Genomic DNA, 56,855 nt, shown 5'->3' with positions numbered 1-56,855 from the left:
GCCGGCGGCCATGAATAGTGAGGCCTTGAAGGTCGCGTGATTGACAATATGGAAGACCGCGGCGACGGCGGCCAGCGGGCTGCCGAGGCTCAGGAGAACGGTGATCAGCCCGAGATGGCTGATCGTCGAATAGGCGAGCAGCCCCTTCAAATCCTGCTGGAAGATCGCAAAATAGGCGCCGAGCAGCAGGGTCGTCAGTCCTGCAAGACCGACGATCCAGAACCAGGCCTCCGTGCCGGCCATCACCGGCCAAAGCCGCGCCAGCAGGAAAACGCCGGCCTTCACCATCGTCGCCGAATGCAGATAGGCGGAAACCGGCGTCGGTGCGGCCATGGCATGCGGCAGCCAGAAATGAAAGGGAAATTGCGCGCTCTTCGTCAGGGCGCCGAGCAGGACGAGAACCAGGATCGCGTTGTAGAGCGGATCGTTGCGGATCGCCTCGCCCGAGGCGAGCACGGTGTCGAGATCGTAGCTGCCGACGGCGCGTCCGATCAGGAGCAGGCCGACGAGCATCGCAAGGCCGCCCATGCCTGTCATCGTCAGTGCGATACGCGCGCCATCGCGGGCATGCGCGTTGTGATGCCAGTAGCCGATCAGCAGGAACGAAACGATACTCGTCATTTCCCAGAAGACCGCGAGCAGGATCAGGTTGCCGGAAAGCACGACGCCGAGCATCGATCCCATGAAGGCGAGAAACAGCGCGAAGAAGCGCGGCACCGGGTCTTCCTCGGCCATGTAATAGCGGGCGTAGAGGACGACCAAGAAGCCTATTGCGGTAATGAGCGCCGAAAAAAGCCAGGCAAACCCGTCCATGCGCAATTTGAAGTTCAACCCGAGTTCGGGGATCCAGTCGATCTCGAAGCGAAGCACGCCGCCGGTGGCGACGAAGGGATAGAGGCCGGCGGTCACCAGGAAGCAGATGAGGGCGATCGCGCCAGCGAACCAGGCCGTGGCGCCGCGTTGATCTGACGGAAAGAAGATTGCGAGGAGGCTTCCCCCGAATGGGGCGAGAATGAAGACTGACAGCAATTTTTCCGCGTATTCGATCGTTCAGCCCTCTCGGTCTCGGGGTCTCGGAGATTGGAACGGCTGGTTCCGATGGGACGGCCGCCGAAGCAACGGTCACCAGGCATGCCCGGATGATCCGCGAAGCGGCAGAGGCATATGTTTTTATGACTTTTTTGGGCTCTACTGCCAAGCCTTCCGGCAGAGAAAAACACGGCCGTCCGGCGAGACAAATGCCCCGGAGCAGAGCGCCGCGTTTCCGAGGGAGCCCTAGGCGGCGCGCCACTTCCGCTCGAAGACGAAGGCCGCGAGATCGTTGGCGCTCATCGGCCGGGCGAAGGCATAGCCCTGCAGCCCGTGGCAGCCGAGTTGTTTGAGGATGGCGGCGTGTTCGAGCGTCTCGACGCCCTCGGCAATCACTTCTATGCCGAGCGAGGTGCCGATATCGATGATCGATTCGACCAGCCGGCGCTCCTGGGGTGACACGAGAATGGGCAGCACCAGTTGCCGGTCGATCTTCAGGCGGCGCGGCGTCAGCTTCAACAGGCTGAGGATGGAGGCGTAGCCGGTGCCGAAATCGTCGATCTCTATGTCGATGCCGAGTTCTTTGATGCGTCTGATGTTCGACAGCAGCGTCGTGTCGTTCTCGTCGAAAGAGATCGATTCGAGCAGTTCGAAGGAAAGCCGGCCCTCGGGTATCCGCATCTGCTCCAGCCGCTCGATCAGCCCCTCGTCGCGCAGGCGCGAATAGGAAAGATTGACCGACACCTTGGGGATGCGGATGCCGTTTGCCTCCCAGCGGCAGATCTGGAACAGCGCCTGTTCGAGGATCGCCTGGTCGATGGCTGCGACCACGTTGATGTCCTCGGCTGTCTTCAGGAAGGCATGCGGCCCGATCAGCCCCTTGGTCGGATGATCCCATCGCGCCAGCGCTTCGACGCCGATGACCTCCAGCGTCGCCGGGCAAAATTGCGGCTGGAAATGGGCGACGAATTCGTTCTGCTCAAGACCGCGAAGGATCTCATCGGCCGTCTGCTTCGTCTGGAACACGGCGGTCTTGAGCGCGCCGGTGAAGGTTTCGTGCCGGTTGCGGCCGCGCCTCTTCGCCTCGTAGAGGGCGATGTCGGCATTGACGAGGATGTGGGCGAGCTCGTCGGTCGCGGCGGCCTGGGCGGCGATGCCGATGCTGACGCCGATGCGGCATTCCTGGTCCTTGTAGCGAACTGGCGTGCTCATCGCCTCGATGATGCCCGAGGCGAGCGCCGCATCTTCCTCGGCGTTGCCGCCGGCACGAATGATGACGAACTCGTCGCCACCGATCCGCGCGACGAAGTCGTTCTCCTGCGCGCTCGAGCGCAGCAGTCCGGCGGCGTGCCTGAGAATCTCGTCGCCCGCAGCATGGCCCATGGTGTCGTTGATCTGCTTGAAACGGTCGAGATCGATATGGAAGATGCTGATCCTGTCCTTGGCGTCGAAGTGCCGCGTCCGGTCGCCAAGGATCTGGTCGAGGAAGCGTCGGTTCGGGAGTCCTGTCAGCGGGTCGTGCAGCGCGTTGAATTCCATCCGGTGCCGCGCCGCCTCCAGTTCGGCGCTATGCGCCTCGGCGAGGCGCTTGGCTTCCGAGAGTCTTGCCCGCGTTTCGACGTCGGCCGTCACGTCCCAGTTGACGCCGATGATCTTGCGGCTGCCGCCGGCGCCGATGTGAACCGAGCCGCTGGCGCGGATGTATCGGATGTCGCCGCCGGGCAGACGAATGCGGAATTCGGAATTATAGGCGCCGCCGCTTGCGACCGTCTTGGCGTATTCCGCCTTGGCGCGGGGAAGATCGTCGGGATGCAGCGCCTCTTTCCAGTCGTCGAAGGTTTCGCGGATAGAGGGGCCGACGCCGTAGAGCTCCTTCATGCGGTTGTCCCACAGCAGCTTGCCGGTGTCGATATCGAGTTCCCAGATGCCGATCTTGGACGTGTCGAGCGCAATCTTCAGGCGATGCGAAAGTTCGAGCAGTTGATCTTTGCTCTGCCGCAGGGCGCGGATATTTCGCTGGCGTTCCGTCGTCAGATAACCCGTGATGATCATCGGAACGACGATCATCAGGCCCCCGAGCATGATTAGGAGGCGGACCTGCAGGGCATTGTCCGGCGTCGGCGGCCATCCGCCCTTCGGTATCGCCGCCATCCGCCAGGAGCCGCCCGGCAGCGTCACGTCCACCTCCACCGGCGCCTTTCCGAAGATCGCCGGATCGCCGAAGAAAATCGCGCCATCGCGTCCCTGACCGTCACGGCCAGCAATGGCGATGTCGATACCGAGGGCCGAGGAGACGAGGCCACTGTCGCGATAGAGCTGGTCGATGTCGATGACCGCTGACACCAGGCCCCAGAAGCGCTTGCCGCCGCCGGCATTGGCCGTCACCGGAAAGCGGCCGATCAATCCGCGTCCGCCCTGGACGAGATCGACCGGCCCGGCAAGCACCATCTTCCCGCTTGCCACCACACGCATGACGGACTCGCGTTGCTTGTCGTTGTTGCGGTAGTTCAGGCCGATCGCCTTCTCGTTGCCCGCCAGCGGGTAGACCATCGAGACGATGAGATTGGGCGCTGCGGCGAGGTTGCGCAGTTGCGAGCGCTCGCTGAAGATGCTCTGCGCAAGTTCGCTGAAGCGCTGCTGGTGCATGTCGGGCTCGGTTGCAATCGTGCCGATCAGGCCGCGAACGAGCTGGATATTGCCGTTGACGCTGCTCTCCAGGCGCGAGCGTATCGGATTGAGTTCGTCCGCCACCTCGGAGCGCAGACGTGCTTCGAAAACGACCCGGTTCTGATTGTCGGCGAGAATCCCGGCAATCAGCACGACGAAGGTGGCGATCAGCGCCGGGACGTAATTGAGCGTCAGAATCCGCGAGAGCCGGTATTTCCTGAAATATTGACCATTTATTTTTGCCACAAGACGACCCTGCGAATGCGGACGGCGAGACAGACAGCCCGAATATTCCAAACTCTCCTTAATAATTCTTCATTCGGAACCGCTGAAATAGGCGAGGGCGGGAAACCGCGGTTCTAACCTTTCATGCCGAGCATCGCCTGCAGCGTCTCCAGCCTGTCGGCCTCTCGCGGCAGTTTGTCTGGTCTCAGCCGGGCGATGCGCGGGAAACGCATGGCGACACCCGATTTGTGGCGGGTCGAGCGGTTCAGCCCTTCGAAGGCCACTTCGACGACAAAGCCGGCGTCCGGTTCGGCGCGGACCGCGCGCACCGGGCCGAAGCGCTCGACCGTGTTGTCGCGCACATAGCGGTCGAGTATCTCCAGTTCGGCATCGGTAAAGCCGAAATAGGCCTTGCCGACGGGAACCAGGGCCATGCCGCCTTCTGCCTCCGCCCAGACGCCGAAGGTGAAATCCGAATAGTAGCTCGAGCGCTTGCCGTGGCCGCGCTGGGCGTACATCAGCACCGCGTCGATGTTGAAGGGCGCGCGTTTCCACTTGAACCACGGGCCTTTCATCCGCCCGGCCAGATAGGGCGAGTCGAGCCGCTTCAGCATGATCCCCTCGATGACCGGATCCGGTGGCTCCGAGCGCAGCCGGTCCAGTTCCTCCCAGGTAGAAAAGGGAACAAGCGGCGACAGGTCGAAGTGCTGTGGCGAAGCGGCTTCGATCAAGGCCGTCAGGGCTTGGCGGCGGACGTGGAAAGGTTCGGGCCGCATGTCGCGTTCACCCGAAAAGAGGATATCGTAACCGCGAATAAACGCGGGATAGTCCTCGAGCAGCTTGCGGTTGACGGACTTTCTATTCAGCCGCTGCTGCAGGTCCCCGAACGTGGCGGTGGCGCGATTGGTGCGCATCGTTCCGCCGACCAGCAGCTCGCCGTCGATCACGCCGGCAATGTCGGCGGCCTCGATGATCTCCGGGAAAGCGCCGGATATTTCGTCGCCGCTGCGGGAATAGAGACGCCGCACCCCGCCGATATTGGCGAGCTGGACGCGGATGCCGTCCCATTTCCATTCGGCGGCGAAGTCGGCCGGATCCAGTCCTTCTAGATCGCCCTCGCCGATTGGCGTCGCGAGCATCACCGAGTGAAAGACGGCCGGCGTGGTGAGAACGGGCATCTCCGCTTCGCCGGAAAGCCACAGAAAGAGCGGCAGGTAAGGCGGCGAAAGCCCGTGCCACAAGGTTTCGATCTCGGCGATGTCCCTGCCGCCCAGGTCGGCGAGCGCCTGCTTGGCGAGCCGCGCCGAGACGCCGATCCGTAAACCCCCGGTGACGAGCTTCAGAAAGGCGAAACGGCCGGCGGTGTCGAGCCGGTCGAGCATGTCGCGGACGAGCGAGCGTACCTCGGAACGTCCCGCCCGCTGAAGCCGTTCGACGACCTCGCCAAGCGGAATGTCCTCGGGAACGACTCCCGCCTGCGGTTCCCAGGCCAGCGACACCGTCTCGGCGAGATCGCCGACATAGTCATAGGAATAATGGAACAGCACCTCGTCCATACGCTCGAGCAAGAGGTCGCGGATCAAGGCAGGCTTCACCGTGTTGAATGAAAGCGTGCCGCCGATCGCCGCGAGTGCATAGCCGCGGCTTGGATCGGGGGTGCTGCGGAAATAGTCGGCAAGCAGCCTGATCTTGGCGTTTCGCTGCGGCGTCAGGACGAGGCGGCCGAGCAGTTCGGCGAAGGCTTTCATCCGTCACTCCCCCTCGTCGTCGTAGCCGACGAGATGCAGCGGTCGCGCCGGAATGCCCTGCAATTCGCACCAGCGCACCAGGGCTTCCTCACGGCCATGCGTCACCCAGACTTCGGCCGGGGCGATCTCGCGTATGGTGCCGGTCAGTTCGGCCCAGTCGCAATGGTCGGAGATGACGAGCGGCAGTTCGACGCCGCGCTGCTTGGCGCGCTGGCGAATGAGCATCCAACCTGAAGCAAAGACGGCGACGGGCTCGGCGAAGCGTCGCGCCCAGCGGTCGGCAAAGGCCGAAGGCGGGCCGATGACGATCCCGCCGGCGAAATCCGGCCTTTTGTCGCCGGCAAGGGTGGCCGGCCGGATATCGCCGAGGTCGATACCATCGGCCTGGTAATATTCGCAGAGCTTGGCAAGCGCGCCGTGGATATGGATCGGTTCGTCGTAGCCTTGCTGGCGAAGTAGCGCGATCACCCGTTGCGACTTGCCGAGCGCGTAAGCGCCGACGACATGGGCACGTTCGGGAAATTGCTTCAGCGATGCAAGAAGCCGGGCGGTCTCCGCCCGGTCGTCCGGATGGTGGAAGACCGGCAGGCCGAAGGTCGCCTCGGTAATGAAGACATCGCAGGGGACGGGCTCGAAAGTGGGGCAGGTCGGGTCGGGCCGCCGCTTGTAGTCGCCCGAAACGACGATCCGCTTCCCACCCGCCTCAACCGAAATTTGCGCCGAGCCGAGCACATGGCCGGCCGGATGAAAGCAGACCCGGACGCCGTCGATCGCGATCGTTTCGCCGAGCCGGGCGATTTCGCTTTCACCGCAAAAGCCGTCGCCGTAGCGGATGCGCATGATGTCGAGCGTTTCGCGTGTCGCAAGCACGCGGCCATGTCCGGCGCGGGCATGATCGGAATGGCCATGGGTGATCAGCGCCCTTTCGACCGGCTGAACCGGATCGATGTAGAAGTTTCCCTTCTCGCAATAGAGTCCCTTCGGAGCGGGATAGAGCAATGATTCCGGCTTCATGCAGACAAAGATAGCTGGCGGTCGACGGTCTGCCAGCTATCCGCCGCAAGTTTTTCGTCGGCTGAGAAAGACCGAGGGCTATCGACCGTGCGCCAGCGTATCGCCGATCAGCTTCAGCACCGCCTCGGCATCGATGCCGATGCAGGCCTTTTGGCTCGGCAGATTGTCCCAGGCATTCGGCGGGAAAAGCCGCCCGTCCGGCTTCTGGATCGTCTGGCCGTCGGCGATGCCGCCGCAGAGCACGCGGATCGGCCCGCTGCGGGTGCGGAACAGATCCGGGGCGACGACATAGGCGCAGGCGCAGCTGTCGTGCACGACCATGCCGTCATCGACATGCTGCTCGTAGAAGACGATGTAGAACTGCGAAATGTCGGCGAGGAGTTTTGCCGCCTTGCCGCCACGTTCGGCGATGTCGGCGAGCGTGGCGCGGGTCATCACCGTTTGCGACGTCACGTCGAGGCCGATCACCGCCACCGGCCATTGTGCAGTCATCACCGCGTCGGCCGCCTCCGGGTCTCCATGGATATTGGCCTCGGCGGCCGGAGTGATGTTGCCGGGAACGTCGAAGGCGCCGCCCATGATCACCACGGCCTTGACGAGGCCGGCAATATCCGGGTCTTCGCGCAGCGCACGTGCCAGATTGGTCATGCGGCCGACGGCCACGAGCGTCACCTCACCGGGATTGGCGCGCACCGTGTCGATGATAAAGCGATGGGCCGGCCGGGGGTCGAGCGGCAGGTCGATCACGTCCGGCACGTCGATATTGCCGAGGCCATCGTGGCCGTGGATGCCGGTCGGCCAATCGATATGCGGCCGGTCGGGATTGAACATCTCGCCGAGGCCCTTGGCGACCGGGGCTGCAATTCCCCAGGCCTGCTTGAGAAAGAGCGCGTTGCGCGTCGTCGTCTCGATGGAGGCATTGCCGAACACCGAGGTGATGCCGATGAGGTCGATTTCCGGGTGCCGGTGCAGGAAGAGAAGCGCCATGGCGTCGTCGACGCCGGGATCCGTATCGAAAATAACCTTGTGCATAGCGTCTTCCTTCTTGGGGATATCGGGCCCATTTGCCTGAACCTGGTCCTGCGTGCTGGCGGCAATGGACAAGCTGCGGGCGAAAGTCAATCGATCGATTTCGCTCAGCTTATTGAAAGCGGCGGATGCTGAAGGGTTCGAGGTCGGTGCCGGCCCGGTTGGAAAGGAGGGCGGCGATCCTTGCGCCGGTGATCGCCGAGAGCGTCAGGCCGAGATGGCCGTGGCCGAAGGCCATGGCGATGCGGGGATCGGACGGATGAAGGCCGATGACCGGCACCGAATCCGGTGTCGAAGGGCGCCTGCCCATCCATTCCTTGCCGCCGCTCTCCGGCAGAGCCGGCACATAACGGCGCATCTTCCGGCGCATCGCGGCTGCTCGCGCATAGTTCGGCGGCGCCTCCGGCCGCGCCAGTTCAACCGCACCGCCGATGCGCAGGGCGTTGGCAAGCGGGGTCGCCACGAAGCCGTGCTCGGCAAAGAAGATCGGCATTTCCAGCGTCACCGGTGGATCAGCGAAGGTGGTGTTGTAGCCGCGCTCCGTTTCCAACAGCACCTTCAGCCCAAGCTTGCGGACGAGGGTGCGTGACCACACGCCGGCGGCGATCACCACCTTGTCGAAGGCCTGCCGGTCGCCGTTGTCGGCGACTATGGTGATCCCCTCGGTGCTTGGCTGCACGGCCTCGACGCCGGCTTCGACGAGCGTGCCCTGTTGCCTGACATGGTGTTGCAGATCGCGCAGCAGTTTGAGCGGATCGGGAAACGTCTGGTATCCGCTGCTGAAGACGCCGCCGGCGAAGGCGCCCTCTAGCGCGGGGACGCGGCCGCGGGCGGCGCGGGCGTCGAGGCGTTCGACGGCAAAGCCGAGCAGCCGGGCGGTCGCCTGCTCGTGCCGGAACGCGGCCTCGAGGGCAGTCTCGCTGTCGAAGATCGTCAGCGCCCCGGTCGGTTTCATATGGCCGGAAATGCCGCAGAGCCTCGTCATTGCCTGATGCGCGGCGAGAGCTTCACGCATCAGGCCGAGCAGGGCCCGACGGGAGCGTTCCACCTGGGCGGGCCGAGCCGCAAGAAGCAAATGCAAGAGCCATGGCGTCAAGGCCGCCAGATCCTGCCAGCGCAGCGTCAGGGGTCCGAGCGGGTCGATCAGCCATTTCGGGGCTGCGAACAGCATTTCGGGGCGGGCCATCGGATCGATCTCCGGAACCGCGAGGATGCCGGCGTTGCCGACGGAGGCAGGCAGGCCGTCGACGTCCTTTTCGAACACGGTGACCGCGTGACCTTCGGCGATCAGATGGACCGCCGAGGCGCAGCCGATGATACCCGCTCCGACGATTCCGATGCGCGCCATGATCTCCCCCGTCCTCAAAATCAAGAAATGACGCTTCGTTTTTAGTGATGACGGGCAGGAGAGCAAGTGTCCTGCATCCGTCCGCTTAAACTTTCCGAAAGGGTGTTTCGCCTATCTTCAGAGGCGTTCTGGCTTTTCTTGTATTTGCGTCCGCAGCGGAGCCGCCTGTGAAGGCTATTTTGAGTAAACTGCGCCCTTCGAAGCGGCTCGTGGTCATCCTTGCCGCGGCCTTTGCCGTTTCGGCCGCGTCCGGCGGTGCCGCCGTCTATGTGGGGCGCGACAGGCTCGTCGCGCGGCTCTCGGAGCCTTCCGCTTCCGGTCTCGAATGCACGGCGCTTCGGACGCTGAAGCTCGACCACCGCGGCCAGCGCTGGATCCGCATGCATGTGAAGACCGACAGCGCGGCTGGCCCGGAGCGCGTCCGCACGGCGCTACGCGTCGTCGGCGCACTCGCAAAGAAGGAAAAGGCCGACCTCTACCAGGTCGTCGTGCTCGATACGGCAGGTCCGGAGGAGCGCGCTGCGGCGCGTGGTGGCGCGATCGGTGCCGAAGTGCTTTTCGCGCCCGGTCCGCAGAGTGTGAAGGGCATGGACGAACCGTTCCGTGCTTCCTACAACGACGGCACGGCCAATCCGGGCGGCATGTTCCATGGCAAGCTCGTGAGCCTCGGTCTCGACGAGGTTCGTGCCATTATGGCCAAGATGGACGATCACTCGCCCTGCATCGATCCGGCTGCGGCCGACGCGGAAGGCGCGGAGGCTCCGGCCGTGTCGGAAGCGAGCGAGCATCCGGCCAAGACTGCCGAGGCGCATGGCGGGCATTGAGCCGCCCGCAAAACTTCCCCATCAAAGGAAAAGCCCACCGCTAACGCGATGGGCTCAATGCTGTCCGGCATCTGCTTATCAGCTCAATCGGCCTTGTGGCGCCGGGCCGGGAAGAGAATGATGTCGCGGATCGACGGCGAGTTGGTGAGCAGCATGATCAGCCGGTCGACGCCGATGCCTAAGCCGCCGGCGGGCGGCATGCCCTGGTCCATCGCGTCGAGGAAGTCCTCGTCGAGCGTCTTTTCCTTTTCGCCGCGGGCGTGGGCCTGTTCCATCTGCTCGACCATGCGGGCGCGCTGTTCGACCGGGTCGTTGAGCTCGGAGAAGGCGTTCCCGATCTCCCAACCGTTGCAATAGGTCTCGAAGCGCTCGACGAGCCGCGGCTCGCCCGGCACCTCCTTGGCGAAGGGCGAGATATCCTTCGGGAAATGGATGACGTGGGCCGGCTGGATCAGCGTCGCTTCGACCTTCTCCTCGAAGATGAAGGCGAGCACTTCGCCCCAGGTCGCATCCTTCTCGACCTCGATCCCGGCATTGCGGGCCGCCTGGCGGGCTTCCTCGTCGCTCCGGATCGCAAGGAAATCGATGCCGGTCGCGTCCTTGACGGCCTCCGGCATGGAGACGCGCGGGAAGGGACCCTTGAAGGAGAGCTGCTTGTCGCCGAATTCGAACTCGGTCTTGCCGTGGACGGCGAGGGCGAGCTTTTCGAACATGCGCTCGACGAGGCCCATCATGTCCTCGTAGTCCGCATAGGCCCAATAGCACTCCATCATGGTGAATTCCGGATTGTGCCGGGTGGAGACGCCTTCGTTGCGGAAGTTGCGGTTGATCTCGAAGACCTTGTCGGTGAGCCCGGAAACGAGCACGCGCTTCAGATAAAGCTCGGGCGCGATGCGCAGATACATGTCGAGCTTCAGCGTGTTGTGATGCGTCTTGAAAGGCTCGGCCGTGGCGCCGCCATAGATCGGCTGCAGCATCGGCGTCTCGACTTCCATGAAACCTTCGTCCTCAAGGAAGCGGCGAATGCCGGAGACGATGCGGCTTCGCTGCTGGAAGCGCAGCTTCGATTCTTCGTTGACCATGATGTCGAGGTAGCGCTTGCGGTAGCGCGTCTCGATGTCGGCAAGCCCGTGATACTTCTCCGGCATCGGCAGGAGCGACTTGCAGAGCATGGTGATTTCCTTGGCGTTCACCGTCAGCTCGCCGCGCTTGGTGCGGCGCACCTCGCCGGTGACGCCGACGATGTCCCCGAGATCGATCATCGGCAGCAGCGCGCGCGCCTCCTCCGGCGCCGTGTCCTTGTGCGAGAAGATCTGGATCTTGCCGGAGGCGTCATGGATGTCCATGAACATGCCGGAATTGCGCGAGGAGAAGACGCGGCCGGCGACCGTCACCAGGTCGCCGCTTTCCGTGTCCGGCTCGAGCCCGGCATATTTTTCGGCGAGTTCCGCATTGGTGAGCGTGCGGTGGAAATGCGCCGGATAGACGTCGCCGATCTGCGTGCGCAAGAGGTCGAGCTTCTGGGCGCGCACTTCGGTCGCGTCGGAGGAAAGGCCGGCGGTTTCTGTCTTCTCGTTCATGGTTATCGTCCTTACTTTCCGCTGCCAACCATGGAGGCGACCACCTGTGCCGCCACCTTGAGCCGCTGGCGCACCACAGCACGGCCGAGCAGCTCCATCGAGTCGAAGAGCGGCAGCGAACGCTGCGAACCGGAGATGGCGACGAAGAGCGGCGAGACGACGGCCTTGAGCTTCTTGCCCATCCGCTCGGCGCTGGCGCGCAGTTCGGCCTCAATGGACTCCTTGTTCCATTCGAGGATCTTTTCGAGGTCCGGCTGAACGGTGTTGAGGACTTCGAGCATCTCCTCGGGCGAGGCCTTCACGCCGGCAAAGGCGGCCGGCTGCAGGCCGAGATCGGACTTGAAGAGGAAGGCGGCCAGATCCGGCAGCTCGCCGAGCTTCGAGATGCGCGACTGCGAGAGCTTCAGGCCCTCCTTGAGACGTTCGTTTTCGGACGCCCAGGCGAAGACCCGCGCGGCAAACTCGTCTTCCGAGAGCTTCTCGCGGATCCAGCGGGCGTTCAGCCAGTCGAGCTTCTGAATGTCGAAGATCGCGCCGGCCTTCGACAGGTTTTCCGGGTCGAACTTGTCCGCCAGTTCCTCGATCGTCAGCAGTTCTTCGCCTTCGGCGATCTGGATGAAGAACAGGCCGAGGAAGTTCATCAGCGCTTCCGGAAGATAGCCGAGCGCCGTGTAATAGGAGATCGAGGTCGGGTTCTTGCGCTTCGACAGCTTCGACTTGTCGGCATTGCGCATGAGCGACAGATGCATGAACTTCGGCGGCTCGAGGCCTAGATACTGATAGATCAGGATGTGCTTCGGCACCGAGGCGAGCCACTCCTCGCCGCGCGCGACATGGGTGATCTTCATCATATGATCGTCGACGACATTCGCCATATGATAGGTCGGCATGCCGTCTGCCTTGAGCAGCACCTGCATGTCGACCGCATCCCACGGGATCTCGACATCGCCATAGACGCCGTCGTGGAACTTGCAGGAGCCCTCGGTCGGGATCTTCATGCGCACGACATGCGGCTCGCCGGCGGCGACGCGGGAGGTGACTTCCTCGGCCGACAGGCTCAGGCACAGGCCGTCATACTTCGGCGGCTTGCCGGCGGCGCGCTGTGCCTCGCGCATCTGCTCCAGCCGCTCGGGCGTGCAGAAGCAGCGGAAGCCGTGGCCGTTCTCGACGATTTTCTCGACATAGGGCTTGTAGAGGTCCTTGCGGTCGCTCTGGCGATAGGGGCCGTAGGGGCCGCCGATATCCGGACCTTCCGACCATGTGAGCCCGCACCATTTCAGCGCATCGAGCACCTTCTTCTCGAATTCCGGCGTCGAGCGCGTCGCGTCGGTATCCTCGATGCGCAGGATGAATTCGCCGCCGTGCTTCTTCGCAAAGAGGTAGTTGAACAGCGCGATATAGGCGGTGCCGACATGCGGTTCGCCGGTGGGGGAGGGTGCGATGCGTACCCGGACTGCAGAATCTGCCATGGTCTTTGCCCGTCTTGACGTGCTCTTGAGCCCTTGGCCGGAGTGCCTACCAGCTGACGGGCGCGTATTTTATGGGAAGGAAGGCCCGCAAGGGTGCCGCTTGAGCGGTATCGGCGGGCAATTCCAGTCGGCAGGGGTGAGACCATAGAAAGCCCCTGATGTCAACGGAAAGAGGAAGCGCGCGGTCCAATCGCCTCTCCCCCGAACAGGGATTGGAACGCTAGCGGCGTGGCTGCGTTATCCGCTACGAGGACGCGGACTGTGGCAACCGGACGCGACAGACCAGGAGAACATGGGAATTTTGCCGGTTTCTTCCCGTGGCCAACGAAACGGCAGGCGAGCTCTTGACCTGTCCAGCTCGCATCCTCGCCTCCCTCCCGCAGCAAGAGGCCCGCATTCGACGGATGCGGGCCTCTTTGTCGTCTTCGCAGATTGCAAGCTTAATGCAGCTTCGTGGCCTGCTGCTTTTTTAGGCGCGCGTTGCGGGCGATCATGTTGAGGATTTCAACCAGCGCCGAGAAGGCCATGGCGGCATAGACGTAGCCCTTCGGCACGTGGAAGCCCATGCCTTCGGCAATCAGCGTCGTGCCGATCATCAGCAGGAAGGCAAGCGCCAGCATGACGATCGTCGGGTTCCGTTCGATGAAGTTGGCGAGCGGGTTGGCTGCAACCAGCATCACGGTTACGGCGACGACGACGGCGATGACCATGATGGGCAGGTGAGGGGTCATGCCGACGGCGGTGATGATGCTGTCGACGGAGAAGACGAGATCGAGCAGCAGGATCTGGCCGATCGCCGCCGTGAAACCGTTGATCGCCGAGCTCGCGATGAAATCCTCGTCATGGTCGCTCGGATCGACATTGTGGTGGATCTCCTTCGTCGCCTTCCAGACCAGGAAAAGGCCGCCGGCGATCAGGATCATGTCCTTCCAGGAGAAGCCATGGCCAAAGGCCTCGAAGACCGGCTCTGTGAGTTGCACGATCCAGGCGATCGTGCCGAGCAGCCCAAGGCGCATGATAAGCGCGAGGCCGATACCGATGCGCCGGGCGCTGACGCGGTTCTCGGCGGGCAGCTTGTTGGTCAGAATCGAGATGAAGATCAGGTTGTCGATGCCGAGGACCACTTCCATCACAATCAGTGTAATGAGAGCGACCCAAGCCTCCGGGCTTTGAGCGAGCGTGAGGATTTCCTGCATCGGCGAACTCTTCCTTCTAAATGACGATCACTGATGTCGCGTCGTCCGACCCAACGTCAGTGGCGGTGACCGGTCCCAACAAACCGGAGCGGAATGCGAGCGCATCTTCCCCTCCAGGGCGCCTCGTGGCGCCAGGTTCGCCGCAGTATTTAAGGAGTAGTGCCGAAGTAGCAAGCGCTGCCGCGACTTTGCGGCAGCGTTTTACCGTTTACTGTTTTATCGGAACCCACATCTCGACGACGCCCATGCCGGAATCCGGGTCGAACCGCTCGTCGTAGCGTTCCATGAGATCGGGCGTTTCGCCGTGCTCGAGTCCAGACTGCGGAAACCAGGTTGCGAAGATGTGATGGGCAGTGGCCGAGATCGCCGAGATGTGGCCGCGATGCAGGAACGCCGCATAGCGCTGCTTCGGCAGCTTCAGGGTCGAAAACCCGTTCGGCAGTCCGTCCGCATCCGCGACTTCGACGGCCGCCATGTAGCGGAAGCTTCCGGCTCCAGCATCCGAATGGGTGCAGACGCCATAGGCGACGTTGCCGCGCTGGCCCGGAATATGACCGAAGTGGCTATTGAAGCGCTGCCAGAGCGAGGGAATGCCTTCGGTGCGATCGTAGGCATAGGTTTCTTCAAGGCCGGCGAGGAGCAGGGCAGGGCCCTCCTCGAAGCGCGGCGGTTCGATCTTCTGATTGCGCGTATCGTCCATCCTGATGGGCTCCACAAGTTCGATATTGCAGACATGCCTCTGCTTGCGCACCGACTCGGGCGTGACCCCGAATTGCTCGCGAAAGGCGCGGGTGAATGCCTCGTGCGAGCCATAGCCCGCGTCGAGGGCCGCCTCGAGAATGGTGGAGTTGCCGTCGGCAAGGCGAAGCGCCGCCGAACTCAGGCGGCGTCCGCGGATATAGGCACTGATCGAATGGCCGGTCGCGAGGCCAAAGACGCGTGATAGATGATAGCGCGACAGGCCGGCGGCGTCGGCAATCCGCTCCAGTGAGATATCCTTGGCGAAATGGCTTTCGATGAACCAGATCGCCCGTCCGATGGCACTCATGTTCACTCCCGTGGCAAGCGACCTAGCTCTTACGGATTTATAGGAGGACGCGTTTGATCGCGGTTGCTGGATTTTAATCGGCACGGCCTGCCGACGGCAAATTCGCCTTCTGGATTTCCCGATTGTGCAGGCTGGACGAACGGGGTCCGCGTCCTACATCCGCCGTCATGGCAACGACCGGTCCTCTCTTTCGTGGCATCAATGTGGTCTCGATTTCGGTGACCGACCTTGATGGTGCCCGCGCGTTCTATGGGGAGGTGCTCGGATTCGGGCCGCCGCTCTACGATCTGCCCGAAGCGGGCTGGATCGAATTCTCCGCCGGCGGCGTGGACGGCAACGTTTCGGTGACGTTGGCGGAGAGCGGCTGGACGCCCTCGACGGGGACGACGCTCGTCTTGAATGTCGAGGACTGCCATGCGGTGGTCGAGGAGCTGCGGCGCCGCGGTGTCCGGTGCGAGGATGCGCAGGTCTTTCCCGGCTTCGTCACCTTTGCGAGCTTCTACGATCCCTTCGGCAATCGCATGCAGATGTGCAGCCCGGCTTAAGATTTCTGATCAGCGCGCTGCCCGTAGGCGGCCATGAAAACACGGATGGCCGAGGCGACGTTCTTTTCGATCTGTTCGGGCGGAACCGCATCACACATCCCGAAGAGACGGCCCTTGAACAGGCCGGCCATACAGAGTTCTATGAACTGCTTGGCGGCCAGTTCCGTATCGTCGATCGACAGCCTGCCTGCCGCTTTCTGCTGGTCGAGATAGGCCTTCAGCACCGTGTAGCCGTTTTCGGGCGTTGCGGTGAAGAAACGCTGCGCCAGCCGCGGCATGCGGTCGATCACGCCGAGCACGGTCCGCATGGCCCGGATTGTGTAATCCGATGTCACGCTGGTAACGAGCGTGACGGCGAAATCGTGTAGCGCTTCCTCGATGGGCTCGATGTCGTTCAGCGACTGCTTGATGCTGTTGACGATGCGGCTGCGTTCGCGCGCGATCAGGGCTTCGAACAGATCTTCCTTGTTCTCGAAGTAGACATAGAGCGTGCCCTTAGATACGCCTGCCTCGCGGGTGATGTCGTTCATGCTGGCGGCATCGAAATTGCTGCGCATGAAGACACGCTTGGCGCCTTCAAGAATTTGCTCGCGTTTGACCGGATCCGCGCCGGCGACGCGGCGGCCGCCACTCGAAGGCTGCTGTTCCGGCTGCAGGGATCTTTCCTGCCGTGCACTTTTCGCTGACGTCATGATTACCCGGACGTTTCCACTCCTGTAGATCACGGTGGATTTAAGAACTCGCTCCGACCCATTAGCGTGACCGTTTCAATAAAAAGCAACGGGTGCGGAATTGGATCCGCATTTATTTCAGCCCGCGGCAAGCGTTTCGAACCGCTCGGTTCGATTTGCTCTTGATATGCGCTGCGAAAGGGATTATGTCAAGGCTAATCGAACCGAACGGTTCAGTTCAATTTCCTAATTTAGCCGAAACAGGTGTCTCATGTCCCCTTCCAGCACCTCCAGTGCCGCGCGCGTCCGTCCTGTCGGTGACGATTTCGAGGCCGTCGAAGTTCCCACCACCGAGGCCAAGGCACCCGCAGCAGAGGCGCCGGCGGTGACGGAGCCTTCGGCCGCTGAGGCTGCCGCTCCCGCCAAGAAACGCCGCAAGCCGATCCTTCCGGCAATCGGGCTGGCGCTGCTCGCCGCCGGCGCCTGGTACGGCTACGACTGGTGGACCAATGGCCGCTTCATGGTTTCGACCGACGATGCCTATATCGAGGGCGACATCGCGACGATCTCTCCGAAGGTCTCCGGTTATGTTGCCAAGGTCGACGTCGTCGCCAACCAGCACGTGAAGGCCGGCGACCCGCTCGTCACGCTCGAGGACGGCGATTACCGGATCGCGGCGGAACAGGCCGAGGCGCAGATCGCCACGCAGAAGCTGGCGCTCAGCCGTTTCGACGCGCAGATCGCGGGTGCGGAGGCGAGCCTGAATCAGGCCGAGGCGCAGAAAAGGGCCTTCGAGGCGACCGTCCGCGGCGCCGAGCTGACCCAGAAGCGCGCCAGCGACCTGCAAGCCTTCGGAACGGACGCTTCGCGCGACAGCGCCCAAGTCGCGCTCGACCAGGCGAATGCGAATCTCGTCGGCGCGGAGGCAAATATCGCCGCCGCCAAGGCCAATATCACCGTGCTCCAAGCGCAGCGCGCGGAATCGGAAAGCACGATCCGTTCGCTGGAACTGGCGCGCGACAAGGCGAATCGCGACCTCGGCTTCACCGTGCTCAAGGCGCCCTATGACGGCGTCATCGGCAATGTCGCCGTCCAAGTCGGCGACCTCGTCTCGGCCGGGCAGCGGCTTGCGGCCCTCGTGCCGGTGGACCAGCTCTATATCGACGCCAACTTCAAGGAAACGCAGATCTCCCATCTGGTCCCCGGCTCCAAGGTTAAGGTCCATGTGGATGCCTATGACGAGCACACGATCGAAGGCACCGTCGCATCGATCTCGCCGGCCTCCGGCTCGGTCTTCTCGCTGCTGCCGGCGGAAAACGCCACCGGCAACTTTACCAAGATCATCCAGCGCGTGCCGGTTCGGATCACGCTCCCGGCCGATGCGCTCGCCAAAGGCAACCTCAGGGCGGGGCTGAGCGTCGTCGTCGACGTCGATACCCGCACGGCGCCGGACGCCACGAAGGTCGCCGAGGCGAAGTAAGCGCGCGAAGGAGTAGCGGACATGGCTTCGACGGCAACAGTGAGCCCGGCGGCGACAGGCGGCGCCGGGGCAGAGGAGCGCATGGATCCGCGGCGGCTCATCGCGTTTCTCGCGATGGTCGTCGGCATGTTCATGGCGATCCTCGACATCCAGATCGTCTCGGCCTCGCTTGCCGAAATCCAGGCGGGACTTTCCGCCGGATCGGACGAGATCGGCTGGGTGCAGACCTCCTATCTGATTGCCGAAGTCATTATGATCCCGCTGTCGGGAACGCTCGCGCGGATCGTTTCGACGCGCGTGCTCTTCTCCGTCGCCGCCGCCGGCTTCACCGCCTCGAGCGCGTTAGCGGCAACCGCCACCAATATCGACCAGATGATCGTCTATCGGGCGATCCAGGGCTTCATCGGCGGCGGCATGATCCCGTCGGTCTTCGCGGCCGCCTTCACGATCTTCCCGCCGTCGAAGCGCAACATCGTGTCGCCGATCATCGGCCTCATTGCCACGCTCGCGCCGACCATCGGCCCGACTGTCGGCGGCTATCTGAGCCACGCCTTCTCCTGGCACTGGCTGTTCCTCGTCAACGTCATTCCCGGCATCGTCGTCGCGACGCTCACCTGGATTTTCATCGACTTCGACGAACCGGAACTCGGCCTCATCAAGAAGTTCGACTGGTGGGGGCTGTTCTCGATGGCGGTCTTCCTCGGTTCGCTCGAATATGTGCTCGAGGAAGGCAATGCCAACGATTGGTTCAACGACGACCATATCGTCATGGGGGCGGTCGCCACGGCTGTCGCCGCCGCGATATTCTTCTACCGGGCGTTCAAAGTCGAGTTTCCGGTGGTCGATCTCCGCGCCTTCGCCAATCGAAATTTCACCTTCGGCTCGCTGTTCTCCTTCGTGATGGGCATCGGCCTCTATGGCCTCACCTATCTCTATCCGCTCTATCTCGGGCGCATCCGCGGCTATGATTCGCTGATGATCGGCGAGACCATGTTCGTCTCCGGCCTCGCCATGTTTCTGACGGCGCCGGTCGCGGGCTTCCTCGCCGGCAGGCTCGACCCGCGGGTGATGATGACGATCGGGTTCACGGGCTTTGCGGCAGGCACGTGGACGATGAGCCAGCTGACGGCGGATTGGGATTTCTGGGAACTGCTCGTCCCGCAGATCCTGCGCGGCTGCTCGCTGATGCTCTGCATGGTGCCGATCAACAACATCGCGCTCGGCACGCTGCCGCCGGCACGCATCCGTAACGCGTCCGGTCTCTTCAACCTGACGCGCAACCTCGGCGGCGCCGTAGGCCTGGCGATCATCAACACGATCCTGACCCAGCGCCAGGATCTCCACTATGCCCGTCTGGCGGAGCATATCCAGTGGGGCAGTCCGGAGGCGGTCGATCGGTTGAACAACATAGCATCGAACTTCGACGCTTACGGCCTCGACGGCGCGACCGCTGCCGTCAAGCAACTGGCCCAGATGGTTCAGCAGCAGGCGGTGATCCTGTCCTTCATCGACGTGTTCCTGATCTTGACCGTCCTGTTCCTGGGGATGGTGCTCGGCGTGCTGATGATCAAGAAGCCGGAGGGCGCCGGCTCGGGAGGCGGCGGGCACTGAGGCGGGAGAACGAGAGCCGGCTTTCTGCTCCAGACTGCCCTCATCCTGATGCCGCGACCTTCTCACCGCGCAGTGAGAAGGGGCTCGTGGCGAGCGCCTTCAGCGCGAATGCATGCTTTACGCTCTGAAAACCTTGCGGCACTATTCCGGCCGTCCTTGAGTCGTCGCATCGACCAAGGTGCTGGGCAGGCGATGATCGACAATCCATTCCTTAACCCCTCCAGGCGGAGATTTCTTGCCGGTACGGCTGGTCTAGGCCTTTCGCTGATCGCAGGCGGCGGGCGTGCCGCAGCACGGCCACCGGTCGATGCCACATTCGTCTTTTCCAATGACATCCATGCCTGCCTCGTCTCGACGGAAGGCCTTGCGCCGAATTGCGAGCAGGAGGGCAAGACCGATGCCAATCTGTTGCGCCACATTGCGGCGCTCAACGGACTTCCGGGACAGCACTGGCCGCAAGCAATCGACGGCAGGCCGAGCGGTCTTGCCAGCGCCGGCGCGAAGATTGCCCGGCCGTTCGGCTTGGTGCTCGGCGGCGATATTACCGACGACGGCGGCGGCCAGGTCCGCGAGCCGAGAGAAGGGCGGCAGCTGCAACAGTTTCAGAGCCGCTACGAGCATGGCGTCGGGCCGCATCACATCCACTATCCCGTCTATGTCGGGCTTGGAAATCATGATCTCGATCAGGACGGCGCGCCGCCGAACGTCGACTGGTACCGTCGCGAGCTGCGCGATTATGTGGAACTCACCCATCGCCGGTCGGTTTTCTACAGACCCCCGGTGCCGGTGACCAATTACGATCCGCTCTCGGACAATTACTCCTGGGACTGGGGCGGTCTCCATCTCGTGCAATTGCAGCGCTTCGGCGGCGACGAGAACAAGGGTGCGGTGAGCGGCCTGCCGTGGCTGAAGCGCGATCTCGCGACCTATGCCGCCGATGGGCGCCCGGTCGTCTTGTTCCAGCATTACGGTTGGGACGCGTTTTCGACCGAGGTGTGGGACGCTGCGGCAAAGACGTTCGACGCTCAGGGCGACGGCGAGCCGCATTGGTGGAGCCCCGGCGAGCGCGATGCGCTGCTCGCGGCGCTCAAGGGCTACAACGTCGTCGGACTCTTCCATGGCCACGAACATGACCGGGTGATGGCCTACAGCGCCGGCGACATCGACATCTTCAAGCCAAAGGCGGCCTATCTCGGCGGCTTCGCGCTGGTCCGGGTTACCGACAAGTTCCTGGACGTCGTGTTCGGAGAGGCGAGTGGCGAGGCGGGTCACGCCGCTTTCACGCATGCGTTCAGCAGGCGTTTCGACTGAGGCTTGACGCCCATTTTTCAAAGGCTTTGTCGCGCCTTCGAAATTTTTGATTTACGTACATCAAAACTTCCTCTAAGGGCTTTCCGCGAGGAGGAACGCATGCGACCGACCGTTCACGATATCGCCGCTGAAGCCGGCGTCAGCCTGGCGACCGTCGACCGCGTTCTGAACAACCGTCCGGGCGTTCGGTCGGTCACGCGCGACAAGGTCGAGCAGGCGATCGCGACGCTCGGTTATGTGCGCGACGTTGCCGCAGCCAATCTCGCCAAGGGCCGCAGCTATTCGCTGATTTTCATCCTGCCGGCCGGCGAAAATTCCTTCATGCGCGGGCTCGAGGCCGAGGTGAGGGCCGCCAAGGCGCATCTGGCAGCGGAGCGGACGGAAATCGCGATCCTCTGTGTTCCCGCTTTCGACCCGCGTGCTCTGGCGGATGCCCTTTCCGAGGCGCGCCGGCAGCGGCCCGCCGGCGTCGCCGTCGTTGCCGTCGATGCCCCGGAGGTGGTGCAGTCCGTAAGAGAACTGCGCGAGGACGGGATTGCCGTGGTCACGCTCGTCTCGGACCTGCCGGGATCGACACGGGATCACTTTGCCGGCGTCGACAATATCGCTGCCGGGCGCACCGCCGGAAACCTGATGGGCCGCTTCCTGGGTGATCGGACCGGGCCGGTTGCGGTGGTAGCGGGCTCGATGCTCGTGCGCGACCATCGGGAGCGGCTGGAAGGCTTTCAGGCGGTGATGCGCCAATGCTTCCAAACCCGTTTGCTATTGCCTGTCGTCGAGGGGCAGGACGATGCGGCCCTCGTCGAGAAACTCGTCGGCGATCTCATGGGGTGCCATCCGGATCTGGTCGGAGTCTACAGTCTCGGCGCCGGCAATCGCGGTCTCGTGGCCGCGCTGGAGAAGGCGGGTAGGGCCAAGGCGGTCTGTGCAATCGCCCACGAACTGACGCCCCACAGCCGCGCGGCTCTCCTTTCCGGAACCATCGATGTCCTGCTCAACCAGGATGCGGGCCACGAGGTCAGGAGTGCGATCCGGGTGCTGAAGGCGAAGGCCGACGGGCTGCCGGTGTTCGAGGCCCAGGAACGCATTCGCATCGACATTTTCCTGAAGGACAACCTGCCGATCGAGCAGGCATAGGAGGCACGAATGTATCTCGGACTGGATCTCGGCACGTCCGGCGTCAAGGCCATGCTGATCGACGGCGAGCAGCAGATCATCGGCTCCGCCTCGGCTGCGCTCGAGGTGTCGCGGCCGCATCCCGGCTGGTCCGAGCAGGACCCGGCCGACTGGCTGCGTGCGACGGAAGAGGCGATCGCCGGGCTGAAGGCGGCGCATCCGCATGCCCTTGCGGCGGTCCGCGGCATCGGCCTTTCGGGGCAGATGCACGGCGCGACGCTGCTGGGCGAGGACGATGCGGTACTTCGCCCCTGCATCCTCTGGAACGATACGCGCAGCTTCCGCCAGGCAGCCGCGCTCGATGGCGATCCACAATTCCGGACGCTGACCGGCAATATCGTCTTTCCGGGCTTTACCGCGCCGAAGCTCGCCTGGGTGCGCGAGAACGAGCCCGAGACTTTTGCCAAGCTGCGCTGGGTGCTTCTGCCCAAGGACTATCTCCGCCTGTGGCTGACCGGCGAGCACATGTCGGAAATGTCCGATTCCGCTGGCACCGCCTGGCTCGACACGGGCAAGCGCCGGTGGTCTGAAAGACTGCTTGCCGCAACGCATCTCGAGGAACGGCAGATGCCGGATCTGGTCGAGGGCACGGACAGCGCGGGCACGCTCAGGCCGGAACTTGCCGCTCGCTGGGGCATGGGGCCGGGGATCGTCATTGCCGGCGGCGCCGGCGACAATGCGGCGTCCGCCTGCGGCATGGGCGCGGTCGGCGAGGGGCAGGCCTTTGTCTCGCTCGGCACCTCCGGCGTGCTGTTCGCCGCCAATGCCAGCTATCTTCCCAATCCGGAAAGCGCAGTTCATGCCTTCTGCCACGCGCTCCCGAATACCTGGCACCAGATGGGCGTGATCCTCTCGGCGACCGATGCGCTGAATTGGCATTCGGGCATTACAGGAAGAAGTGCCGCCGACCTGACGGGCGAGCTCGGCGACACGCTAAAGGCGCCAGGTTCCGTTTCGTTCCTTCCCTATCTCTCCGGCGAACGCACGCCACACAATGATGCGGCGATCCGCGGCGTCTTTACCGGCCTTGGCCACGAGAGCTCCCGCGCCGCGCTGACCCAGGCGGTGCTCGAAGGCGTGTCCTTCGCGATCCGCGACAGCCTGGAAGCATTGCGCGCCGCCGGTACGACGCTTGATCGCGTCACGGCGATCGGCGGCGGCTCGCGGTCGCGCTACTGGCTGAAGTCGATCGCAACCGCGCTCGCCCTGCCGGTCGACCTGCCAGCAGATGGTGATTTCGGTGCCGCCTTCGGGGCGGCCCGGCTCGGGCTGATCGCCGCCACCGTCGCCGACCCGGTAGCGACCTGCTCTGCGCCGGCGACGGCGGAGACCATTGCGCCGGACGCTTCGCTGGTGGCGGCCTATGAGGACGCCTACCAGCGCTACCGCCGGCTTTACCCCGCCATCAAGGGAGCGACGATTTAGCCAAGCCCAGTCGGGCCGGCACCGCCGGCCGCATCGGAACCTGATATGAAAACGATTACTTTCCACGAAATCGCCGCGTTCCGCACAAGCGGGCCGGCAACAGCCCAGGATAGGAGACAGCCGTGAGCACCGGGTTTTTCGGCGATATCGCCAAGATCAAATATGAGGGACCGGAGAGCACGAACCCGCTCGCCTTCCGTCACTACAATGCCGACGAGGTCGTCCTCGGCAAGCGGATGGAAGACCATCTGCGCTTCGCCGTCGCCTATTGGCACAGCTTCGTCTGGCCGGGTGGCGACCCGTTCGGCGGGCAGACCTTCGAACGTCCTTGGTTCAAGGACTCGATGGAGGCGGCGAAGCTGAAGGCCGACGTCGCCTTCGAGTTCTTCCAGCTTCTCGGCGTGCCCTTCTATTGCTTCCATGACGCCGACGTGCGCCCGGAGGGCAAGAACTTCGCTGAAAACACCAGCAATCTCGAAGAGATCGTCGATCATTTCGCCAGGAAGCAGGCCGAGACCGGCGTCAAGCTGCTCTGGGGGACGGCGAATCTATTCTCGAACCGCCGCTATATGGGCGGTGCCGCGACCAACCCGGATCCGGACGTCTTCGCCTTCGCCGCGGCAACCGTGAAGACCTGCATCGACGCGACGCAGAAGCTCAGTGGCGAGAACTACGTGCTCTGGGGCGGGCGCGAGGGCTATGAGACGCTGCTCAACACCGACCTGAAGCGCGAGCTCGACCAGCTCGGCCGCTTCGTCAACCTCGTCGTCGAATACAAGCACAAGATCGGCTTCAAGGGCACGATCCTGATCGAGCCGAAGCCGCAGGAGCCGACCAAGCATCAGTACGATTTCGACGTCGCGACCGTTTACGGCTTCCTGAAAAAGTACGGCCTCGAGAACGAGGTGAAGGTCAATATCGAGCAGGGCCACGCGATCCTGGCCGGCCATTCTTTCGAGCACGAGCTGGCGCTCGCCAACGCGCTCGGCATCTTCGGCTCGATCGACATGAACCGCAACGACTACCAGTCCGGCTGGGACACCGACCAGTTCCCCAACAATGTGCCGGAAATGGCGCTCGCCTATTATCATGTGCTCGCAGGCGGTGGCTTCAAGACCGGCGGCACCAATTTCGACGCGAAGCTGCGCCGCCAGTCGATCGATCCGGAAGACCTCTTGATCGGTCATATCGGCGGCATGGACTGCTGCGCCCGCGGTCTCAAGGCGGCGGCGAAGATGATCGAGGACAAGGCGCTCTCCGCACCGCTCGAAAAGCGCTATGCCGGCTGGAAGGTACCGGAGGCGAACAAGATGCTCGAAGGCGGCTTCTCGCTCGAGGAAATCGAGGGCTGGGTGCGCAAGGCCGATCTCAACCCGCAACCGAAGTCCGGCAAGCAGGAGTACCTGGAAAACGTCGTCAATCGCTACGTCTGACCTGGCGATTGGATTACCCGCTGCACTCGCGGATGAATTTTGGCGCCCGCGAGTGCCATTCAAAAGCTCTTCGCGACAGGGCAGAAGCCCATTGCCCCTCGCGAAGAATCTGCTAGTTTCTCGCTCCTGCAACGTTGCAGGTATTATAAGATATCCCGAAAATTGCGGGGCGAAGCGCTCGAATACCACTCAACCGGCAGGCCGGTGTTTCAGAAAACCGATCCACTAGGGAGGAATTTTGCATGAAGACCATCAAGGGACCGGGGCTTTTTCTTGCGCAATTCGCCGGTGACGCGGCGCCCTTCAATTCCTGGGATTCAATTACGAAATGGGCGGCCGATTGCGGCTACAAGGGCGTACAGGTCCCGAGCTGGGACGGTCGGCTCTTCGACCTGAAGAGGGCGGCTGAATCGAAGGCCTATTGCGACGAGATCGCCGGCAAGGCGCGCGACAACGGCATTGAGATCACCGAGCTCTCGACCCATCTGCAGGGCCAGCTGGTGGCCGTGCATCCTGCCTATGACGAGGCCTTCGACGGCTTCGCCGTGCCGGAAGTGCGCGGCAATCCGAAAGCGCGCCAGCAATGGGCGGTCGAACAGGTGAAGCTGGCGCTGACCGCTTCCAGGAATCTCGGCCTGGACGCGATGGCGAGCTTCTCCGGCGCCCTCGCCTGGCCCTTCGTCTACCCCTGGCCGCAGCGACCGGCAGGGCTGGTCGAGACTGCCTTCGACGAGCTTGCCCGTCGCTGGAAGCCGATCCTCGACCATGCGGAGGAGTGCGGCGTCGATGTCTGCTACGAGATCCATCCGGGCGAGGATTTGCACGACGGCATCACCTACGAGATGTTCCTGGAGCGAACCGGCAACCATGCCCGAGCCTGCATGCTCTACGATCCGTCGCACTACGTCCTGCAGTGCCTCGACTATCTCGACAATATCGACATCTACAAGGACCGCATCCGGATGTTCCACGTCAAGGATGCGGAGTTCAACCCGACCGGCCGGCAGGGCGTCTATGGCGGCTATCAGGGCTGGGTGAACCGCGTCGGCCGCTTCCGCTCGCTCGGCGACGGCCAGGTCGATTTCGGCGCAGTCTTCTCGAAAATGGCCGCGAATGATTTCGCCGGCTGGGCTGTGGTCGAGTGGGAATGCGCGCTGAAGCATCCGGAAGACGGCGCGCGCGAGGGCGCGGACTTCGTCAAGGCGCATATCATCCGCGTCACCGAAAAGGCCTTCGACGATTTTGCCGATAGCGGCACGGACGAGGCGGCGAACCGGCGGATGTTGGGTATTTAAGGAACAAGACCCCGCCCCACCCCCTCCCCACAAGGGGGAGGGCTTTCGGGCTGCTCCCTCCGTCTCCACCTGCGACATCTCCGCTTGCGAATCTGTCGAGTTGGGAATGGAACGGAGGCGGCAGTTCAAGCCCTTGTGGGCAGGGGTTGGGGAGGGGCACAGGCGGATATTTCGCCAAACAGCTAGTTTCAGGAGAGAAAGCACGATGGCAATCGAGGGAAGCAGTTCGGAATCTCGTCAGAAGCGGATACGGCTCGGCATGGTCGGCGGCGGCTCGGGCGCCTTCATCGGCGCGGTGCACCGGATCGCGGCGCGGCTCGACGACCACTATGAACTGGTGGCCGGCGCTCTGTCGTCGACGCCCGAGAAGGCGCAGGCCTCAGGCCGCGAGCTCGGGCTAGACTCGGCGCGCGTCTACTCGGATTTCAAGGAAATGGCGATCCGAGAGGCGAAGCTCAAGAACGGCATCGAAGCGGTGGCGATCGTCACGCCGAACCATGTGCACTATGCTGCCGCCAAGGAGTTCCTGAAGCGCGGCATCCACGTCATCTGCGACAAGCCGCTAACCTCGACGTTTGCCGACGCGAAGAAGCTGAAGAAGGCGGCGGAGGACAGCGACGCGCTCTTCGTGCTGACGCATAACTACACCGGTTACCCGATGGTGCGGCAGGCGCGCGAAATGATCGCCAACGGCGAGATCGGCGCCGTCCGGCTGGTGCAGATGGAATATCCACAGGACTGGCTGACGGAAAATATCGAGCAGTCCGGCCAGAAGCAGGCGGCGTGGCGGACCGACCCGGCACGCTCCGGAGCCGGCGGCTCGACCGGCGATATCGGCACCCATGCCTATAATCTCGGCTGCTTCGTCTCCGGTCTCGAACTCGACGAACTGTCGGCCGATCTCGACAGTTTCGTCGGCGGTCGCCAGCTCGACGACAACGCCCACGTGATGCTGCGCTTCAAGGAGAAGGACGGTGCGCGGGCGAAGGGCATGCTGTGGTGCAGCCAGGTGGCGCCCGGCCACGAGAACGGCCTGATGGTGCGCGTCTACGGCACCAAGGGTGGTCTCGAATGGACGCAGAAGGACCCGAACTATCTCTGGCATACGCCGTTCGGCGAGCCGAAGCGGCTGCTGACGCGCGCCGGAGCCGGCGCCTCGGCGGCAGGGGCTCGGGTTTCGCGCATTCCGTCGGGCCACCCGGAAGGCTATCTCGAAGGCTTCGCCAATATCTACACGGAGGCCGCCCGCGCCATTTACGCCAGGCGAAACGGCGAGACCGTGGATCCGGCTGTCACATATCCGACGATAGACGATGGCATGAAGGGCATGGTCTTCGTCGATGCCTGCGTACGCTCGTCGCAGCGCAACGGCGCCTGGATCAAGGTCTGAGCCGCATCCGGCAAGTTCAGGAAAGGGCGGGGGTGCACCTCGCCCTTTTTTGTCGGGGTTGACATTTGCTGCGGCAGCTTTAGGCCACGCTCACGAACGAGAGCGGCATGGAAGACGCCTGTCTTTTCGCGCGCCCCGCTCTCCCATTGGAAACGAATGCAGCCGCGCCCCTTCCGACGCGCTGTGCAGACGACGGGACAACAACGATGATCGAAGCCAAGAAACTCGCAGAACGATTTCCGGGCGACTTCGTCTTCGGCGTGGCCACCGCCTCCTTCCAGATCGAGGGCGCCAGCAAGGCCGACGGGCGCAAGCCGTCCATCTGGGACGCCTTCTCCAGCATGCCGGGCCGCGTCTTCGAGCGCCACAATGGCGACGTCGCTTGCGACCATTACAATCGCCTGGAACAGGATCTCGATCTCATCAAGAGCCTCAGCGTCGAGGCCTACCGCTTCTCGATCGCCTGGCCGCGCATCATTCCGGAGGGCACCGGGCCGATCAACGAAAAGGGGCTCGACTTCTATGACCGCCTAGTCGATGGCCTGAAGGCCCGCGGCATCAAGGCCTTTGCGACGCTCTACCATTGGGACCTGCCGCTGGCGCTGATGGGCGACGGCGGCTGGACGGCGCGGACGACCGCCTATGCCTACCAGCGCTATGCGAAGACGGTGATCGCCCGGCTCGGTGACCGGCTCGATGCGGTGGCGACTTTCAACGAGCCGTGGTGCTCGGTGTGGCTCAGCCATCTCTACGGCATTCATGCGCCGGGCGAGCGCAATATGGATGCGGCGCTCGCCGCACTGCATTTCACCAATCTCGCCCACGGCCTTGGCGTCGCTGTGATCCGCTCCGAAAAGCCGGACCTGCCGGTCGGCATCGTCATCAACGCTCACCCGGTCTATCCCGGCAGCGACAGCGCCGAGGACAAGGCCGCGGCCGAGCGCGCCTTCGATTTCCACAACGGCGTCTTCTTCGGGCCGATCTTCAAGGGCGAGTACCCGGAGGGCTTCCTCTCGGCGCTCGGGTCCCGCATGCCGCTGATCGAGGACGGCGACATGACGACGATCGCCCAGCCGCTCGACTGGTGGGGCCTCAACTACTACACGCCGATGCGCGTTTCGCATGATCCGGCCGCCGGTGCCGAATATCCGGCAACGGTCAATGCGAAGCCGGTGAGCGAGGTGAAGACCGATATCGGTTGGGAGGTCTATGCGCCGGCGCTCGGGGCGCTGGTGGAAACCCTCAACGCCCGCTATACGCTTCCGGATTGCTACATCACCGAGAATGGCGCCTGCTACAATATGGGCGTCGAGAACGGCGTCGTCGACGACCAGCCGCGGCTCGACTACATCGCCGACCACCTGTCGGTCACCGCCGACCTGATTGCCAAGGGCTATCCGATGCGCGGCTATTTCGCCTGGAGCCTCATGGACAATTTCGAATGGGCGGAAGGCTATCGCATGCGCTTCGGCATCGTCCACGTGGACTACGAGACTCAGGCCCGCACGATCAAGAAGAGCGGCCACTGGTACAAGGCGCTCGCGGAGCAGTTTCCGAAGGGCAACCATAAGCCGGCCTGACTCCCAGCGCCGCACTGCGGGCGCAATCGTTCTACATAAAAAGAGTAGACTTTTGCGCCGGGCTCCCGCGTTAGGAAAAATCGTGCCTGTGAAACGGGAGGGGCGAAGGGCATAACAACCTAGACGAGGCGGCATGGCAGCCATGCCGCACGCGACCTTGAACCGACCGGTTGCCCGATGATAGAGAATTGCTCCCCGTTCCGAATGCGTTGTCGCAGGTCCGAGTGACCCGACACGCCTCCCGTCCAGCAACGTGACAGGGACGAGAGTTTCGAACATCCGAGAGCATCATGTATCCTGACATCCCTGTGATCCCTCCTGCGGAGGCGACCGGACAATGACTGTTTCAACTTCCCCTATTGAGACCGGGGATGCCGCCGTCGTCTTCGACGGCGTTTCCAAGCGCTTCGCGGCCTCCGGCCAAAGCGCTGCCTTCGCGGCGCTGAACGACGTCAGCCTGACGGTTGGTCGCGGCTCGATCACCGGTATCATCGGCCGCTCCGGCGCCGGCAAGTCGACGCTGATCCGGCTGGTCAACGGCCTCGAGAAGCCGACAACCGGCAAGGTGCTCGTCGACGGCGTCGATGTCGGCGCACTCGACGAGGCGTCATTGCGCGACCTTCGACGCTCGGTCGGGATGATCTTCCAGCACTTCAACCTGCTTTCGTCGCGGACCGTTTTCGGCAATGTGGCGCTGCCGCTGGAGATCGCCGGCATGGATAGGCGGGCGATCGATGAGCGCGTGCGACCGCTCCTCGACCTCGTCGGTCTCGCCGACAAGCACGGCCGCTACCCGGCCGAGCTTTCCGGCGGCCAGAAGCAGCGCATCGGCATCGCCCGGGCGCTGGCGACCGAGCCGAAGCTGCTGCTTTCGGACGAGGCGACCTCTGCGCTTGATCCGGAAACGACGCAATCGATCCTCGAACTGCTGAAGCGCATCAATGCCGAACTGGGTCTGACGGTGCTGCTGATTACCCACGAAATGGAGGTGGTGAAGGCGGTCACCTCGGACGTGGCGGTGATCGACAAGGGCGAGATCGTCGAGCGCGGCCACACCTTCGACGTCTTCACCCATCCGAAGCACGAAACGACGCGGGCCCTTCTATCCGGACTGCCGGGCTCGAAGCTGCCGGAAGCCGTTGCAAGGGACATCAGGCCCGCTGCAGCGGCTGGCGACCGGGTCGTCGTGCGGCTGACTTTCTTCGGCGCGGCGGCCGAGCGGCCGCTGATCTCCCGGCTCATCCAGTCGATCGGCGCAGAGGTCAATATCATCGCCGGCACGATCGATGAGATCGGCGGCAAGCCCTATGGCTCGCTGGTCGTCGCCTATGGCGCGGATCCGGAAACCGCGGGGAGGGCGGATCGGTTCTTCGCCGAGAACGGCCTGGTGACGGAGGTGCTTGGCTATGTCGCCTGATCTTCTCATGCTCATCGGCAAGGCCACGCTCGACACGCTTCGCATGGTGGCGATCGCCGGTTTCGTCGGCGCGCTGATCGGCCTGCCGATCGGCATCTTCCTCGCCACCAGCGGCAAGGGCGAACTCTTTCCGGCACCCAATGTCAACCGCGCCGTCGGTCTTATCGTCAACGCCACGCGTTCGACGCCCTTCATCATTCTCGTCGTGGCGATCATCCCGTTCACGCGGCTCGTCACCGGCACCTCGATCGGCACCAAGGCGGCGATCGTGCCGCTGACCATCGCGACCATCCCGTTCTTCGCCCGCCTCGTCGAGGCGGCGATCCGTGACGTCGACAGGGGGCTGATCGAGGCGGCCCGCGCCATGGGCGCCACGCCGATGCAGATCGTCTTCAAGGTGCTGCTCGCCGAGGCCCGGCCGGCGCTGACGCTGGCGCTCACCATGACCATCGTGAGCCTCATCGGCTATTCGGCAATGGTCGGCGCCGTCGGCGGCGGCGGCCTCGGCGATCTCGGCATTCGCTACGGCTACCAGCGCTTCATGCCCGACGTGATGCTGATCGTCGTCATCGTGCTGATCGTCTTGGTGCAGCTCGTGCAGAGCGCCGGCGACCGCCTGGCGCGCCGCTTCGACAAGCGCAGCCGCAAGACCTGACCCTTCCTCCCACACGCGACTTCCTTCAGATAACAAGGAGCCTCCCATGAAGAAAATCCTCCTCGCAGCATCGCTCGCCCTTGCCTTTGCGGCCGGGGCGGCCAACGCCGAAACCATCAAGGTCGGCGTGACACCCGGCCCACACGCCCAGATCATGGAAAAGGTCAAGGAAGTGGCGGCCGGCAAGGGCCTCGACATCGAGATCCTCGAATTCTCCGATTACGTCGTGCCGAACCAGGCGCTCGCCGATGGCGAGCTCAACGCCAACTCCTTCCAGCACAAGCCCTATCTCGACAATCAGGTCGCCGACCGCGGCTACGACATCGTCAGCGTCGCCTATACCGTCAACTTCCCGATGGGGGTCTATTCGAAGAAGGTGAACAGCCTCGAAGAGCTTGCCGAGGGTGCGACGGTCGCGATCCCGAACGACCCGACCAATGGCGGCCGGGCGCTGCTGATCCTCGCCGACAAGGGGCTGATCAAGCTTAAGGAAGGCGCCGGTCTCAAGGTCGGCCCCGCCGATGTGGCCGAAAACCCGAAGAACTTCACCTTCGCCGAACTCGATGCGGCCCAGCTTCCGCGCTCGCTCGATGATGTCGACGCTGCCGTCATCAACACCAACTATGCGCTCGAAGCCGGACTCGACCCGTCCAAGGACCCGATCGCCCGCGAAGGCGAGAAGGCGCCCTATGTCAATATCATCGCCGTCAACGGCAAGGACAAGGACGCGCCCTGGGTCAAGACGCTGATCGACGCCTACCACAACGACACGGTGAAGGCGTTCGTCAACGAGACCTTCAAGGGCTCGGTCATCGCCGGCTGGTGACCGCGGAATATCCCGAGGGCTGGCCCTCTCCCCGGGGCGAGGGGGTTCAGGAAGTGTCCATGCAAAGCCGCGCGTCCTGACGCGCGGCTTCCATTGATTGACGCAGGCGCAGCGCTATTCTTCCCGCTTTCGAGGAGGAAAGCACATGAAGGGTGGATGTCTGTGCGGTGCCGTGCGTTACGAGGCGAAGGGGCCACCGATCTATTCCGGGTTTTGCCATTGTCGCGATTGCCAGCGGGCAACCGGCACCGGCCATTGCTGCTACATGATTTTTTCGCGCGCCGATGTGGAGTTCACCGGCGAGCTCAAGCCCTATTCGAAATTTGCCGAGAACGGCAATGTCACGCTCAGGCATTTCTGCGTCACATGCGGCAGCCAGATATTCGGCTCCGGCCCGCTCGAGGATGATCGATGGACGGTCTATGCCGGGACGCTCGACGATCCTTCGCTGTTCACGCCGACAGATGCGGTCTTCACCCGTAGCCGCCAAGCTTGGGACAGGCTTGCCATTGTGCTTGACGAGTGTGAGACCCTTCCGGGCTGAATGCCGGCAAGTGGTCGAATTGACTTGCGCCACGGGAAGACTTTAATCCGCTGTATGTCCATAGCGCTTTCATCTGTCGACGAATCGCTGCTGTCCGGCGAGCAAGGCGGAGCGGCCGCCTTCGCCATGCGGCTGCTCGTCCGCTTCGCCGAGGCGGTCGGCGCGGAGCGTTTCGTCGACATCGAGGCGGCGCATATCGACGGCTGTCTCTATCTCGGCCAGGTGAGCCTCGACTTCGTCGAGCATCTGGTAAGCCTCGGGGGCCGCGTTCGCGTGCCGACGACGCTCAATGTCGGCTCCGTCGACCTTATCCACCCGGAGCTTTTTCATGGGAGCGACGAGGTCAGCCATGGCGGGGCGCGGCTGATGAGGGCGCATGAGGAGCTCGGCTGCGTGCCGACCTTCACCTGCGCGCCCTATCAAACGATCTTCCGGCCGCGCTTCGGCGCCCAGATCGCCTGGGCCGAATCGAACGCCATCGTCTTTGCAAATTCGGTGCTCGGCGCCCGTACCAATCGCTATGGCGATTTCATCGATCTCTGTTGCGCCTTGACCGGTCGTGCGCCCTATTATGGCCTGCATATCGGCGAGAACCGCCGCGCGCGCATCCTTGTGGAGGTCGAGAGCCTGCCCGAAGAATGGGCGGAAGCGGGGCTCGCCTGCGTCGCCGTCGGACATGCTATCGGCAGGCGCTGCGGCGACCGGGTGCCGGCGATCACCGGCCTGCCGGTCTCGACGAACGAGGACGATCTGAAGGCGCTCGGTGCGGTCGCGGCTTCCGCTGGCGCCGTTGCGCTCTTTCATGCGGTCGGGCTGACGCCGGAGGCGCCGACGATCGAGGCGGCCCTCCAGGGCAGGGCGCCGGAAGAGGTGATCCGGCTGAGGGCGGCGGACCTCCGGGAAACCGTGCACAAGCTTTCGACCGTCCCGGACGGAACCCCATTGACTGCCGTCAGCTTGGGCACGCCGCACTTCTCGCTCTCGGAGTTCGGGCGGCTGATGCCGCTGATCGACGGTTCGCGGCCGGTGATCGATGTCTATGTCAACACCCATCGGGCGGTGCTCGATGAACTGCAAAGACGCGGCTGGGAGGAGCGCCTGAGGGAGGCCGGCGTGACGCTGGTCATCGATACCTGCACCTATGTGACGGCGGTGATGCGCGACCTGTCCGGCGCCGTCATGACCAATTCCGGCAAATGGGCCTATTACGCGCCGGGCAATATCGGCGTCGACGTCGCCTTCGGATCGCTTGCGGACTGCGTCGCATCGGCCCGGGCCGGAAAGGTGGTGCGGCTGTGACGGTGCGGCTCCGGGCAACAACGCTGGTCGCCGGATCGGCGGCGGCGGAAACCCTGGTGCTGTCGGAACCTTTAAGCTTCTGGGGCGGCCTCGACTCGGCGTCCGGCCGGATCATCGACCAGTGGCATCCGCAGAAGAACGCGGTGATGAGCGGCCGCATCCTGGTGATGCGGGCAGGGCGCGGCTCGAGCTCCGGCAGTTCGGTGCTGGCCGAAGCGCTTCGCCGTGGAACCGGTCCGGCCGGCATCGTGCTCTTGGCGCGCGACGCGATCGTCACGGTCGGGGCGATGGTGGCGGCCGAGCTCTATGGAAAGTCCTGTCCGGTGGTCCTCGCCAGCGAGGCCGACTGGATGGCGATCACCGGAGCCGGCTCATTGGCGATCGATACGCAGGACGAAGCGGCGATCGAGATTTGATGCGGTGCCGGCAGGCGGATGAGTGGCGGACCGGAAGGCAACCAATTCAGCTTCCCAAATGCCGCTCGCCGCGTTTCTTCGCCAGGGCGATCTGCCGCTGCCGCTCCCGGTAGCGCTCGCGGTCCTCGTCGGTGCGGATCTCGTGGCAATGGACGCAGGAGACGCCCTCTTCGTGAAGCGTCGACTGCAGGTCCGCCAGAGCCAGAGGCTGGCGGCAGGCGTGGCAGAGCGTATGCTCGCCCTCGGCGAGGCCATGGGTGACGGAGACGCGCTCGTCGAAGACGAAGCAGGCGCCGTCCCAGAGGCTTTCCTCCGCCGGGACTTCCTCGAGATATTTCAGGATGCCGCCTTTGAGGTGATAGACCTCTTCGAAGCCCTCTTCCTTCATGAAGGCGGTCGCCTTCTCGCAGCGGATGCCGCCGGTGCAGTACATGGCGATCTTCGGCTTGTTGTGCAGACCGGTGTTGTTGCGCACCCAGTCGGGAAATTCGCGGAAGGTCTTGGTCTTCGGATCGACGGCACCGCGGAAGAGGCCGATCGCCGTCTCGTAGTCGTTGCGCGTGTCGATGACCAGCGTGTCCGGATCGGAGATCAGCGCGTTCCAGTCCTTCGGCTCCACATAGGTGCCGACCACCTTGTTGGGGTCGATGGTGTCGACGCCCATGGTGACGATCTCCTTCTTCAGCCGCACCTTCATGCGCAGGAAGGGCATGGCCGAGGCCCGGCTTTCCTTGTGCTCGAGACGCGCGAATTCCGGTTGCGCGCGCAGAAAGGCGAGCACCGACGCAATCCCTCCGTCACTGCCGGCGATCGTGCCGTTGATGCCTTCGTGGGCGAGGAGCAGCGTGCCCTTCACGCCGCTGGCGTCGCAGACCGCCTGCAGCGGTTCGCGGAATTCGGCGAAACGCGCGAAGGAAACGAAATGGTATAGCGCGGCCACGAGAAACTGGCCCTGCGCCGCCGGGTGCGGTGTCGTGAACATGTCGGTCATGCGGGACGCAAATACAGCTTTCATCGGCCAAGCGCAATCGCGGCGGGCGGCAACCGAAAGCCCTTACCGGCTATCTCCCTGGTGGATGCACGGTGCACTCCGGCCGGCTGCTCGTTTAGGACTGCCACCGCATGCTCGATCTCGCGAAAGTCCCCGGTAAGACGACGACCCGGACCGAAGGCGCAGGTCATCGTTGCGCGACCAAGAGTCCCTCGGTGGCAAGCGCCTGGTTGGAATAGCGGCGGTCGCCGGTAATCTCTCGTCCGACCCAGGAGGGCAGGGCGGGCAAATCCGTTTCGCGCTTCATTTCGACTTCGGCGACGACGAGCCCTTCGAGTGCCCCTTCGTAAACGTCGACCTCCCAGGTAAAGCCCTTGTGCGGCACGCGGTAGCGGCGCTTCTCGATGACGATGCCAACGCCCTGGGCCAGCAGCTCGCGGGCGTCGTCCATCGGCAGGTCGTATTCGTATTCGTTGCGGACAAGGGCTGATTTGCCGATCTTGACGGTGAGGCGTGCCCATTTGTTGCCGTGGATCCGCACGCGCACCGAACGATCCTCCATGGTGACGATATAGGCCTGGCGCAGCCTGATCCCTCCGTCGGCGCGCTCCTTCCAGCCGTCGGAAGCGACCAGAAACTTGCGCTCTATCTCCTTCGCCATGAAATGTCCCGTCACTTCGAGAAGTGGAATGTCATGAAACTATCGGATTGTAGCAGAGGCTCAAGCCATGTCTTTGCGCCAAATCATATTTTGTCATTTGCTTGCATGCGGGGCGGGAATGCGCGCGTCTTTCGGGCTCGACATCGATTGGCAGGAAGAGTATGCGAGGGGCGGATTCAATCGTTTTAAAGGACGCGGGCATGAGTGCGAAGACCGACAAGCTTCTTTCCATCCTCAAGCTGCAACCGGTTGTGCCGGTGCTGGTGATCGACGATGCGGCAACCGCTGTGCCGCTCGCCCGCGCGCTAGTGGCAGGCGGCCTGAAGGCGATCGAGATCACGCTGCGCACGCCGGCGGCGCTCGAGGCGATCCGCGCCGTGGCGAACGAAGTGGAGGGCGCCGTTGCCGGGGCCGGCACCATCCTCAACGCCGCGCAGTTCGAAGAGGCGGTGAAGGCCGGCTCCGAGTTCATCGTTACTCCCGGCACGACGCAGGAGCTGATCGATGTCGCCAATGACCACGCGGTGCCGCTGCTGCCGGGGGCGGCAACGGCCAGCGAAGTGATGGGGCTGCGCGAGGAAGGCTACGACGTCATGAAGTTCTTCCCGGCCGAACAGGCCGGCGGTGCCGCCTATCTGAAGTCGCTGTCCTCGCCGCTTGCCGGCACTTTGTTCTGCCCGACCGGCGGCATTTCGCTCGCCAATGCGCGCGACTATCTTTCGCTGCCGAACGTCGTCTGCGTCGGCGGATCCTGGGTGGCGCCGAAGGAGCTGGTTGCGAAGGGCGACTGGGCCGGCATTACCAAGCTTGCCGCCGAGGCCTTCGCCCTCAAAGGATAACAGGCCAAACAGGCAACTCACAAGAAGCCGGGCTCCTGTCCGGCTTTTTCGTGTCCGGGGCGTATTTGTATTTTCGCCTCGCGGTTCCTATGTCTCACACCGCAACGACGCGGCGAGGCGAAAGCTTCCGCGCGTCAAACCTAAGGAGCGAGGCCGATGTTCGACGCGAAGAAATTGCTGGATCAGTTCTTGGGTTCGCAGATGCCCGGCGCCGGCGGCACGGTCGGCGGCCGCGCCGACCAGGTGACCAAGCTCGCCAAGGACAATCCTCTGGCGACCGGCGCGATCGCGGCGGTGCTGCTCGGCACGAAGTCGGGACGCATGCTGGCCGGCAATGCGGCTGTTCTCGGCGGCTTGGCGGCGATCGCCGGCCTTGGCTATCAGGCCTACAAGAACTACCAGGCCGGCCAGGCGCCGCAACCGGCGTCTTCAGCACCCGCACAACTCCCCGCACCGCCGGCCGATTCCGGCTTCGCGGCACCGGAAGCGCTCAGCAACGACTTCGCGCTGGTGCTCGTTCGCGCCATGATCGCTGCAGCCCGGGCGGATGGCCATATCGACGCAACCGAGCGCGGCCGGATCCTGGACAAGCTCTCCCTTTCCGGTCTTTCGGCGGATGCCGCGGCTTTCCTTGAAAAAGAGCTCGCCGATCCGATCGATCTGGACGCCATCGTCGCTGCCGGCAAGACGGAGGAGGAGCGGGTCGAGATCTACACGGCGTCGCGGATTGCAATCGAGCCGGACGGCCGGGCGGAGCGCGGCTACCTCGATCTTCTAGCCGGACGGCTTGGACTTGCCGATGCGCTTGTCGACCATATCGAGGCGACGGTGTCCGCGGCGAAGGTTTCCATTTAGGCCGCAGGCGGAGCGGAGCACATCCGTTCCGCTCATGGTTCGATCACCAGTTTGAATTTGAAACCGGCCGGCGTCTGTCCTATTGCGAAGCAAGTGCAACGCAGGAGTGATCGATGCGCGATCTTGCCAAGTGGAAGGGATGCCCGGCGCCGCAGCCGGTCTCGATCGAGGGCCGATATGTCGGGGTGGAGCCCTATGACCGGGCGGCGCATCTCGATCCGCTCTGGCACGACGCCTTCGGCGGCTTAGCGATCAACCCGCTGCTCAAATATTTCACCCAGGACGATTTTTCGGGAATCGAGGCCTTCGACGCCTGGCTCTCGGCGGTCCAGACGAAGTCCGGATGGATCACCGAGGTGTTTCGCGACAAGGCGACCGGCAAGGTCGTCGGCATGGCGAACTATATGCGTGCTGACCCCGCCAACGGCGTCGTCGAGGTCGGCGGCGTCGCGCACGGACCGGCCATGTCGCGTTCGCCGCTTTCGACGGAAGCGCATTATCTGATGGCGAGGCACGTTTTCGAGGACCTCGGTTATCGCCGCTACGAGTGGAAATGCCACAGCGAGAACCAGCCGAGCCGCACCACGGCGCTCAGGCTCGGTTTCACCTTCGAAGGCATTTTCCGCCAGCACATGATTTCCAAGCACGCCAATCGCGACACGGCATGGTTTTCGATGATCGACAGCGAATGGCCGCTCCTCAAGGCGGCGTTCGAGGCCTGGCTTTCGCCGGAGAATTTCGATCCTGAGGGGCGCCAGAAGCGGCGGCTGGAGGACATCCGCGGGGACCTCGCGGCAAGGGAGCAAGCGTGAACACGCCGGAGAAGAAGGATAAGTCGCCGGCGATCGCCGCCGCCATCATCCTGGCGGTCGTCGGCATCGGCTTCTTCGTGCTGCCGTCGATCATGGTGCGGCTCGGCGACATTTCCCCATGGCTCGCCGCCGGCGTCGGGGCCCTCTTCGTGCTCGGCTTCTTCCTGCTCTTCTGGCTGCGCGCCCGGCATCAGCGGCGGAAGGGGCTTTGATACTGCCGGCGCAAAGCCGCCTTGATGCAAGTGATTGCCCCTCACCCTAGCCTTCTCCCCGCGTGCGGGGAGAAGGTCGCGGCAGCGGGATGAGGGGCCGCCTCGGCTGAAATTCTCCTGATCAGCCTTGCAGCGCGGCCCCCAGCAGAACAAGCCCCAGAACCAGCACCAGCAGCGCGCCGGCGATCTCGATGCCGTTCGAGAGGCGGGCCGCGGCCGATTGGCTGGAGGCGTAGCGGAGCGCGAAACCCTTGGCGGTGACGGCGAGGGTGGCGAGGATCGAGACGGTGATCGCGGTGCCGATCGACATGGCGAAGACCGAGAGGACGCCGCCGAGGTAGAGGCCGTTCAGGAGCGCGAAGGAAAGCACGATCAAGGCACCGGAGCAGGGGCGTAGACCCACGGCGACGATCGCCGACCAGGCTTCGCTGAGCGCAAAGCGGTCGCCCTTGAGCATCTGCGGATCCGGCGCGTGGACGTGGCCGCAGGTGGCGCAGACCTCGCCGGCGTCATGGGAGTGGGGGTGCTCATGGTGGTGATGCGAATGATCGTGGCCGTGATGGCCGTGATCATAGTGGCCATGATCGTGATGAGCGTGCTCGCGGTGGGCGTGGTCGCTGGCGGCCGGCCGCATCATCGATCGCAGCTTGCGGAACACCAGCCAGCCGCCGAAGGCGGCAATCAGCGCGTAGCTTGCGACCTCGAGCGAATGGGTTGCGCGTGTCATGTTGATCGAGGAGCCGCGCAGCACCAGATAGACGGCGCCGATCAGCAGGATCGCGACGACGCCCTGCAGGATCGAGGAGAGGAACGACAGGAGCACGCCGCGTTTCAGTTCCGTCTCGTTGGCGATCATATAGGAGGAGATCACCGCCTTGCCGTGGCCGGGGCCGGCCGCGTGGAAGACGCCATAGGCGAAGGAAAGGCCGATCAGCGACCAGAGCTGCCAGGGGTTCTCGCGCATGCCCTTGAGTGCCCCGGTCAGCAGCCGGTAGAAGCTTTGCTGCTCCATGTTCACCCAGGCGAAAAACCCGCCGAAGAGGCCCGTCGCTTGGATCGAAGGCTCGGCGGAGCCGATGCCGAGCGGCGATTGCGCCATTGCGAGCGTCGCCGAAAGGGCCGCCAGCAGAAGGCCGGCGGCGAGCGGACCGCCGATCCTGCGCAGGTTCAGCATGTGACCTCGATCCTGGTTGCAAAGAGTTTCGACATGTCGGTCCCGGTCGGATCGTTCCAGAAGGCGTCGGTGAGCGTGTCCTTGTTCTCGGCCAGCACCTCGTCGGGGTCCGGCCGCACCACCTGATGCTTGCACGCTTCGATCTTCTCACCGATGACGGTCAGGTCATCGTCGGTCGGGAAGTCCATCGCCGTGTACATGGTCGGGTCGTAGACGCCGAAAGAGAGCTTGCCCTTGAGCGGCATCGCCTCGGCCGGCTTGACCGCGAACATCATCAAGAGCTGGTTGTCCTTGTAGTCGACGGTGATGCCGTCGGGCCGATTGACCTTCACGGATTTCCCGTTGTCGAAGATCGTCGTGTAGTAGTTGTACTCGGAAAGCGACTCCAGCACGGTCTGGCCGACCTCTTTCAGTTCCTCCGGATCGAGCGTGGCGTTGGAGTTCTTATCGAAGTCGAGCACGACGCTTGCCGAGAACAGCTCGTCGAAGCGCCAGACATTGCGCAACTCGCCGATGTTGCCCTGTTCGTCGGAGACGATTTCCAGCCGCGCCTCGGCAAAGATGTGCGGATGGGCGGCGGCGAGCCCGGGCGTCAGCAGGGTCATGAGGCCGGCCAGGACAAGGCGTCGTGTGTTCATCGAGCGGGATTTCCTTTTCGGTCGAAGCGGACCGTACGAATCGCCCCGGAATGTACCGCAAATGGGACGGAATTGGGACTTCGCCGGGCAAAGCGCTGGGCGCCTTCATTGCGTCTTGCGAAACCAGCCATGCAGGAAATCGACGAAAGTCCGCACCTTCGTCGGCAGATAGCGCCGGTGCGGATAGATGGCATAGATGCCGCGGTCCTTGGGCAGGTAGTCGTCGAAGAGCGTCACGAGCTCGCCGGATTGGACCCTCGGCCGGGCGATGAAATCGGGGAGGACCGCGATCCCGATGCCCGTCACCGCGGCGCGGGCTGCCGCAAGCGGGCTGTTGACCTCGATCGGACCGCTCACCGGGACCGAGAAGGGCGACCCGTCCGGCTCGATGAAACGCCAGTTCGAGTAGGACCGGCCGTTGGTGTCGAGGATGCAGGGTATCTTCGAGAGCTCGCTCGGATGCGCGAAGGGACCGGCCTTCGCCATGAAGTCCGGCGAGGCGCAGACCAGCACCTGGAAGTCGTCGAGCTTGCGGGCGATCAGCGTCGAGTCCTCGAGCCGGGTGATGCGGATCGCCACATCGAAGCCCTCCTCGACGAGGTCGATGAAGCGATCGTCGGAAACGATTTCCAGCGACAGTTCCGGGTGCTGCCGGCCGAAGTCGATCAACGACTGGCCGATCTCCGCATCGACGAAGGTCCGCGGCACGGTGATTCGCAGCCGTCCGCGCAGATCGGAATTGTTGGCGCGGACGAGATCGGCAAGATTGTCGATCTCCTTCAGGATTTCGGAGGCGGAGCGGTAATAGGTGTGCCCGGCCTCGGTTAGCGAGAATTGCCGCGTCGTCCGGTTGAGGAGCAGGGCGCCGAGCTCGTCTTCGAGTTCGCGGACATATTTAGACAGCAATGCCTTGGATTTGCCGACGCGCCGGGCGGCCGCCGAAAAGCCCTCCGCGTCCACGACATCGATGAAGGCGCGGATGCGGGTCAAAGTGTCCATGATTCGTCTTTCTCTTCTGACCCGCGCGGAGCCGCAAAGCCCCGCCGAATCCCCGGCTTAGGTTGTCTCCGCGGCGCGCACCGGCGCGGCTGCAGTCGTTCATCGAAAGTGAACACGCCCGCTCTGGCCCGGTCCAGAAAAAATTAGCGGCGAAGCGGCAAAAAACTCTTGATTACGACAGCGAATTTTCTTACCTACGCCCTTGCCCAAAGTCGCACGTGCCTGTGGGTGTCCGCCGACCCTCGATTAGGTGAGGATCTCGGTAAGGTACCTGGAACTAACCCCTCCAGTCGCTATTCCGGCCAACCGGGAAATGCGAGGACATCTTGAAGCAACGACGGTGCGGGCCTTTCTGGTGTCTGCCGGCTCTCCAACAGCCGGGGTTACTGAAGAGGCACACCTTCATTGCCGGAAGTGCGGTTGGGTTATTCCCTCCAATCCATGGCAGACAAAGCCGAATCTTAGCCTTTGCGGGCTTCGATTCATCGTTCGCGCATCGAGCGCATGCATGGTTCCGGGGTCTCCACCGGCTGGTTCCAGTGCAAGCGCGCGTATGCCCTTTGTCCTCCACAGTTGTGGAGTCTAATGGATCGGGGAATATAGCCATGACCACCGCACGCATCATCGACTTCCTCAACACCCGACGACCCGAAGGCCCCTGCCTCGTTGTCGACCTCGACATCGTGCGCGACAATTTCAAGGCTTTCCGTCACGCGTTGCCCGATAGCGCCATCTACTACGCCGTGAAGGCCAATCCGGCACCGGAGATCCTGCGCCTGCTCGCCGGTCTCGGCTCCAACTTCGATTGCGCATCGGTCGCCGAAATCGAAATGGCGCTCGATGCCGGTGCGACCCCGGCTCGCATCTCCTATGGCAACACCATCAAGAAGGAGCGCGACATTGCCCGCGCTCACGCGCTCGGCATCAACCTCTTCGCGGTCGACAGCCATGAAGAGGTTGAGAAGGTCGCGCGCGCCGCTCCTGGCGCCCGTGTCTTCTGCCGCGTGCTGACCGATGGCGAAGGCGCCGAATGGCCGCTGTCGCGCAAGTTCGGCTGCGTGCCGCAGATGGCCGTCGACGTGCTCGTCTACGCCCACCAGCTCGGCCTCGTCTCCTATGGCGTGTCGTTCCATGTCGGCTCGCAGATGACGAAGCTCGACGCCTGGGATGCGGCGCTCGCCGATGCCAAGCGGGTCTTCGTGCAGCTTGCCAAGCAGGGCATCGAGCTCAAGATGGTCAACATGGGCGGCGGCTTCCCGACGAAGTATCTCCGGGACGTTCCGTCGGCCGAAGCCTATGGCCAGGCGATCTTCGGTGCGCTGAAGAAGCACTTCGGCAACAACATTCCGGAGACGATCATCGAGCCGGGCCGCGGCATGGTCGGCAATGCCGGCGTGATCAAGGCGGAGGTCGTTCTCGTCTCGAAGAAATCGGACAACGACAGCCATCGCTGGGTGTTCCTCGACATCGGCAAGTTCGGCGGTCTCGCCGAGACGATGGACGAGGCGATCCGCTACCCGATCCGCACGGCGCGCGACGCCGACGCGATGGAGCCCTGCGTGCTGGCCGGCCCGACCTGCGATTCGGCCGACGTGCTCTACGAGAAGAACATGTACCCGCTGCCGATCTCGCTGACGATCGGCGACGAGGTTCTGATCGAGGGCACAGGCGCCTACACGACCACCTACTCGGCCGTCGCCTTCAATGGCTTCGAGCCGCTGAAGGCCTATGTGATCTGATCCTGCCGGCTCCCGCTTCAAGCGGGAGCGGCGACTTCACAATCATCCTTGGTCCGCCTGAAGCGGTTTTGATGACGGGAGGCCCCGATGGCCGCTGTTGTTGACACCCTGCGCGCGTTCTTCGCGCCATCCACCTTTGTAATCGACTCGGAAAACCCGGGCGACGTCGTCGCGCGTGAAAACTTGCTCGACCGGGCCATGGGACCCGGCCGCCGCAGGAAGTCGTCGGAGAAGTTGCGCCGCGGCCGCGTGCCGGCCGAGGGGCTTGCCCTGGTGGCCCGCGACGCCGACGGCCACGTCGTCGGCACCGTGCGTCTCTGGAACGTCGAGGCTGGTGTGAACCGGGAGGGCAACGCCGTCCCCGCACTGCTCCTCGGCCCGCTTGCCGTCGATCCGGCGCAGGAGGGCAAGGGCATCGGCGGCATGCTGATGCGGGTAGCGATCCAGGAGGCGAAGAACCGCGGCCACGGTGCGGTCCTGCTTGTCGGCGACGCGGCTTACTACGAGCGCTTCGGCTTCTTCGCCGATCGGACGCAGCATCTCGTCATGCCCGGCCCGTTCGAGCGCAACCGTTTCCTGGCGCTCGAGCTCAAGGAAGACTGGCTGGAAGGCGCCGTCGGCATGCTCGTCGCCAGCGGCCGGAAGCTCGCTTTGCCGCCGGTCAAGCGCGCCGCCTGATTTTCCGCCTCTCACCCTGCGGAGGCGGACAACGAACAGCGCTCCTGCCGCGAGGCAGGGGCGTTGTCGCGTTTTGCGAGCTGTGTCAGGTGGTGGCGCGACGATAGAATGCCAGCGAACCGGCAAGCGCCAGCAACGCGCCGCCGCAGACGCGATCCAGCCAGACCGCGCCGGAGCGCTTCAGGAAGCGTAGGGCCTGCGAACCAAGCAGCGCATAGCCGAACATCACCATGAAATCGATCGAGGCGAAGACGAGGGCCAGCGCGGCGTATTGCTGTGCTTGTGGCAGCGCCACGTCGATGAATTGCGGCAGGAAGGCGGAAAAGAACAGATAGCCCTTGGGGTTGGTGACGGCGACGAGGAAGCTCTTCAGGAAGATCGCGCGCCGCGTACAGGCTCCGGTGCCCTGAGGCTCCTGCGAGACATCGAGCGTGCCTTGGGAGCGCAGCAGCGTGACGCCGAGGAAAGCGAGATAGGCGGCGCCGAGCCACTTGACCACCGAGAACCAGAATTCGGATGCGGCGAGCAGCGCGCCGAGGCCGAGCGCCACGGCGCCGATCAGCACGAAGTCCGAAAGTATCGCGCCGATCATTCCGTAGCCGGAGCGGCGGACGCCATAGCGCGACCCGTTGGTCAGCGCCAGGAGCACGGTCGGTCCCGGTGTCGCGATGCCGATAAAGGCGACGGCGGCGAATGCAAGGATGGTCGTCTCGTTCATGGCTATCTCCTCTCGCGCCTACAGTCGTTCCACATCTCCGAAATCGCTGCAACGAAGAATTGCACGGTCGAAAGCTCACGAACCGCAAGCCGGACCAGCACATTTGACAGCGCACACGGATCCGCTTATGCAGACCGCGGGCGAGGGCCCCTGCCGTCCGCGAGCGCAAGCTTTGGTGAAGTCCCTCCTTGCGACACGGTCACGCCGGAACGGCATGCGAACCGATGGCAATGCGGACCCCCATCCGAATGAGCGCATGCCGTAGCAGGAGACCCTGTCATGCCGCATGAATCACGCGCGCTCCCATCTCTGGAGACACTGAAGGATCAGGCCAAACGCTTGCGCGCCCGGCTTTCCGCCGAAGGCGAGCAGATTGGCCACTCGAAAGCCCTCGAACTGATCGCCGCGCAATACGGCTATCGAGATTGGAACACCCTTTGTGCCGCTGTCGGTAACCGGCCGCCCTTCAACCCGTGGATACTGGGCGCGCGGGTCAGAGGCCGCTACCTCGGACAGCCCTTCAAGGGCGAAATCCTATCAGCCCAGGCGCTGACCGCGAAGCCGGGCCATTACCGGCTGACGTTCAAGTTCGATGAGCCGGTGGATGTCGTCACGTTCGAAAGCTTCTCGGCCTTCCGGCAAAGGGTGACGGCAACCGTCGACGAAAGCGGCCGCACGGTCGAAAGGACGTCGAACGGAAGGCCGCATCTGGAGCTCGAGTGGTGAGGATTGGCGGGGGCAGCCCCTCATCCAGTTGCCGCGACCTTCTCCCCGCCAGCGGGGCGAAGGGGATTCGCGGCGTTCTCTCCGTTCCCTCTCCCCGTTGGAACGGCTAGAAGGCATTCCCCCGACACCGTGAGGCAAGCTATCCCGCCAGATCCACCACGCCGCAATCACCGGCGGCCGAGCCGAAGGCAAGCTGGCGGCCGGATCCGTTCCAGGCCATCGCGGTGATCGCACCTTTGCCGGGGCGGCGCAGCAGGACTTCCTTGCTGTCGGCGAAGCGGGCAGCCAGGATCATGCCGTCCTCATAGCCGATCGCGACGATGTCCTCGGCCGGATGGCAGGCGACCGTCGTCACCATCGTGTTGCCGCGGGTGCCGAGTTCGAGCGGCGCCTTGCCCATCGGCCCGTCCTTGCCCTGGAAGGGCCAGACGATCGCCGCCGGGGCGCCCGCGGAGGCGAGCCACTTGCCCTTGGCGGACCAGGAGAGCGACTTCACCTTGGCCGGGTAACCGGTCATGCGCATGTGGCGCGCCTCGGCGCCGGGCTTCGCGTCAAGCTTCCAGCCATGCAGCGCATTTTCCTGCATGGTGGTGACGACGAAACGGCCATCGGGGGAGAAGGTGACGCCGGTATGGGCGCCCTTCCATTCGAGATCGATCGGCTGGCCGGCCATTCCCACCCAATGCAGCGACACGCCATTGTAGCGCGCAACCGCTATCCGCAGCCCTTTCGGGGCGAAGGCGATGCCCTCGACTGTGCGTTCTTCTGAAAATTCCTTCGTGGTGCCGTCGGCAAGGCGGACATAGCTCGTCTTGCCGTAGGCATAGGCGACCGCCTTTTGCGGGCCGGCAGCGACCTGGGCAATCCATTTGCGCGGTGTCTCGGCGACGAGGCTCGCCGTGCCGTCGGCCGCAACGCGCATCACCTTGCCGTCCTCGCCGCCGGTCAAGAGCGTATCGGTCGCTTCGTCATTGGCGAGCGACAGCAGGCCGTCGTGCAGGTCGGTCGTCTTGTGGCCCTGGTCCAGACGGTGGATGGTGCCGGCGGCCCCGGCGAAAAAGGGAATGTCCTTCAGAAAGGCGACGCCGACGACGTGGCCTTCGAGATCGAGCGGAGCGACGGTCGGCATCAGATAGTCGGGCTTTCTTCGTTCAGCATGATTTCGTTTGGAGGCGCGGATCTCAACGGCATGACCCGTGGTGTTCGAGGATCATGCCTGGACTTCACAGGCCTTGAAGGTGCGCTCGAGCTTCTCGCGATCGAGGTCGCGGCCGATGAAGACGAGGCGGCTCTCGCGCTTCTCGCCATCCTTCCACGGCCGCTGGTGGTCGCCCTCGATGATCATGTGCACGCCTTGCACCACATAGCGCTCGGCGTCGCCGGCAAAGGCGATGATGCCCTTGAGGCGAAGGATGTTCGGTCCTTCCGTCTGGGTGATCTTCTGGATCCAGGGGAAGAAGCGCTCCGGATTCATCTCGCCGCCACGCAAGGAGATCGACTGCACCGTCACGTCGTGAATCGGCGACGGGGCATGATCGTGGTGATGGTGATGGTGATGGTGATGATGGTCGTGATCACAGTCGGGGCCGCAGACGTGATCGTCATGCTCGTCCTGGTCGAGGAAATGCGGATCGTTCTCCAGCGCCTTTTCCAGATTGAATGCCCCCTGGTCGAGGACCTTGCCGAGATCGATATCGGAGCGCTGCGTCCGGTAGATGCGGGCGGAGGGATTGATCACCCGGACCGTCGCCTCGATGCGCTCGAGTTCTTCGGGGGTCACGAGATCGGTCTTGTTGAGCAGCACCACATCGGCGAAGGCGATCTGGTCTTCCGCCTCGCGGCTGTCCTTCAGTCGGAGCGGCAGATGCTTGGCGTCGACGAGTGCGACAACGGCGTCGAGTTCGGTCTTGGCGCGCACGTCGTCATCCATGAAGAAGGTCTGCGCGACCGGCACCGGATCGGCAAGGCCGGTGGTCTCGACGATGATCGCATCGAAACGGCCGGGACGGCGCATTAGCCCTTCGACGACGCGGATCAGGTCGCCGCGAACCGTGCAGCAGACGCAGCCGTTGTTCATCTCGTAGATTTCCTCGTCCGACTCGACGATCAGGTCGTTGTCGATGCCGATCTCACCGAATTCGTTGACGATGACCGCATATTTGCGACCGTGGTTTTCGCTGAGGATGCGGTTGAGGAGCGTCGTCTTGCCGGCGCCGAGATAGCCCGTGAGCACGGTGACGGGTATCGGCTTCTGCGTGGTCGTTTCGGTCATGGGAGCCTCGAGGATTGGCGATGCGCCGCGGGCATCTTCGTTGGGGTTTCATATAGGAGATGACGCAGCGATGCGCAAATGTGCGGCGCGCCTTTTCGCCGCCGTCATCCGCTCACGCGAGCTCGTCGGGGTCGAAGGCCTGCACGTCCTTGAGCAGCTCGATGATGCCGGTGACCGCATGGCCGAGGAGAGCTTCGCCGCGCTCCGCCGTGGCGGCGGCCGCGTTGCCGGCCGCGCCGTCCGGGTTGAGGTCCGCCATCTTCCATCCGAAGGCATGCGGGCCATAGGCGCGCAGATGCTTGAAACGCTGCTGGAACTCGCTCTGGCGGGAGGGGAAATTGCGTGCCTTTGCCATGTCCACCTTGTCCGGATGGAGGGTCAGCATAACCGATGTTTCGATGTCGCCGCCATGGATATCAATCGCCTTCTCATCGGGTCCGATCCAGCCGTCCGGCTGTCCGAAACGGGTCCAGCTCGTCGCGACCGCCAGCATGCCGAAGCGAATGCGTGCCTCGGTCGCCACGACGGTCATCAGCGGCGAATTGCCCCCATGCGCATTCAGCATCACGAATTTGCGGATGCCCAACCGGCTGAGGCCTTCGGCGATGCCGAGCCAGCGCGCAATCGCTTCGCCATAGGCAATCGTCCGAGTCCCGGCAACGTCGATATGCTCGATCGAGTAGCCGACCGGTTCGGCCGGCAGGAAGGTTGCGGGCAGTCCGTCCGGCATGCCGGCAATGATGCGGTCGACGATGCCTTCGGCGATCAGCCGGTCCGTTTCGAAGGGGAGATGCGGCCCGTGCTGCTCATGTGCGCCGAGCGGCAGAACGGCGATCCAGTTGCGCCGTTCGGCCGGTAGAATATCGGCGGGATTGTCCTCCCAGCGGGGCTTCGGCAGCGACATTTCTGTTCGGTCCTCAGTGGCGATTGTCGTAAAATTGTTATTTGAGTCATACAGTTCGTATTCGCAAGCCGACTTGCTATAAAGACAGTGTCAGGGATTCGGCCGGAGGTCCAATGGGCAAGAAGAGCAAAGCCGAAAAGAAAGGCAAGAACGGCAAGAAGCGAGACGAGCTGAATGCCGACGTGCAGGACCACGACCTTGCCTCGCTGCTTGTCCAGGCTGCCCGCTCGATGCGCACCGTGCTTTCCCGCAACCTCGTTGAGAGCGGCCTCTATGCCGGCCAGGACGGCGTTATGCTCGCCTTGGCCGAAACGGACGGTCTGACTGCTGGGGCGCTCGCCGCGAGACTCGGCGTCAAGGCGCCGACGATGACGCGCACGATCGGCCGCATGGAGGCTCAGGGCTTCCTCGAGCGCCGTCCGGACGAAGACGACGCGCGGCTGACCAAGGTCTTTCTGACGGGTCCGGGGCGCGACCGCCTGCAGACTATTGCCGAGGCCGGCCAGCATTCCGAAAAGCTCGCCACGCGCGGCCTCACTGAAAAGCAGGTGCGCACCCTTCTGAAACTCCTGCGCGTCGTCGACAGCAACCTGCAGGCGGCGCGTGCTGCCGACTGACGCAGCTCGTATGGCCAATTCCCGATTGCAGCGGCGATTTAAACAGTTTAAAGAGGGTTTAAAACAGGCCGGCAGAATAGACGGGCAAACGGGGGGCACGGTGGCGCAGAAGGTCAAGCTTTCGACAATTGCGGAAACACTCGGCCTTTCGACGGCGACCGTATCCCTGGCATTGAGAGACAGCCCGCTCGTGGCGATCGCCACCCGCGAGAAGATCAAGGAACAGGCGCGCGCTCTCGGCTACATCTACAATCGCCGCGCCGCGAGCCTCAGGACCTCTCGCTCCGGTATCATCGGCGTCGTCGTGCACGACATCATGAACCCGTTCTATGGCGAGATCCTGAAGTCGATCGAGGCGGAGCTCGATCGCGACAAGCAGACCTTCATTCTTTCCAATCACTACGATTCCGTCGAGAAACAGCGCGATTTCATCGAAACGTTGCTGCAGCTCGGCGGCGACGGCGTCATCATGTCGCCGGCGATCGGCACGCCACCTGAGGATATTCAGCTCGCCGAGGACAACGGCATGCCGGCGATCCTGATCGCCCGTTCGATCGAAGGCCTCGACGTGCCGATCTTCCGCGGGGACGACGCTTACGGGATCGCGCTGGCCACCAACCATCTGATCGGTCTCGGCCACCGCTGCATCGCGATGGTCGGCGGCACCGACCAGACCTCGACCGGGCGCGACCGCTACCAGGGCTATGTCAACGCTTTGCGCAAAGCGAATATCGAGGTCGATCCGGACCTGCGTATTCCCGGGCCCCGTTCGAAGCAGGGCGGTTTCGAGGCGGCGGTGCATCTCCTGTCGCTGCCGCAGAAGCCCACCGCCGTGGTTTGCTGGAACGACCTGGTTGCAATCGGCATGATGAACGGCATCGCCCGCGCCGGCCTCGTGCCGGGCATCGACATTTCGGTCACCGGCTATGACGATCTCGAGGAAGCCTCGATCGCCACGCCGGCGCTGACGACCGTCTGGAACGGTCAGGCGGAGGTCGGCCGCAGTGCGGCCCGCGCGCTCCTCGACAAGCTTTCCGGCAGCCATGAGCCGGATGGCATCCACCTGATCAAGCCGGAAATGCGCATCCGCCAGTCGACCGGTCCGTTGCGGGTAACGGCTTGATCCTTTCCTCCGAGTCGGAACAGGATGCGGGCACCGCATTTTTCGCGACGCTCCGAAAAGGGAACCTCGATGAGCCGTCCTAGAATCCTCGTGCCCGGCAAGATCAACCCGCGCGTCCTCGAGCGACTGCCGGAGATGTTCGAGACTGTGCGCATCGAGCGTGCCGATGCGGCATTTGTAACTTCGGACGTGGCGGATGTCGTCGGCATCGCCGTTTCGGGTCGTCTTCCGAACGAGCTGATGGATGCCCTCCCTCGGCTGGAGATCATCGGGAATTTCGGCGTCGGCTATGACGGCGTCGATGTCGCCCGCGCAGCGGAGCGCGGTATCGTCGTCACCAATACGCCGGATGTTCTGACGGAGGAAGTCGCCGATACGGCGATCGGGCTGCTCCTCAACACCGTGCGGCAACTGCCGCAGGCGGAGCAATGGCTGCGGCAGGGCCGGTGGGTTCGCGACGGCGGGTTTCCGCTGTCGCCGCTGTCGCTCCGGGGCCGGAGTGTCGGGCTTTTCGGCCTTGGCAGGATCGGCCTGGCGATCGCCCGCAGGCTGGAAGCGTTCCGCGTGCCGATCGCCTATCACACGCGCAGCCGGCGCGAGGAACTGCCCTTCGCCTATTACCCGAGCCTTTTGGCTCTGGCGGAGGCAGTCGACACGCTGATCGTCATCGTACCGGGGACGGCGAGCACGGCGAAGGCCGTCAATGCGGAAGTGCTCGCGGCGCTTGGACCGCAAGGGGTGGTGATCAATGTCGGCCGCGGTTCGACGCTGGACGAGGCCGCCCTGATCGCGGCGCTCGAGAGCGGCACCATCGCCGGGGCAGGGCTCGACGTCTTCGAGAACGAGCCGCATGTGCCGGAGGCGCTTCTCGCTCTCCCGAACGTCTCGCTGCTGCCGCATGTGGCGTCCGCGTCGGTCGTCACCCGCAACGCCATGGCTGATCTGGTCGTCGACAATCTGAAGGCTTGGTTTTCCACGGGACGGGCGCTGACGCCGGTGGCCGAGACGCCGTTCGAGCGCAAGGGCCATTAGGAGCGGCTATTTCGCCTTGCTCTCCCGATAGCCGCGCGCCGCGTCGCCGAAAGCCTTGAAGAGGGCGGCGGAGGGGCCGTCGGTGCGCACCCAATATTCCGGATGCCATTGGACGCCGACGGCGAACGCCTTGGCGCCGATGACCGACACCGCCTCAATCGTGCCGTCGTCTGCGACCGCCTCGACCGCGAGCCTGGGCGCGGTGGCTGCGATAGCCTGGCGATGCAGCGAGTTGACCCGGATCCGCCCGGTGCCGAGAACGGGAGCGAGGCAGCTTCCTTCCTTGACGACCACGTCCTGGCGGATGCCATAGGCGATGTCGAGATCGGGCACGTCCGGCTTACGATGGTCCGAAATGCCCGGCAGATCCTGAATTTCGGTGGCGAGCGTGCCGCCCAGCGCGACATTGAGCTCCTGAATGCCGCGGCAGATGGCGAGCAGCGGAATGCCGCGATCGAGCGCCCCACGGATCAAGGGGAGGCTGGTCGCGTCGCGGCCGGCATCGAAGGGTCCATCCGCATCCGTCGCGTCTCGGCCGTAAAGGGATGGGTGGACGTTGGAGCGGGCGCCGCTGGCAAGCACCCCGTCGACCCGATCGAGGATTTCATCGATGTCATTGCCGCTTTCGAGCGCTGGAACGAGGAAGGGCATAACGCTAGCCCCCTCGACGGCAGCACGCACATATTGATGGGCGACCACGTGCCAGACATTGCCGTCGAATTCGCGAAAGTCGCAGGGTATGGCGACGACAGGTTTCGGCATCATCAAACTCCGTTTATCGTTCTGAAAAGCCTTGCCGCCAGACCGTGGTCAAAGTCAACCACGGAGAGAGGCGGGCGCCATGCAGGGCCTGCCGGAGTAGTTTTCCGGTCGTTTCCTGGCGCGCAACAGGCATTCGGCGCCGGTTGGCCGCCCAGCAACCATGGAAGTTCGGTTGGTTTCGATTTTCTTAAAGCATGCCTATGCGCGGTTGCAAAACCCGTGCATTATTGGCAGCTGGCCGCAAGAGAAGGTTGAATCTCTGCCGAAAACACGAAAACCGAGTTGCCCCAGTTCTGGAGTTCTGCAGCTATATTCGACAGTTAGACGAAATCATTCCTTAAGTCCTCAAATTCTAACAATCCGGCAGACCGGAGCTTGGTTCATGACGCGCAATGAACAGGGCGCTTTCCCGACAGACATCTACCTGTCGTCTGTAAGCTCGCTCTACCAACATCGCCGGGCCTTGGTGATCGGCATGCTGTCGCACGTCGTGACCTTTCTGCTCGTCTTTATGAAGACGTCCGATCCCTTCTATCTCGGCTGCGCCGTTGCGATCGTTGTCATCTGGACTCTCCGCAACCTCGACATGCGGCGCTTCGATCGCGAGGATTTCTCTCATGCCGATCGCGCCGTCGTCAGAAGATGGGAAAACCGATATATTGTCGGTGGCATCGGCGTCACGCTGACCTGTGGCCTCACCTGTGGCTATGCCATTGCCGTCAGCCGGGATTCCTTCGCGGAACTCGCCTGCATCTCCGTGACGCTTGCCTCGATGATATCGCTGGTGGGCCGCAATTACGGCTCCGAACGCGCGGTGCTGCTGCTGTCGTCGTCGGCCTGCCTGCCGATCGTCATCGGCCTCATGACGCTGCGCGACCCCTATATGCTGATACTGGCGGTCCTGATCCTGCCGTTCATCTTCACAACTTGGAAGATGGCGAACAACGTGCGCGCCTTTCTCTACGACAATGTCCTCGCCGCTCGGGAAATCAGATCGATCAACGGGCAGTTCGACGCGGCCCTCAACAACATGACGCACGGCCTGTTCATGCTGGACGGCGACAACCGGATCGTCGTCGCCAATGAGCGCGCCTGCGAGCTTCTGAAGCTCGGCGACAAGGCGGAAACCAGGGATGTGCTCCTCGACGAGGTGCTCCGGCGCGGCGCCCGCGAGATGACGCTGGACGCGGAAAAGACCGCGACCATGATTCGCCGGCTCGACCTCCTGCTCAAGGGAAAGCGGTCGCGCGCACTCGTTCCCGTTTCCGAGGATTACTTTCTCGAATTTTCGGCGAGCCGGCGCGAGAACGGCGAGATCGTGCTGATCTTCGAAGACGTGACGGCGCGGGTTCATGCGGAAAAGCAGATCCTGCAGATGGTGCGCTTCGACACGCTGACCGGGCTGCCGAGCCGTGACTATCTTTTCGAGCTGGCGCACAATGCGGTCGCCGGCGACACTGTGCCTGATCGCGATATCGGGCTGTTGCTCATCGATATCGCCGAATTCAAGCATGTGAACGACACACGCGGTCACGTGGTCGGCGACAAGTTGCTCCAATCGATCGCCGAGCGCCTCAAGGATGTCGCGGGCAGCGGCGCGATCGCGGCGCGGCTGATGGGTGACGAGTTCGTCGTCTTCTTCCCCAACAAGGAAAACAGCCTGGACCTCGACGAGCGCATTCGCGACGTCCACGCCAGGATGCGCGGCACCTACGAGGCCGGCGGCTTCACCTTCTACATGACCATGAGCGCCGGCTTCGTCATCGCCAAGAGCAGCGCTTTTCGATTCGAGGATCTGCAGATCAAGGCCGACCTGGCGCTGGCGGAGACGAAATCCCGCGAAAGGGGAGGGTGCACCGCTTTCGAGGCCGAGATGGATGCGCGCTACCTCGACCGGCAGAAGCTCAAGGGCGATCTGCGCGAAGCGCTCAAGTCCGGCGCCCTCAGCGTCTCCTACCAACCGATGTTCACGCCCGACGGGACGCGCGTCGAATGCTGCGAGGCCCTGGCGCGCTGGACCCACCCGGAACGCGGGCCGGTGCCGCCGAGCGTCTTCATCCAGCTTGCGGAGGAGATGGGGCTCGTGACCGAGATCACCTGCTTCGTTCTCCGGCAGGCCTGCCGCGATTGCTCGACCTGGCCAGCCGGCGTCTCGGTTTCGGTCAACCTGTCGGTGCTTGATCTTCGCGACAGGCAGATCGTCGAGATCGTCGGCAAGGCTCTGGACGAGACAGGTTTGGACCCGGTCCGGTTGCATCTCGAAGTGACGGAAAGCTGCCTGATGGATGAGCCGGCCAAGGGCCAGTCGCTGCTTTACGAGTTGCGCGAGCTCGGCATGACGCTTGCGATCGACGACTTCGGGACCGGCTATTCGAGCCTCAGCTATCTCGACGCGCTGCCCGTCTCGATCATCAAGATTGATCGATCCTTCGTCCGGAACATCCGCGACGATGCGCGCCGTTTCAAGCTGCTGTGCAGCGCAGTCAATCTCGGCCGTGCCCTTGGTCTCAAAGCTGTCGTCGAAGGGGTGGAGACGGTCGATGAGTTGCAGCTCATCAACGATTATCGCTGTGCCGATCTGATCCAGGGTTTCGTGTTTTCGGCGCCGATGCCGGCATCGGCGATCAGGGACTTGTGCAAGCCGCCTGTCCGAAAACGGAACGCGAAAGCGTCGCGCTCGCAGATCGCTTAAGCCCCAATAGGCTACAGTCGTGCACCGCTCGCCGTCCGTTCGCCACGGCGATTTACTTTTTGTTAAGGTTAACAGAACGTTAATTGTGAGTTGTGCCATTTTGTTGTTGCCGACAGCCGTCCCATCAATAGGTTAACCGCCTGTTAACCATGGGTTGGGGTGATGTGTGCCAACGGGGGCCAGGCCGATTCTGGCAGTTTTTCCGAGAAGCTCATGCTGCTCCTCGATCGCGTCGAGTACCGGCGGGTCGAAGGCGGCGAGGATATGGAGGACATCGCACGACTGAGATTCAAGGCTTACAAGGCCGTGAACCTCATGGAGTTGACCGGTTCGACGCTTGTCGACGCGCTGGACTTCGACAGCCGCGCCTATGTCTTCGGCATCTATCTCGACGAGAGGCTGGTCAGCACGGTGCGCGTCCACCATGTGACGCCGGATCATCGCTCCAGCACGTCCGGGTTGATTTTCCACGAAGAGATCGAGGTCTTCCTGGATGCGGGCATGGTGCTTATCGACCCGGGGCGGCTTGCAGTCCATCCGGAGGTCCTCGGCGACGACCTGAAAGCCCTGCCGTATCTGACGCTACGCCCGGTGGCGATGGCCTGCGAGTATTTTGCCGCCGACCGGTGCCTGACCGCCTGCCGCCCGCGCCACGCCGCCTTCTACAAGCGCATCTTCGGATCGGCGACCATGGTGGAGCGGCGGGAGAACCTCGGCGTCTACAATGCCGACGGCACGCTCCTCGTTGCGCAGGTGCGCGGCCAGCGGCCGTCAATTCTGGATCGTTATCCGATCTTCGATTCCGAGCCGTTCGAGCGCCGCCTGATGTTCGCCGGGCGCGACGAGGTGCCGTTTGCGCCGCTGACGATCCTGCCAACCGCGCGATTCGCGCAGCTGGGTCAGGGCCGCTCCTTCCTGCGGGCTTAGACAGGCGATTAGGCGCCTCTCCGGTTCCGCCTGCGTCACGCCGAAACAATTCGCCGGCATGTGCGTTCGACTATGCCGCAGCCTACTGCATGTCTCCTTAGATCGACCTCGACTTAAGGACAAAGACATGCAGCCATTCAAAGTGTTACAGCGAACTTTGCGCGTCTGATAAGACGCGCGGCGCTATAGTGGGGCGGGTTTTCGTTGCGAAGGGCCGCCGCTTTGTGTATGCGGAAGCTAAAGGACCGCTCTCTCGCATCACTCGCGGTGCGGTTCCGAATAGTGGGTCAAAGCGAACCGCCGAAAGGCGGTGCCACAGCATTCTGGAGAACTGGAGATGGCAGAGCATCATACGGGACCGGCCGAGACGGGCGCCCCGATGGACTATTCCGAGCACGAGAAGACCTACACGCTCTTTCTCAACGCAACGAAATACGGCACGCTGTTTTGCGTCGCCCTGCTGATCGCCATGGCCGCCGGCTTCTTCACGACCATGGGCTTCATCAGCTCCGTCGTGCTGTTCATCCTGCTCAACGTCGCCGGCTACTTTTTCCTGCGCTGAGCGATCTTTCCGACATTTCCTGTCGAAGGCAGGGGAGGAGGACGCCCCTGCCTTCGTCGCCGGATGCAATCCGGACTGACCTCACCGCGTGAGGAGAGTTTTCGACGGCGGACAGGTTCCGCCTGCGAAAGAAGTGTGTCTGTCGCTGCAGCGATCCGTGCCTTGGTTCGCACAAACCTCGCTGCAGTGCATTGAAGTGATGCATGGCTTCTCCTTGGATCGGGGATTTGATTTGGGGAGCGAGCATTCGGGGCGGCTCGGTTCAAGCGCCGACTCGGCAATCGAACATGTACCCGCATTCAGCGAGGGCCTGGTTGCGGGGCGGAGAGGGGGAGTATTGAGCCAGATTGTCTTTATCGCAAAGGAATCGGATTCCGACGAGCCGCGCGTCGCGGGCTCCGTCGAAAGCGTCAAAAAGCTGAAGTCGCTGGGTTTCGACGTCGTCGTCGAGGCCGGCGCGGGCTCGCGGTCGCGGGTGCCGGATGAGGAATTCGAGAAGGCCGGGGCCCGGATCGGCGGGGCGGCGGATGCGGCGAGCGCCGACGTCATCCTCAAGGTGCGCCGGCCGACGGCCGAGGAAATCGGCGGCTACAAGTCCGGGGCGATCGTCATCGCCATCATGGATCCCTACGGCAACGACGCGGCGATCGCCGCGATGGCTGAGGCCGGGC

General features: G+C 63.5%; 51 protein-coding genes and 1 pseudogene (1 of these 52 running past the window's edge). 31 read left to right on the top strand and 21 right to left on the bottom strand.

Features of this window, described 5'->3' with window-relative positions; translation table 11 throughout:
* The 6 genes from CO656_RS25660 to CO656_RS25635 all read right to left on the bottom strand — a co-directional run.
* Nucleotides 1-1,029 carry the beginning of a monovalent cation/H+ antiporter subunit A gene (locus CO656_RS25660; protein WP_097527621.1) on the bottom strand. 1,884 nt of this gene lie to the left of the window's left edge, so 1,029 of the gene's 2,913 nt are visible here — the first part of the coding sequence; its start codon is at nucleotides 1,027-1,029; its stop codon lies off the left edge, out of view.
* Between the two features lie 246 nt (nucleotides 1,030-1,275).
* Complete coding sequence (locus tag CO656_RS25655) at nucleotides 1,276-3,942, bottom strand: EAL domain-containing protein (RefSeq protein ID WP_097527638.1); 2,667 nt, start codon at nucleotides 3,940-3,942, stop codon at nucleotides 1,276-1,278.
* Between the two features lie 113 nt (nucleotides 3,943-4,055).
* Nucleotides 4,056-5,669 carry a cisplatin damage response ATP-dependent DNA ligase gene (locus CO656_RS25650; protein WP_097527620.1) on the bottom strand — a complete coding sequence of 538 codons (1,614 nt, stop codon included), beginning with the start codon at nucleotides 5,667-5,669 and terminating at the stop codon, nucleotides 4,056-4,058.
* A gap of 3 nt (nucleotides 5,670-5,672) precedes the next feature.
* Nucleotides 5,673-6,683: a ligase-associated DNA damage response exonuclease gene (locus CO656_RS25645; protein WP_097527619.1), complete on the bottom strand. Its 1,011-nt coding sequence runs from the start codon at nucleotides 6,681-6,683 to the stop codon at nucleotides 5,673-5,675.
* A gap of 78 nt (nucleotides 6,684-6,761) precedes the next feature.
* On the bottom strand, nucleotides 6,762-7,715 hold the full coding sequence (locus CO656_RS25640; protein WP_097527618.1) for a nucleoside hydrolase: 954 nt from the start codon (nucleotides 7,713-7,715) through the stop codon (nucleotides 6,762-6,764).
* A gap of 109 nt (nucleotides 7,716-7,824) precedes the next feature.
* Complete coding sequence (locus CO656_RS25635; RefSeq protein ID WP_097527617.1) at nucleotides 7,825-9,060, bottom strand: FAD-dependent oxidoreductase; 1,236 nt, start codon at nucleotides 9,058-9,060, stop codon at nucleotides 7,825-7,827.
* Nucleotides 9,061-9,227: 167 nt separating this feature from the next.
* Between CO656_RS25635 and CO656_RS25630 the strand changes: the two genes are divergently transcribed.
* On the top strand, nucleotides 9,228-9,884 hold the full coding sequence (locus CO656_RS25630) for a hypothetical protein (RefSeq protein WP_097527616.1): 657 nt from the start codon (nucleotides 9,228-9,230) through the stop codon (nucleotides 9,882-9,884).
* Between the two features lie 83 nt (nucleotides 9,885-9,967).
* Here CO656_RS25630 and lysS read toward each other — a convergent pair whose 3' ends face one another.
* From lysS to CO656_RS25610, 4 genes are all read right to left on the bottom strand, one after another.
* Nucleotides 9,968-11,464 (bottom strand): lysine--tRNA ligase, encoded by a 1,497-nt coding sequence (gene lysS, locus CO656_RS25625; RefSeq protein ID WP_097527615.1) that lies wholly within the window; start codon nucleotides 11,462-11,464, stop codon nucleotides 9,968-9,970.
* A gap of 11 nt (nucleotides 11,465-11,475) precedes the next feature.
* Nucleotides 11,476-12,933: a glutamate--tRNA ligase gene (gltX, locus tag CO656_RS25620; protein ID WP_097527614.1), complete on the bottom strand. Its 1,458-nt coding sequence runs from the start codon at nucleotides 12,931-12,933 to the stop codon at nucleotides 11,476-11,478.
* A gap of 440 nt (nucleotides 12,934-13,373) precedes the next feature.
* The gene (locus CO656_RS25615; RefSeq protein WP_037414324.1) at nucleotides 13,374-14,129 is read right to left on the bottom strand and encodes a TerC family protein; all 756 of its coding nucleotides are present in this window, start codon (nucleotides 14,127-14,129) and stop codon (nucleotides 13,374-13,376) included.
* 208 nt (nucleotides 14,130-14,337) lie between these two features.
* The gene (locus CO656_RS25610; protein WP_097527613.1) at nucleotides 14,338-15,177 is read right to left on the bottom strand and encodes an AraC family transcriptional regulator; all 840 of its coding nucleotides are present in this window, start codon (nucleotides 15,175-15,177) and stop codon (nucleotides 14,338-14,340) included.
* 167 nt (nucleotides 15,178-15,344) lie between these two features.
* Here CO656_RS25610 and CO656_RS25605 point away from each other — a divergent pair, with 167 nt between their 5' ends.
* A complete protein-coding gene (locus CO656_RS25605; RefSeq protein ID WP_097527612.1) occupies nucleotides 15,345-15,722 on the top strand; it encodes a VOC family protein in 378 nt (125 codons plus the stop codon).
* On the opposite strand, the gene CO656_RS25600 is transcribed toward CO656_RS25605, so the two are convergent.
* On the bottom strand, nucleotides 15,719-16,414 hold the full coding sequence (locus CO656_RS25600) for a TetR/AcrR family transcriptional regulator (RefSeq protein WP_097527611.1): 696 nt from the start codon (nucleotides 16,412-16,414) through the stop codon (nucleotides 15,719-15,721). The genes CO656_RS25605 and CO656_RS25600 overlap by 4 nt on opposite strands.
* A 250-nt stretch (nucleotides 16,415-16,664) precedes the next feature.
* On the opposite strand from CO656_RS25600, the gene CO656_RS25595 reads away from it, so the two are divergent.
* The 15 genes from CO656_RS25595 to CO656_RS25525 all read left to right on the top strand — a co-directional run bounded on the left by CO656_RS25595 (nucleotide 16,665) and on the right by CO656_RS25525 (nucleotide 34,251).
* Nucleotides 16,665-17,873: an HlyD family secretion protein gene (locus CO656_RS25595; protein ID WP_037414330.1), complete on the top strand. Its 1,209-nt coding sequence runs from the start codon at nucleotides 16,665-16,667 to the stop codon at nucleotides 17,871-17,873.
* Nucleotides 17,874-17,894: 21 nt separating this feature from the next.
* Entirely contained in the window at nucleotides 17,895-19,484 is a 1,590-nt protein-coding gene (locus CO656_RS25590; RefSeq protein WP_097527610.1) for a DHA2 family efflux MFS transporter permease subunit, read from the top strand.
* Nucleotides 19,485-19,676: 192 nt separating this feature from the next.
* Nucleotides 19,677-20,795 carry a metallophosphoesterase gene (locus CO656_RS25585; RefSeq protein ID WP_037414334.1) on the top strand — a complete coding sequence of 373 codons (1,119 nt, stop codon included), beginning with the start codon at nucleotides 19,677-19,679 and terminating at the stop codon, nucleotides 20,793-20,795.
* Between the two features lie 99 nt (nucleotides 20,796-20,894).
* A complete protein-coding gene (locus CO656_RS25580) occupies nucleotides 20,895-21,932 on the top strand; it encodes a LacI family DNA-binding transcriptional regulator (protein WP_097527609.1) in 1,038 nt (345 codons plus the stop codon).
* 9 nt (nucleotides 21,933-21,941) lie between these two features.
* Nucleotides 21,942-23,396 (top strand): xylulokinase, encoded by a 1,455-nt coding sequence (gene xylB / locus CO656_RS25575; protein WP_097527608.1) that lies wholly within the window; start codon nucleotides 21,942-21,944, stop codon nucleotides 23,394-23,396.
* A 122-nt stretch (nucleotides 23,397-23,518) separates the two neighbouring features.
* Nucleotides 23,519-24,829, top strand: a complete 1,311-nt coding sequence (xylA, locus tag CO656_RS25570; RefSeq protein WP_097527607.1) for a xylose isomerase — start codon at nucleotides 23,519-23,521, stop codon at nucleotides 24,827-24,829.
* Nucleotides 24,830-25,071: 242 nt separating this feature from the next.
* Nucleotides 25,072-26,124 (top strand): sugar phosphate isomerase/epimerase, encoded by a 1,053-nt coding sequence (locus CO656_RS25565; RefSeq protein ID WP_097527606.1) that lies wholly within the window; start codon nucleotides 25,072-25,074, stop codon nucleotides 26,122-26,124.
* A 205-nt stretch (nucleotides 26,125-26,329) separates the two neighbouring features.
* Nucleotides 26,330-27,514 (top strand): Gfo/Idh/MocA family oxidoreductase, encoded by a 1,185-nt coding sequence (locus CO656_RS25560; protein ID WP_037414343.1) that lies wholly within the window; start codon nucleotides 26,330-26,332, stop codon nucleotides 27,512-27,514.
* Nucleotides 27,515-27,720: 206 nt separating this feature from the next.
* Nucleotides 27,721-29,094 (top strand): GH1 family beta-glucosidase, encoded by a 1,374-nt coding sequence (locus CO656_RS25555; protein WP_097527605.1) that lies wholly within the window; start codon nucleotides 27,721-27,723, stop codon nucleotides 29,092-29,094.
* 337 nt (nucleotides 29,095-29,431) lie between these two features.
* Nucleotides 29,432-30,511 carry a methionine ABC transporter ATP-binding protein gene (locus tag CO656_RS25550; RefSeq protein WP_097527604.1) on the top strand — a complete coding sequence of 360 codons (1,080 nt, stop codon included), beginning with the start codon at nucleotides 29,432-29,434 and terminating at the stop codon, nucleotides 30,509-30,511.
* Entirely contained in the window at nucleotides 30,501-31,166 is a 666-nt protein-coding gene (locus CO656_RS25545; protein ID WP_037414349.1) for a methionine ABC transporter permease, read from the top strand. Before CO656_RS25550 ends, CO656_RS25545 begins: the two co-directional genes overlap by 11 nt.
* A 46-nt stretch (nucleotides 31,167-31,212) precedes the next feature.
* Entirely contained in the window at nucleotides 31,213-31,992 is a 780-nt protein-coding gene (locus CO656_RS25540; RefSeq protein ID WP_037414351.1) for a MetQ/NlpA family ABC transporter substrate-binding protein, read from the top strand.
* 145 nt (nucleotides 31,993-32,137) lie between these two features.
* Nucleotides 32,138-32,536 (top strand): GFA family protein, encoded by a 399-nt coding sequence (locus CO656_RS25535; RefSeq protein WP_037414352.1) that lies wholly within the window; start codon nucleotides 32,138-32,140, stop codon nucleotides 32,534-32,536.
* A 54-nt stretch (nucleotides 32,537-32,590) separates the two neighbouring features.
* A complete protein-coding gene (locus CO656_RS25530; protein WP_097527603.1) occupies nucleotides 32,591-33,835 on the top strand; it encodes an aconitase X catalytic domain-containing protein in 1,245 nt (414 codons plus the stop codon).
* Nucleotides 33,832-34,251 (top strand): DUF126 domain-containing protein, encoded by a 420-nt coding sequence (locus CO656_RS25525; protein WP_037414357.1) that lies wholly within the window; start codon nucleotides 33,832-33,834, stop codon nucleotides 34,249-34,251. Before CO656_RS25530 ends, CO656_RS25525 begins: the two co-directional genes overlap by 4 nt.
* Before the next feature lie 46 nt (nucleotides 34,252-34,297).
* Here the strand turns inward: CO656_RS25525 and CO656_RS25520 are convergent, their stop codons facing one another.
* Nucleotides 34,298-35,242: a rhodanese-related sulfurtransferase gene (locus tag CO656_RS25520; protein ID WP_037414359.1), complete on the bottom strand. Its 945-nt coding sequence runs from the start codon at nucleotides 35,240-35,242 to the stop codon at nucleotides 34,298-34,300.
* Between the two features lie 187 nt (nucleotides 35,243-35,429).
* Entirely contained in the window at nucleotides 35,430-35,903 is a 474-nt protein-coding gene (locus CO656_RS25515) for a CYTH domain-containing protein (protein ID WP_037414361.1), read from the bottom strand.
* Between the two features lie 200 nt (nucleotides 35,904-36,103).
* Here CO656_RS25515 and CO656_RS25510 point away from each other — a divergent pair, with 200 nt between their 5' ends.
* From CO656_RS25510 to CO656_RS25495, 4 genes are all read left to right on the top strand, one after another.
* Nucleotides 36,104-36,742: a 2-dehydro-3-deoxy-phosphogluconate aldolase gene (locus CO656_RS25510; RefSeq protein ID WP_097527637.1), complete on the top strand. Its 639-nt coding sequence runs from the start codon at nucleotides 36,104-36,106 to the stop codon at nucleotides 36,740-36,742.
* Between the two features lie 156 nt (nucleotides 36,743-36,898).
* Nucleotides 36,899-37,597, top strand: a complete 699-nt coding sequence (locus CO656_RS25505; RefSeq protein WP_097527602.1) for a tellurite resistance TerB family protein — start codon at nucleotides 36,899-36,901, stop codon at nucleotides 37,595-37,597.
* Between the two features lie 113 nt (nucleotides 37,598-37,710).
* Complete coding sequence (locus CO656_RS25500) at nucleotides 37,711-38,409, top strand: GNAT family protein (protein ID WP_097527601.1); 699 nt, start codon at nucleotides 37,711-37,713, stop codon at nucleotides 38,407-38,409.
* Nucleotides 38,406-38,621 (top strand): hypothetical protein, encoded by a 216-nt coding sequence (locus CO656_RS25495; protein WP_037414368.1) that lies wholly within the window; start codon nucleotides 38,406-38,408, stop codon nucleotides 38,619-38,621. Before CO656_RS25500 ends, CO656_RS25495 begins: the two co-directional genes overlap by 4 nt.
* Nucleotides 38,622-38,742: 121 nt before the next feature.
* On the opposite strand, the gene CO656_RS25490 is transcribed toward CO656_RS25495, so the two are convergent.
* The 3 genes from CO656_RS25490 to CO656_RS25480 form a co-directional block, all read right to left on the bottom strand.
* The gene (locus CO656_RS25490) at nucleotides 38,743-39,795 is read right to left on the bottom strand and encodes a nickel/cobalt transporter (protein WP_097527600.1); all 1,053 of its coding nucleotides are present in this window, start codon (nucleotides 39,793-39,795) and stop codon (nucleotides 38,743-38,745) included.
* The gene (locus CO656_RS25485; RefSeq protein ID WP_037414371.1) at nucleotides 39,789-40,433 is read right to left on the bottom strand and encodes a DUF1007 family protein; all 645 of its coding nucleotides are present in this window, start codon (nucleotides 40,431-40,433) and stop codon (nucleotides 39,789-39,791) included. The genes CO656_RS25490 and CO656_RS25485 overlap by 7 nt, the downstream gene beginning before the upstream one ends.
* Before the next feature lie 105 nt (nucleotides 40,434-40,538).
* The gene (locus tag CO656_RS25480) at nucleotides 40,539-41,432 is read right to left on the bottom strand and encodes a LysR family transcriptional regulator (protein WP_037414373.1); all 894 of its coding nucleotides are present in this window, start codon (nucleotides 41,430-41,432) and stop codon (nucleotides 40,539-40,541) included.
* Nucleotides 41,433-42,037: 605 nt separating this feature from the next.
* Between CO656_RS25480 and odc2 the strand changes: the two genes are divergently transcribed.
* Nucleotides 42,038-43,171, top strand: coding sequence for an ornithine/lysine decarboxylase (odc2, locus tag CO656_RS25475; protein WP_097527599.1), 1,134 nt, complete (start codon nucleotides 42,038-42,040; stop codon nucleotides 43,169-43,171).
* 87 nt (nucleotides 43,172-43,258) lie between these two features.
* Nucleotides 43,259-43,849 (top strand): N-acetyltransferase, encoded by a 591-nt coding sequence (locus tag CO656_RS25470; RefSeq protein ID WP_097527598.1) that lies wholly within the window; start codon nucleotides 43,259-43,261, stop codon nucleotides 43,847-43,849.
* An 85-nt stretch (nucleotides 43,850-43,934) separates the two neighbouring features.
* Here CO656_RS25470 and CO656_RS25465 read toward each other — a convergent pair whose 3' ends face one another.
* Nucleotides 43,935-44,567, bottom strand: a complete 633-nt coding sequence (locus CO656_RS25465; RefSeq protein ID WP_037414379.1) for a LysE family translocator — start codon at nucleotides 44,565-44,567, stop codon at nucleotides 43,935-43,937.
* Between the two features lie 279 nt (nucleotides 44,568-44,846).
* Here CO656_RS25465 and CO656_RS25460 point away from each other — a divergent pair, with 279 nt between their 5' ends.
* Nucleotides 44,847-45,293, top strand: coding sequence for a glyoxalase superfamily protein (locus CO656_RS25460; protein ID WP_037414381.1), 447 nt, complete (start codon nucleotides 44,847-44,849; stop codon nucleotides 45,291-45,293).
* A 139-nt stretch (nucleotides 45,294-45,432) separates the two neighbouring features.
* Here CO656_RS25460 and CO656_RS25455 read toward each other — a convergent pair whose 3' ends face one another.
* From CO656_RS25455 to CO656_RS25445, 3 genes are all read right to left on the bottom strand, one after another.
* Entirely contained in the window at nucleotides 45,433-46,422 is a 990-nt protein-coding gene (locus CO656_RS25455; RefSeq protein ID WP_037414383.1) for a WD40 repeat domain-containing protein, read from the bottom strand.
* Between the two features lie 81 nt (nucleotides 46,423-46,503).
* Nucleotides 46,504-47,565 (bottom strand): GTP-binding protein, encoded by a 1,062-nt coding sequence (locus CO656_RS25450; protein WP_097527597.1) that lies wholly within the window; start codon nucleotides 47,563-47,565, stop codon nucleotides 46,504-46,506.
* 112 nt (nucleotides 47,566-47,677) lie between these two features.
* The gene (locus CO656_RS25445; RefSeq protein WP_097527596.1) at nucleotides 47,678-48,469 is read right to left on the bottom strand and encodes a creatininase family protein; all 792 of its coding nucleotides are present in this window, start codon (nucleotides 48,467-48,469) and stop codon (nucleotides 47,678-47,680) included.
* A gap of 113 nt (nucleotides 48,470-48,582) precedes the next feature.
* Here CO656_RS25445 and CO656_RS25440 point away from each other — a divergent pair, with 113 nt between their 5' ends.
* The 3 genes from CO656_RS25440 to CO656_RS25430 all read left to right on the top strand — a co-directional run bounded on the left by CO656_RS25440 (nucleotide 48,583) and on the right by CO656_RS25430 (nucleotide 51,241).
* Entirely contained in the window at nucleotides 48,583-49,086 is a 504-nt protein-coding gene (locus tag CO656_RS25440; protein WP_037414389.1) for a MarR family transcriptional regulator, read from the top strand.
* A 100-nt stretch (nucleotides 49,087-49,186) separates the two neighbouring features.
* Nucleotides 49,187-50,209 (top strand): LacI family DNA-binding transcriptional regulator, encoded by a 1,023-nt coding sequence (locus CO656_RS25435; protein ID WP_095677992.1) that lies wholly within the window; start codon nucleotides 49,187-49,189, stop codon nucleotides 50,207-50,209.
* Nucleotides 50,210-50,278: 69 nt separating this feature from the next.
* Nucleotides 50,279-51,241: a 2-hydroxyacid dehydrogenase gene (locus tag CO656_RS25430; RefSeq protein WP_097527636.1), complete on the top strand. Its 963-nt coding sequence runs from the start codon at nucleotides 50,279-50,281 to the stop codon at nucleotides 51,239-51,241.
* A 6-nt stretch (nucleotides 51,242-51,247) separates the two neighbouring features.
* Here CO656_RS25430 and CO656_RS25425 read toward each other — a convergent pair whose 3' ends face one another.
* Nucleotides 51,248-52,003, bottom strand: coding sequence for a gamma-glutamyl-gamma-aminobutyrate hydrolase family protein (locus CO656_RS25425; protein WP_097527635.1), 756 nt, complete (start codon nucleotides 52,001-52,003; stop codon nucleotides 51,248-51,250).
* A 382-nt stretch (nucleotides 52,004-52,385) separates the two neighbouring features.
* Here CO656_RS25425 and CO656_RS25420 point away from each other — a divergent pair, with 382 nt between their 5' ends.
* The 4 genes and pseudogenes from CO656_RS25420 to CO656_RS25405 all read left to right on the top strand — a co-directional run.
* Nucleotides 52,386-54,695 (top strand): EAL domain-containing protein, encoded by a 2,310-nt coding sequence (locus CO656_RS25420; RefSeq protein WP_097527595.1) that lies wholly within the window; start codon nucleotides 52,386-52,388, stop codon nucleotides 54,693-54,695.
* A 162-nt stretch (nucleotides 54,696-54,857) separates the two neighbouring features.
* Nucleotides 54,858-55,622, top strand: a complete 765-nt coding sequence (locus CO656_RS25415; protein WP_097527594.1) for a hypothetical protein — start codon at nucleotides 54,858-54,860, stop codon at nucleotides 55,620-55,622.
* A gap of 337 nt (nucleotides 55,623-55,959) precedes the next feature.
* Entirely contained in the window at nucleotides 55,960-56,184 is a 225-nt protein-coding gene (locus CO656_RS25410; RefSeq protein ID WP_037414394.1) for an aa3-type cytochrome c oxidase subunit IV, read from the top strand.
* 337 nt (nucleotides 56,185-56,521) lie between these two features.
* Nucleotides 56,522-56,855, top strand: a pseudogene (locus CO656_RS25405) (NAD(P) transhydrogenase subunit alpha); the annotation flags it as partial.

This window comes from Sinorhizobium sp. FG01, from assembly GCF_002531875.1.
GTDB lineage: Bacteria > Pseudomonadota > Alphaproteobacteria > Rhizobiales > Rhizobiaceae > Sinorhizobium > Sinorhizobium fredii_C.
The sequence above is the reverse complement of the archived record's forward strand: the minus strand, read 5'-3'. Positions and strand labels throughout refer to the sequence as shown.

Coding starts and splice junctions, on each gene's coding strand:
- CO656_RS25650 (WP_097527620.1), bottom strand. CDS start 5,669: ATGAAAGCCTTCGCCGAACTGCTCGGCCGCCTCGTCCTGACGCCGCAG.
- CO656_RS25645 (WP_097527619.1), bottom strand. CDS start 6,683: ATGAAGCCGGAATCATTGCTCTATCCCGCTCCGAAGGGACTCTATTGC.
- CO656_RS25640 (WP_097527618.1), bottom strand. CDS start 7,715: ATGCACAAGGTTATTTTCGATACGGATCCCGGCGTCGACGACGCCATG.
- CO656_RS25635 (WP_097527617.1), bottom strand. CDS start 9,060: ATGGCGCGCATCGGAATCGTCGGAGCGGGTATCATCGGCTGCGCCTCG.
- lysS (WP_097527615.1), bottom strand. CDS start 11,464: ATGAACGAGAAGACAGAAACCGCCGGCCTTTCCTCCGACGCGACCGAA.
- gltX (WP_097527614.1), bottom strand. CDS start 12,933: ATGGCAGATTCTGCAGTCCGGGTACGCATCGCACCCTCCCCCACCGGC.
- CO656_RS25615 (WP_037414324.1), bottom strand. CDS start 14,129: ATGCAGGAAATCCTCACGCTCGCTCAAAGCCCGGAGGCTTGGGTCGCT.
- CO656_RS25610 (WP_097527613.1), bottom strand. CDS start 15,177: ATGAGTGCCATCGGACGGGCGATCTGGTTCATCGAAAGCCATTTCGCC.
- CO656_RS25605 (WP_097527612.1), top strand. CDS start 15,345: ATGGCAACGACCGGTCCTCTCTTTCGTGGCATCAATGTGGTCTCGATT.
- CO656_RS25600 (WP_097527611.1), bottom strand. CDS start 16,414: ATGACGTCAGCGAAAAGTGCACGGCAGGAAAGATCCCTGCAGCCGGAA.
- CO656_RS25595 (WP_037414330.1), top strand. CDS start 16,665: ATGTCCCCTTCCAGCACCTCCAGTGCCGCGCGCGTCCGTCCTGTCGGT.
- CO656_RS25590 (WP_097527610.1), top strand. CDS start 17,895: ATGGCTTCGACGGCAACAGTGAGCCCGGCGGCGACAGGCGGCGCCGGG.
- CO656_RS25585 (WP_037414334.1), top strand. CDS start 19,677: ATGATCGACAATCCATTCCTTAACCCCTCCAGGCGGAGATTTCTTGCC.
- CO656_RS25580 (WP_097527609.1), top strand. CDS start 20,895: ATGCGACCGACCGTTCACGATATCGCCGCTGAAGCCGGCGTCAGCCTG.
- xylB (WP_097527608.1), top strand. CDS start 21,942: ATGTATCTCGGACTGGATCTCGGCACGTCCGGCGTCAAGGCCATGCTG.
- CO656_RS25565 (WP_097527606.1), top strand. CDS start 25,072: ATGAAGACCATCAAGGGACCGGGGCTTTTTCTTGCGCAATTCGCCGGT.
- CO656_RS25560 (WP_037414343.1), top strand. CDS start 26,330: ATGGCAATCGAGGGAAGCAGTTCGGAATCTCGTCAGAAGCGGATACGG.
- CO656_RS25555 (WP_097527605.1), top strand. CDS start 27,721: ATGATCGAAGCCAAGAAACTCGCAGAACGATTTCCGGGCGACTTCGTC.
- CO656_RS25550 (WP_097527604.1), top strand. CDS start 29,432: ATGACTGTTTCAACTTCCCCTATTGAGACCGGGGATGCCGCCGTCGTC.
- CO656_RS25545 (WP_037414349.1), top strand. CDS start 30,501: ATGTCGCCTGATCTTCTCATGCTCATCGGCAAGGCCACGCTCGACACG.
- CO656_RS25540 (WP_037414351.1), top strand. CDS start 31,213: ATGAAGAAAATCCTCCTCGCAGCATCGCTCGCCCTTGCCTTTGCGGCC.
- CO656_RS25535 (WP_037414352.1), top strand. CDS start 32,138: ATGAAGGGTGGATGTCTGTGCGGTGCCGTGCGTTACGAGGCGAAGGGG.
- CO656_RS25530 (WP_097527603.1), top strand. CDS start 32,591: ATGTCCATAGCGCTTTCATCTGTCGACGAATCGCTGCTGTCCGGCGAG.
- CO656_RS25520 (WP_037414359.1), bottom strand. CDS start 35,242: ATGACCGACATGTTCACGACACCGCACCCGGCGGCGCAGGGCCAGTTT.
- CO656_RS25515 (WP_037414361.1), bottom strand. CDS start 35,903: ATGGCGAAGGAGATAGAGCGCAAGTTTCTGGTCGCTTCCGACGGCTGG.
- CO656_RS25510 (WP_097527637.1), top strand. CDS start 36,104: ATGAGTGCGAAGACCGACAAGCTTCTTTCCATCCTCAAGCTGCAACCG.
- CO656_RS25505 (WP_097527602.1), top strand. CDS start 36,899: ATGTTCGACGCGAAGAAATTGCTGGATCAGTTCTTGGGTTCGCAGATG.
- CO656_RS25500 (WP_097527601.1), top strand. CDS start 37,711: ATGCGCGATCTTGCCAAGTGGAAGGGATGCCCGGCGCCGCAGCCGGTC.
- CO656_RS25490 (WP_097527600.1), bottom strand. CDS start 39,795: ATGCTGAACCTGCGCAGGATCGGCGGTCCGCTCGCCGCCGGCCTTCTG.
- CO656_RS25485 (WP_037414371.1), bottom strand. CDS start 40,433: ATGAACACACGACGCCTTGTCCTGGCCGGCCTCATGACCCTGCTGACG.
- CO656_RS25480 (WP_037414373.1), bottom strand. CDS start 41,432: ATGGACACTTTGACCCGCATCCGCGCCTTCATCGATGTCGTGGACGCG.
- odc2 (WP_097527599.1), top strand. CDS start 42,038: ATGACCACCGCACGCATCATCGACTTCCTCAACACCCGACGACCCGAA.
- CO656_RS25470 (WP_097527598.1), top strand. CDS start 43,259: ATGGCCGCTGTTGTTGACACCCTGCGCGCGTTCTTCGCGCCATCCACC.
- CO656_RS25465 (WP_037414379.1), bottom strand. CDS start 44,567: ATGAACGAGACGACCATCCTTGCATTCGCCGCCGTCGCCTTTATCGGC.
- CO656_RS25460 (WP_037414381.1), top strand. CDS start 44,847: ATGCCGCATGAATCACGCGCGCTCCCATCTCTGGAGACACTGAAGGAT.
- CO656_RS25455 (WP_037414383.1), bottom strand. CDS start 46,422: ATGCCGACCGTCGCTCCGCTCGATCTCGAAGGCCACGTCGTCGGCGTC.
- CO656_RS25450 (WP_097527597.1), bottom strand. CDS start 47,565: ATGACCGAAACGACCACGCAGAAGCCGATACCCGTCACCGTGCTCACG.
- CO656_RS25445 (WP_097527596.1), bottom strand. CDS start 48,469: ATGTCGCTGCCGAAGCCCCGCTGGGAGGACAATCCCGCCGATATTCTA.
- CO656_RS25440 (WP_037414389.1), top strand. CDS start 48,583: ATGGGCAAGAAGAGCAAAGCCGAAAAGAAAGGCAAGAACGGCAAGAAG.
- CO656_RS25430 (WP_097527636.1), top strand. CDS start 50,279: ATGAGCCGTCCTAGAATCCTCGTGCCCGGCAAGATCAACCCGCGCGTC.
- CO656_RS25425 (WP_097527635.1), bottom strand. CDS start 52,003: ATGCCGAAACCTGTCGTCGCCATACCCTGCGACTTTCGCGAATTCGAC.
- CO656_RS25420 (WP_097527595.1), top strand. CDS start 52,386: ATGACGCGCAATGAACAGGGCGCTTTCCCGACAGACATCTACCTGTCG.
- CO656_RS25415 (WP_097527594.1), top strand. CDS start 54,858: ATGTGTGCCAACGGGGGCCAGGCCGATTCTGGCAGTTTTTCCGAGAAG.
- CO656_RS25410 (WP_037414394.1), top strand. CDS start 55,960: ATGGCAGAGCATCATACGGGACCGGCCGAGACGGGCGCCCCGATGGAC.